The sequence below is a fragment of the Mycobacterium sp. 236(2023) genome (genome assembly GCF_029623955.1).
Lineage (GTDB): Bacteria > Actinomycetota > Actinomycetes > Mycobacteriales > Mycobacteriaceae > Mycobacterium.
Genome location: NZ_JARSBP010000003.1, coordinates 226,738 through 283,597, shown reverse-complemented (window position 1 = coordinate 283,597; position 56,860 = coordinate 226,738). Strand labels below are relative to the sequence as shown.

General features: G+C 65.6%; 55 protein-coding genes (2 of these 55 running past the window's edge). 21 read left to right on the top strand and 34 right to left on the bottom strand.

The features are described 5' to 3' along the window. The 3 genes in view from P9A17_RS12465 to P9A17_RS12455 are tightly spaced (at most 3 nt apart) and all read right to left on the bottom strand, a layout consistent with a single transcriptional unit that may run on beyond the window. A protein-coding gene (locus P9A17_RS12465) for a sulfotransferase (RefSeq protein WP_278038957.1) crosses the window boundary here: on the bottom strand, positions 1-201 show its 5' end (the start). The gene continues 942 nt to the left of window position 1, outside the view; the window shows 201 of its 1,143 coding nt (coding positions 1-201); its start codon is at positions 199-201; the stop codon falls past the left edge of the window. Beyond that, positions 201-992, bottom strand: a complete 792-nt coding sequence (locus tag P9A17_RS12460) for an SDR family oxidoreductase (RefSeq protein ID WP_278038956.1) — start codon at positions 990-992, stop codon at positions 201-203. Before P9A17_RS12460 ends, P9A17_RS12465 begins: the two co-directional genes overlap by 1 nt. Before the next feature lie 3 nt (positions 993-995). Continuing rightward, complete coding sequence (locus P9A17_RS12455) at positions 996-2,123, bottom strand: hypothetical protein (protein ID WP_278038955.1); 1,128 nt, start codon at positions 2,121-2,123, stop codon at positions 996-998. A gap of 89 nt (positions 2,124-2,212) precedes the next feature. Between P9A17_RS12455 and P9A17_RS12450 the strand changes: the two genes are divergently transcribed. Beyond that, complete coding sequence (locus P9A17_RS12450) at positions 2,213-3,118, top strand: MarR family transcriptional regulator (protein ID WP_278039830.1); 906 nt, start codon at positions 2,213-2,215, stop codon at positions 3,116-3,118. Here P9A17_RS12450 and P9A17_RS12445 read toward each other — a convergent pair. The 3 genes from P9A17_RS12445 to P9A17_RS12435 all read right to left on the bottom strand — a co-directional run bounded on the left by P9A17_RS12445 (position 3,111) and on the right by P9A17_RS12435 (position 6,342). Further along, positions 3,111-3,422: a DUF3303 family protein gene (locus P9A17_RS12445; protein ID WP_278038954.1), complete on the bottom strand. Its 312-nt coding sequence runs from the start codon at positions 3,420-3,422 to the stop codon at positions 3,111-3,113. The two genes, P9A17_RS12450 and P9A17_RS12445, sit on opposite strands and share 8 nt — an antisense overlap. A gap of 183 nt (positions 3,423-3,605) precedes the next feature. Next, the gene (locus P9A17_RS12440) at positions 3,606-4,100 is read right to left on the bottom strand and encodes a heme-binding protein (RefSeq protein WP_278038953.1); all 495 of its coding nucleotides are present in this window, start codon (positions 4,098-4,100) and stop codon (positions 3,606-3,608) included. Between the two features lie 154 nt (positions 4,101-4,254). Beyond that, a complete protein-coding gene (locus tag P9A17_RS12435; RefSeq protein ID WP_278038952.1) occupies positions 4,255-6,342 on the bottom strand; it encodes a RecQ family ATP-dependent DNA helicase in 2,088 nt (695 codons plus the stop codon). A 49-nt stretch (positions 6,343-6,391) separates the two neighbouring features. On the opposite strand from P9A17_RS12435, the gene P9A17_RS12430 reads away from it, so the two are divergent. After that, entirely contained in the window at positions 6,392-7,225 is an 834-nt protein-coding gene (locus P9A17_RS12430; RefSeq protein WP_278038951.1) for an alpha/beta hydrolase, read from the top strand. Here the strand turns inward: P9A17_RS12430 and dmpG are convergent. The 3 genes from dmpG to P9A17_RS12415 are packed head-to-tail and all read right to left on the bottom strand — an operon-like array spanning position 7,197 to position 9,958. Next, the gene (dmpG, locus tag P9A17_RS12425; protein WP_278038950.1) at positions 7,197-8,246 is read right to left on the bottom strand and encodes a 4-hydroxy-2-oxovalerate aldolase; all 1,050 of its coding nucleotides are present in this window, start codon (positions 8,244-8,246) and stop codon (positions 7,197-7,199) included. The two genes, P9A17_RS12430 and dmpG, sit on opposite strands and share 29 nt — an antisense overlap. Continuing rightward, complete coding sequence (locus P9A17_RS12420) at positions 8,243-9,163, bottom strand: acetaldehyde dehydrogenase (acetylating) (protein WP_278038949.1); 921 nt, start codon at positions 9,161-9,163, stop codon at positions 8,243-8,245. The genes dmpG and P9A17_RS12420 overlap by 4 nt, the downstream gene beginning before the upstream one ends. Before the next feature lie 9 nt (positions 9,164-9,172). Continuing rightward, on the bottom strand, positions 9,173-9,958 hold the full coding sequence (locus P9A17_RS12415; RefSeq protein ID WP_278038948.1) for a 2-keto-4-pentenoate hydratase: 786 nt from the start codon (positions 9,956-9,958) through the stop codon (positions 9,173-9,175). A 73-nt stretch (positions 9,959-10,031) separates the two neighbouring features. Between P9A17_RS12415 and kstD the strand changes: the two genes are divergently transcribed. Together kstD and P9A17_RS12405 are read left to right on the top strand one after the other, a co-directional pair. After that, positions 10,032-11,714: a 3-oxosteroid 1-dehydrogenase gene (gene kstD, locus P9A17_RS12410; protein WP_278038947.1), complete on the top strand. Its 1,683-nt coding sequence runs from the start codon at positions 10,032-10,034 to the stop codon at positions 11,712-11,714. 2 nt (positions 11,715-11,716) lie between these two features. Next, positions 11,717-12,577, top strand: a complete 861-nt coding sequence (locus tag P9A17_RS12405) for a MaoC family dehydratase (RefSeq protein WP_278038946.1) — start codon at positions 11,717-11,719, stop codon at positions 12,575-12,577. A gap of 6 nt (positions 12,578-12,583) precedes the next feature. Here the strand turns inward: P9A17_RS12405 and P9A17_RS12400 are convergent, their stop codons facing one another. Beyond that, the gene (locus P9A17_RS12400) at positions 12,584-13,084 is read right to left on the bottom strand and encodes a hypothetical protein (protein ID WP_278038945.1); all 501 of its coding nucleotides are present in this window, start codon (positions 13,082-13,084) and stop codon (positions 12,584-12,586) included. 122 nt (positions 13,085-13,206) lie between these two features. After that, a complete protein-coding gene (locus tag P9A17_RS12395) occupies positions 13,207-14,577 on the bottom strand; it encodes a hypothetical protein (protein WP_278038944.1) in 1,371 nt (456 codons plus the stop codon). Positions 14,578-15,226: 649 nt separating this feature from the next. Between P9A17_RS12395 and P9A17_RS12390 the strand changes: the two genes are divergently transcribed. Then, on the top strand, positions 15,227-16,159 hold the full coding sequence (locus P9A17_RS12390) for an MPT63 family protein (RefSeq protein ID WP_278038943.1): 933 nt from the start codon (positions 15,227-15,229) through the stop codon (positions 16,157-16,159). 64 nt (positions 16,160-16,223) lie between these two features. Here P9A17_RS12390 and P9A17_RS12385 read toward each other — a convergent pair whose 3' ends face one another. From P9A17_RS12385 to P9A17_RS12355, 7 genes are all read right to left on the bottom strand, one after another. Then, positions 16,224-16,931 (bottom strand): hypothetical protein, encoded by a 708-nt coding sequence (locus P9A17_RS12385; protein ID WP_278038941.1) that lies wholly within the window; start codon positions 16,929-16,931, stop codon positions 16,224-16,226. 73 nt (positions 16,932-17,004) lie between these two features. After that, complete coding sequence (locus P9A17_RS12380; protein WP_278038940.1) at positions 17,005-18,171, bottom strand: lipid-transfer protein; 1,167 nt, start codon at positions 18,169-18,171, stop codon at positions 17,005-17,007. Next, the gene (locus P9A17_RS12375; RefSeq protein WP_278038939.1) at positions 18,168-18,572 is read right to left on the bottom strand and encodes a MaoC family dehydratase; all 405 of its coding nucleotides are present in this window, start codon (positions 18,570-18,572) and stop codon (positions 18,168-18,170) included. Before P9A17_RS12375 ends, P9A17_RS12380 begins: the two co-directional genes overlap by 4 nt. Next, positions 18,569-19,534 (bottom strand): bifunctional MaoC family dehydratase N-terminal/OB-fold nucleic acid binding domain-containing protein, encoded by a 966-nt coding sequence (locus P9A17_RS12370; protein ID WP_278038938.1) that lies wholly within the window; start codon positions 19,532-19,534, stop codon positions 18,569-18,571. The genes P9A17_RS12375 and P9A17_RS12370 overlap by 4 nt, the downstream gene beginning before the upstream one ends. Beyond that, positions 19,531-20,694, bottom strand: a complete 1,164-nt coding sequence (gene fadE29 / locus P9A17_RS12365; RefSeq protein WP_278038937.1) for an acyl-CoA dehydrogenase FadE29 — start codon at positions 20,692-20,694, stop codon at positions 19,531-19,533. Before fadE29 ends, P9A17_RS12370 begins: the two co-directional genes overlap by 4 nt. 1 nt (position 20,695) lies before the next feature. Then, entirely contained in the window at positions 20,696-21,697 is a 1,002-nt protein-coding gene (locus tag P9A17_RS12360; protein ID WP_278038936.1) for an acyl-CoA dehydrogenase family protein, read from the bottom strand. Positions 21,698-21,732: 35 nt separating this feature from the next. Further along, complete coding sequence (locus tag P9A17_RS12355; protein WP_278038935.1) at positions 21,733-22,992, bottom strand: cytochrome P450; 1,260 nt, start codon at positions 22,990-22,992, stop codon at positions 21,733-21,735. Between the two features lie 121 nt (positions 22,993-23,113). On the opposite strand from P9A17_RS12355, the gene P9A17_RS12350 reads away from it, so the two are divergent. The 4 genes from P9A17_RS12350 to P9A17_RS12335 all read left to right on the top strand — a co-directional run bounded on the left by P9A17_RS12350 (position 23,114) and on the right by P9A17_RS12335 (position 25,996). Then, the gene (locus P9A17_RS12350; protein ID WP_278038934.1) at positions 23,114-24,277 is read left to right on the top strand and encodes a steroid 3-ketoacyl-CoA thiolase; all 1,164 of its coding nucleotides are present in this window, start codon (positions 23,114-23,116) and stop codon (positions 24,275-24,277) included. Positions 24,278-24,290: 13 nt separating this feature from the next. Further along, entirely contained in the window at positions 24,291-24,674 is a 384-nt protein-coding gene (locus P9A17_RS12345; RefSeq protein ID WP_278038933.1) for a hypothetical protein, read from the top strand. A 9-nt stretch (positions 24,675-24,683) separates the two neighbouring features. After that, entirely contained in the window at positions 24,684-25,184 is a 501-nt protein-coding gene (locus P9A17_RS12340; RefSeq protein ID WP_278038932.1) for a nitroreductase family deazaflavin-dependent oxidoreductase, read from the top strand. Between the two features lie 110 nt (positions 25,185-25,294). Further along, entirely contained in the window at positions 25,295-25,996 is a 702-nt protein-coding gene (locus P9A17_RS12335; protein WP_278038931.1) for a GAF domain-containing protein, read from the top strand. A 19-nt stretch (positions 25,997-26,015) separates the two neighbouring features. On the opposite strand, the gene P9A17_RS12330 is transcribed toward P9A17_RS12335, so the two are convergent. Together P9A17_RS12330 and P9A17_RS12325 are read right to left on the bottom strand one after the other, a co-directional pair. After that, positions 26,016-26,921 carry an SDR family oxidoreductase gene (locus P9A17_RS12330; protein WP_278038930.1) on the bottom strand — a complete coding sequence of 302 codons (906 nt, stop codon included), beginning with the start codon at positions 26,919-26,921 and terminating at the stop codon, positions 26,016-26,018. Positions 26,922-26,932: 11 nt separating this feature from the next. Continuing rightward, a complete protein-coding gene (locus P9A17_RS12325; RefSeq protein ID WP_278038929.1) occupies positions 26,933-27,721 on the bottom strand; it encodes an SDR family oxidoreductase in 789 nt (262 codons plus the stop codon). A gap of 52 nt (positions 27,722-27,773) precedes the next feature. On the opposite strand from P9A17_RS12325, the gene echA20 reads away from it, so the two are divergent. From echA20 to P9A17_RS12300, 5 genes are all read left to right on the top strand, one after another. Then, positions 27,774-28,529 (top strand): (7aS)-7a-methyl-1,5-dioxo-2,3,5,6,7,7a-hexahydro-1H-indene-carboxyl-CoA hydrolase, encoded by a 756-nt coding sequence (gene echA20 / locus P9A17_RS12320; RefSeq protein WP_278038928.1) that lies wholly within the window; start codon positions 27,774-27,776, stop codon positions 28,527-28,529. Beyond that, entirely contained in the window at positions 28,526-29,404 is an 879-nt protein-coding gene (ipdA, locus tag P9A17_RS12315) for a cholesterol ring-cleaving hydrolase subunit IpdA (RefSeq protein ID WP_278038927.1), read from the top strand. The genes echA20 and ipdA overlap by 4 nt, the downstream gene beginning before the upstream one ends. Then, positions 29,401-30,147 (top strand): cholesterol ring-cleaving hydrolase subunit IpdB, encoded by a 747-nt coding sequence (gene ipdB, locus P9A17_RS12310; protein ID WP_278038926.1) that lies wholly within the window; start codon positions 29,401-29,403, stop codon positions 30,145-30,147. Before ipdA ends, ipdB begins: the two co-directional genes overlap by 4 nt. Next, entirely contained in the window at positions 30,144-31,214 is a 1,071-nt protein-coding gene (locus P9A17_RS12305) for a nitronate monooxygenase (RefSeq protein ID WP_278038925.1), read from the top strand. Before ipdB ends, P9A17_RS12305 begins: the two co-directional genes overlap by 4 nt. An 83-nt stretch (positions 31,215-31,297) precedes the next feature. Next, positions 31,298-32,413 (top strand): NDMA-dependent alcohol dehydrogenase, encoded by a 1,116-nt coding sequence (locus tag P9A17_RS12300; RefSeq protein ID WP_278038924.1) that lies wholly within the window; start codon positions 31,298-31,300, stop codon positions 32,411-32,413. A 13-nt stretch (positions 32,414-32,426) separates the two neighbouring features. Here the strand turns inward: P9A17_RS12300 and fadA6 are convergent, their stop codons facing one another. From fadA6 to P9A17_RS12270, 6 genes are all read right to left on the bottom strand, one after another. Further along, a complete protein-coding gene (gene fadA6, locus P9A17_RS12295) occupies positions 32,427-33,578 on the bottom strand; it encodes a steroid 3-ketoacyl-CoA thiolase FadA6 (protein WP_278038923.1) in 1,152 nt (383 codons plus the stop codon). Beyond that, entirely contained in the window at positions 33,578-34,171 is a 594-nt protein-coding gene (gene kstR2 / locus P9A17_RS12290; RefSeq protein ID WP_278038922.1) for a TetR family transcriptional regulator KstR2, read from the bottom strand. The genes fadA6 and kstR2 overlap by 1 nt, the downstream gene beginning before the upstream one ends. A 62-nt stretch (positions 34,172-34,233) precedes the next feature. Then, positions 34,234-35,337 carry an NAD(P)-dependent oxidoreductase gene (locus P9A17_RS12285; RefSeq protein ID WP_278038921.1) on the bottom strand — a complete coding sequence of 368 codons (1,104 nt, stop codon included), beginning with the start codon at positions 35,335-35,337 and terminating at the stop codon, positions 34,234-34,236. Next, positions 35,334-36,419 carry a Gfo/Idh/MocA family oxidoreductase gene (locus P9A17_RS12280; protein ID WP_278038920.1) on the bottom strand — a complete coding sequence of 362 codons (1,086 nt, stop codon included), beginning with the start codon at positions 36,417-36,419 and terminating at the stop codon, positions 35,334-35,336. Before P9A17_RS12280 ends, P9A17_RS12285 begins: the two co-directional genes overlap by 4 nt. 80 nt (positions 36,420-36,499) lie before the next feature. Beyond that, on the bottom strand, positions 36,500-38,038 hold the full coding sequence (locus tag P9A17_RS12275; RefSeq protein WP_278038919.1) for an oligosaccharide flippase family protein: 1,539 nt from the start codon (positions 38,036-38,038) through the stop codon (positions 36,500-36,502). A 94-nt stretch (positions 38,039-38,132) separates the two neighbouring features. Continuing rightward, positions 38,133-39,056: a glycosyltransferase gene (locus tag P9A17_RS12270; protein WP_278038918.1), complete on the bottom strand. Its 924-nt coding sequence runs from the start codon at positions 39,054-39,056 to the stop codon at positions 38,133-38,135. Between the two features lie 135 nt (positions 39,057-39,191). On the opposite strand from P9A17_RS12270, the gene P9A17_RS12265 reads away from it, so the two are divergent. The 3 genes from P9A17_RS12265 (at position 39,192) to P9A17_RS12255 (ending at position 42,461) form a co-directional block, all read left to right on the top strand. Beyond that, a complete protein-coding gene (locus P9A17_RS12265; RefSeq protein ID WP_278038917.1) occupies positions 39,192-40,478 on the top strand; it encodes an O-antigen ligase family protein in 1,287 nt (428 codons plus the stop codon). Continuing rightward, entirely contained in the window at positions 40,475-41,524 is a 1,050-nt protein-coding gene (locus P9A17_RS12260) for a glycoside hydrolase family 6 protein (protein ID WP_278038916.1), read from the top strand. The genes P9A17_RS12265 and P9A17_RS12260 overlap by 4 nt, the downstream gene beginning before the upstream one ends. Before the next feature lie 67 nt (positions 41,525-41,591). Beyond that, positions 41,592-42,461 carry a DUF6492 family protein gene (locus P9A17_RS12255; protein ID WP_278038915.1) on the top strand — a complete coding sequence of 290 codons (870 nt, stop codon included), beginning with the start codon at positions 41,592-41,594 and terminating at the stop codon, positions 42,459-42,461. 9 nt (positions 42,462-42,470) lie between these two features. On the opposite strand, the gene P9A17_RS12250 is transcribed toward P9A17_RS12255, so the two are convergent. Genes P9A17_RS12250 through P9A17_RS12240 form a run of 3 tightly spaced genes read right to left on the bottom strand, consistent with a single transcriptional unit; the run spans position 42,471 to position 45,498 of the window. Next, positions 42,471-43,334, bottom strand: coding sequence for a glycosyltransferase (locus tag P9A17_RS12250; RefSeq protein WP_278038914.1), 864 nt, complete (start codon positions 43,332-43,334; stop codon positions 42,471-42,473). Between the two features lie 10 nt (positions 43,335-43,344). Next, positions 43,345-44,142 carry a WecB/TagA/CpsF family glycosyltransferase gene (locus P9A17_RS12245; RefSeq protein ID WP_278038913.1) on the bottom strand — a complete coding sequence of 266 codons (798 nt, stop codon included), beginning with the start codon at positions 44,140-44,142 and terminating at the stop codon, positions 43,345-43,347. Then, positions 44,143-45,498, bottom strand: coding sequence for a polysaccharide biosynthesis tyrosine autokinase (locus P9A17_RS12240; protein ID WP_278038912.1), 1,356 nt, complete (start codon positions 45,496-45,498; stop codon positions 44,143-44,145). It abuts the gene before it with no gap. Positions 45,499-46,125: 627 nt separating this feature from the next. Between P9A17_RS12240 and P9A17_RS12235 the strand changes: the two genes are divergently transcribed. From P9A17_RS12235 to P9A17_RS12220, 4 genes are all read left to right on the top strand, one after another. Continuing rightward, on the top strand, positions 46,126-48,153 hold the full coding sequence (locus tag P9A17_RS12235) for a hypothetical protein (protein ID WP_278038911.1): 2,028 nt from the start codon (positions 46,126-46,128) through the stop codon (positions 48,151-48,153). Beyond that, positions 48,153-49,109, top strand: coding sequence for an aldo/keto reductase (locus tag P9A17_RS12230; RefSeq protein WP_278038910.1), 957 nt, complete (start codon positions 48,153-48,155; stop codon positions 49,107-49,109). Before P9A17_RS12235 ends, P9A17_RS12230 begins: the two co-directional genes overlap by 1 nt. Then, positions 49,106-50,788: a GMC family oxidoreductase gene (locus P9A17_RS12225; protein ID WP_278038909.1), complete on the top strand. Its 1,683-nt coding sequence runs from the start codon at positions 49,106-49,108 to the stop codon at positions 50,786-50,788. Before P9A17_RS12230 ends, P9A17_RS12225 begins: the two co-directional genes overlap by 4 nt. Positions 50,789-50,876: 88 nt before the next feature. After that, positions 50,877-51,848, top strand: coding sequence for an NAD(P)-dependent oxidoreductase (locus tag P9A17_RS12220; RefSeq protein ID WP_278038907.1), 972 nt, complete (start codon positions 50,877-50,879; stop codon positions 51,846-51,848). 3 nt (positions 51,849-51,851) lie between these two features. On the opposite strand, the gene P9A17_RS12215 is transcribed toward P9A17_RS12220, so the two are convergent. The 5 genes from P9A17_RS12215 to ipdE1 form a co-directional block, all read right to left on the bottom strand. After that, entirely contained in the window at positions 51,852-53,381 is a 1,530-nt protein-coding gene (locus P9A17_RS12215; RefSeq protein ID WP_278038906.1) for a DUF4173 domain-containing protein, read from the bottom strand. A gap of 13 nt (positions 53,382-53,394) precedes the next feature. Beyond that, entirely contained in the window at positions 53,395-54,417 is a 1,023-nt protein-coding gene (locus P9A17_RS12210; protein WP_278039829.1) for a HAMP domain-containing sensor histidine kinase, read from the bottom strand. 5 nt (positions 54,418-54,422) lie between these two features. After that, complete coding sequence (locus P9A17_RS12205) at positions 54,423-55,088, bottom strand: response regulator transcription factor (protein ID WP_278038905.1); 666 nt, start codon at positions 55,086-55,088, stop codon at positions 54,423-54,425. A gap of 72 nt (positions 55,089-55,160) precedes the next feature. Further along, the gene (gene ipdF / locus P9A17_RS12200) at positions 55,161-55,952 is read right to left on the bottom strand and encodes a (5R,7aS)-5-hydroxy-7a-methyl-1-oxo-2,3,5,6,7,7a-hexahydro-1H-indene-carboxyl-CoA reductase (protein WP_278038904.1); all 792 of its coding nucleotides are present in this window, start codon (positions 55,950-55,952) and stop codon (positions 55,161-55,163) included. A 3-nt stretch (positions 55,953-55,955) separates the two neighbouring features. Further along, positions 55,956-56,860: the 3' portion of an acyl-CoA dehydrogenase IpdE1 gene (ipdE1, locus tag P9A17_RS12195; protein WP_278038903.1), read on the bottom strand. The gene runs 244 nt beyond the window's last position; the window shows 905 of its 1,149 coding nt (coding positions 245-1,149); the start codon falls outside the window, past its right edge; it ends in the stop codon at positions 55,956-55,958.

The window sequence follows — 56,860 nt, the reverse complement described above, 5'->3', positions numbered from 1 at the left end:
TGCGACGAGCGCGTTGCGGACGAAGAACCGCTGCATCTTGCTGCCGAACTCGGTGAGGTCGGCGTCGCGCTGGAACGACTCGAGCAGGACGGCGAGCGCCTCGCGGTAGTTGTCGTCGCCGGAGCCGAAATCGTCGAGGCCGCAGGCCTTGACGGCTGATGCGTGCAGGTCCTCGACGGTGCCTACATCGGTTCTGCCCATTACGCCTTGTACTCCCCGCAATTCACATCGAGTGCCTGCCCGGTGATGCCGCTGGACAGGTCGCTGGCCATGAACAGGATCGCCGAGGCGACCTCGTCCTCGGTGGGCAGCCGCTTGAGGTCGGAGCCCGCCGCCGCGGCGTTGTAGATGTCGTCGACGCTGGTGCCGTACTTGCCGGCCTGGTGTTCGAAGTAGCTCTGCAGCGTGCCGCCCCAGATATAGCCGGGGAGTATCGAATTCACCCTGATGCCCTGGTCGCCCAGCTCGGTGGCCAGGGTCTGCGACATCGCCAGCAGCGCCGACTTCGCCATCTTGTACGCGCCGTACTTTGCTTGCGAATGACGCACCACCATCGAGTTCACATTGACGACAGAGCCTTTCGACTCGGCCAGGGCGGGGGTGAACCCCTGGACCATGCGCAGCGCACCGAACACCGTCAGCTCGATCGCGTCGCGCATGTGCTCGAACGTGGTGTTGGCGAAAGGCTTCATCGACGGGACCCGGAATGCGTTGTTGATCAGCACGTCCACTTTCCCGTACGCCTTCAGCGACTCGGCCACGAGGTTCTCGACCTGCGCCTCGTCGGTGATGTCGGTGCCCACCGACACCGCACGCCTACCCAGATCGGTGATCTGCTTGGCGACGTCGTCCAGTCGTTCCACCGTGCGCGCCGCCAGCACCAGGTCGGCGCCGGCTTCGGCGCAGCGCCGGGCGAGCGTGGTGCCCAGCGCCGGTCCGACGCCGCTGATGACGACAACTTTCCCGTCCAGAAGTCCTGCGGAACCCGCCATGACCTAACCCACCATTCTTTCGCCGATCTGCTTCTGGCGCAGTGCAATACGCGCGCGCCAGTCCTCTGCGGTGATCTTGTTCGTGTCGTAGTACGGCAACGCCGCGCTCACCTTGTCGGCGTCAACCAACTCCACCGTGGGACCGTCGGCCGCCGTCAGTTCCCGCGACACCCGCTGCCAGCGGAACTGCAGGAACCCCTTGCGGTGCCCGAGCGTCTCGACCCAGTTGGTCACGCCGGGGTTGCGGTCGGACACGACGATCCGAATCTTGCCATCCGGATCCGCTTGCGCCTGAGTGCCATTCAGTGACGTCTGGTGATTGATGTAGTCGAGGGAGATGTACCAGAGGCTTCCCAGCTGGAATCCGAGATAGGGCGCGTCGGTGACGGGCAGCGTGATGACCAGCGCCTGATCCTCGGCGAGATCGAATTGCCCGGCCGACGAGTACTGCGTCGCAAGGCCTCCGGGGGTGAGTCGGGGCGAGACCATCTCGTTGGGCGCGGTGTCGTTGTAGAACCACTGCGGAAACTGCAACCACGTCTTCACCCGCTGAACGAGTTGCTTGCCCGCGACGGCGTAGCGCTTCTCGATGAGTTCCCTGGTCAGCGGCGGCGGCGCCGTACCTTCGGTGTCGGTGCGCGCGATGGCAAACGTGCCCCGTTGGGCGGACCAGTCGTTGTAGACCTCGCGGATCACCAGCTGCGACGGCGTATCGGGAGTGAAGCGCCATTCGAAGGTGCCGTCGGCGGCGATGTCGAGGCGGCGGTCGTCGAAAGCCGTCTCACTGTCGGGCACGACCTCGTCGGTGTACTCACCACCGAGCAGCTGGAAGCTGACGTCGGTGGTGGTGCCCCGCGTGCCGGTGACAACGTATTCGTGACCGGGTTGCACCCGGGTGCCGAAGTACATCGTGTCGGGGTTGTCGAGGCCCATCTTCGTGAAGGGACCCGTACCGCTGTGCAGGAACGGATGGTCGCGGTCGTAGTCGAAGGCAACGTGCGTGCACGCGGCGATGCACCCGGCCAGGTACTGCAATCCTTCGAGAAGATCGGCTTCGGATTCGATGAACGGGGCGGCCGCGACCAGATTCTCGGCCTCGGCGATGGCATCGGCCAGCGGCTTCGCAAACACAGCGACAAAACTAGAACGTGTTCTATCGAGAGTCAATATATCGACCGGACCGTTTCATATTTGGAACGGTGTACGGCTATATTGCATCCATGGTGACGCCGATCCAGCCCACGCGCGCCTCGCCGCCCACCGACCGGGTGGTCCGGATTCTGGACTTTCTGGCCGGCCACCCGACCGAGCGGTTCGGGGTGTCCGAGTTGGCGCGGCGGATCGGGCTGAGCAAGCCGACGTGCCTCGGCATCGTCACCTCGCTCGCCGACGCCGGATATCTGGTGCGCGACCCGGCCGACAAGACCTACCGGCTCGGCCCATCGCTGATCACGCTCGGGCACAAGGCTCAGGAGTCGCTGCGCGTCAGCCCGGCCGCGCGGGAACAGTTGCGCCGGCTGTCCGCGCGCTTCGGCGCCACCGCGGCACTGTCGGCGGTGGTCGACGACCGCATCACGCTGCTGGACCTGGTCGCCCCGACGGGTGCGCGCCCCGGGGTCGAAATCGGCCAGAGCTATCCGTTCGCTCCTCCGGTCGGTCTGATGTTCGTGCTGTGGGACGACGAAGCCGAGCGCGATTGGCTGGCGATGCAGCCCACACTTCCATTGCGCACCGATGTGACGCGACTGAACCGTGTGATCAATCGCTGCCGCGCAGACGGCTACCTGGTGGAACGTCTGACCCCGGGTGGGCGGCGGCTGTACTCACTGATGGCGGGCATGCCGACGAATCTCCCCGACGAATTACGGGCATTGCTGGGCGAACTGGTCTCCGATATCGGCGAGCGCGTGTATCTGCGCGACGAAAGCACCAATCGCAAACGTGTCGACATCAGCGTGATCTCGGCGCCGGTGTACGACCATTACCAGCGTCAGGTGATGGTCGCGTCCATGCACATCGGAAAGTCGTTGACAGACAACGAGATTACCGAGCGATCCCGTGCAGTGGTACAGACCGCCGACGCGGTGACGACCCAGTTGGGCGGCGCGAAACGCTCGTTCAGCTGATCGCCGCGCGGAAGTCCACGCCCTGCTGCAAGGCGTGTGCCGACTGGTCGATGTCGACGACGGGGAAGATCTGGTATTCGGCGATAAATCCGAATTTGCTTGTGGTGTCCGATAAATCGGCCGGATTGTCGGTCTCGACCACTGCGAATCCTCCGCCACCGTCGAGACGGCCGACGAACTGGTGGTAGGCGGCAGACGACGGCGGCGCCCACTTCGCGAACACTTCGAGACCCCGTCGCACTGACTCTTCATTCTCGGCAGCAGAACCGCCGAAGCGGTAGGTCCAAGACACGAGATACTTCATTGTCGCCCTCCCCTGAAGCTGAACGCCGGCCGGTCCGGCTCCGTCATCTTCGCGCTGCGAAACCGCGGTCGTTAGGGTAGGTCGATACCTCATTTCGCGAACTACTTTCAGGCACAAAGACGCTCGCCGCGCCTGTGCGGGGGTGCACAGACACGGCGAGTGTCGTCAAACTGAGGTGCTGCCTCAGGCCATGGGCATACCGGACGAATCCGGTGTCATACCGGGTGCCATCGGCGGGGCGATGACCTCCGGAGCCTGCCGTGAAGTCGGCGTCTCCGCCGAGCCCGCGCTCCAGACAGCCTGCGCAACCGGGGTTGGCTCAACCTTCAGGCCACATTGAGCCTCCAACGCGCTAGCCGGCTGATGGACCGCCATGAGCTGGTCCTCGATCTGCGGGTTCTGCTGGAAGAACGCGGCATAGGCGCTCTGTGCCTCAGGCTGCGGCTGCGCCGAGATGTCGGTCAGCGCATCGTTGATCTGTGGGTTCGCGGCAAGGTAGGCGCCCTCGGAGGCAGCCACATTGCTCACCGTTCCGGCGATGTTGCTCGCCGAGCACGCGGGATCGGCTGGTTGTGCGCTCGCCACGGGCGACACGATCGCCGCGGCACCGAAGGCGAACAGGCCACCGGCGAACATGCCGAAGAGCCCGCGGCGCACAGTCGTCACGGTTGCCAGCATTTGAGAGATCACTCCTTGAGATTTGCGATCACGGTCCCCCAAGGCCTAACCGGTCGGCGGAACGGCCAAACATTCCGGCGTCTCGAACAGCTCCCTGTCGTGCGGCATCACCGCAGGTCATAGGCGCAAGACTGGCGGACGAAACTGATCGCGGCTAGGAGGTGCCCGCCAGAGCGAGCGGCAGCACATCCGCCACTCCCGCACTGCGCAGCACCCGCGCCGCCATCGTCAGCGTCCACCCGGTGTCGGCCATGTCGTCGACCAGCAGGACCGGTCCACCGGCGGACTCCGCCACGGCGGGATCCGGTTCCTCGAACGACCGGTGCAGCGCGGCGACGCGGTAAGCGGAATTGGCGGCGGTCACCGGTCGCCGATCCGGCGCGTACCGCAGAACACCGAGATCGGTCAGCCGACCCAACTCGGCCAGCCTGCGCGCCAGTGACGAGATCAGCTGCGGATGCGAGTCCGAGTCCATCGCGATGACAGCGGTAGGTCTAGTTTCCCAATTCCAGGACGCGAGTACCTTGACCGCGGCCTGTACGACGTCATCGGAGACCTCGGCGTCCTCGGCTTCCAGCAGTGCGCGCAACCGTGCTCCCCAACCCAGGTCCGTGAGCCTGCCGATGACCCGTCCGGGTGCCGGGCCGTCACTGATCTTCCCGCTGAGGTCGATGCCGAGTTTCCCGAGGCCGGTCGGCCACTGCTTGCGCGGTGCGAGCAGAACGCCCGGCCGCATGAGCCGATTCCGGGAATCCTCGGCAACGGCGATGTCGACATCCGCGGAATATGTTGCCCCCGTGCAGTTGTCACACCGACCACATCGCTCGCCGGCGGAGAGTTCGGGGTCGTCGAGCTGACCGCGCAGGAAGGCCATCCGGCAATCGGTGGTGGATTGATAGTCCAGCATCGCCTGCTGCTCACGCTTTCTGGCCTCGTCGAGGGTGCGGTACCGGGGCTCGTCATAGCTCCACGGTTGTCCGGTCGCGATCCAGCCGCCCTTCACACGCCGCACCGCCCCGTCGACGTCGAGTACCTTCAGGACCATCTCGAGCCGGGACCGGTTGAGGTCGACCAGAGGTTCGAGGGCGGCCGTCGACTGCGGCCGTTCGGCTTCCAGCGCCTGAATCACGGTGCGCACCATGGACTCTGAGGGAAACGCCACCGAGGCGAAGTACCGCCACACGTCCTGGTCCTCATGTCCGGGAAGCAGGACCACCTCGGCACTGTCGGTGGAGCGGCCCGCGCGGCCGACCTGCTGGTAGTAGGCGATCGGCGAGGACGGTGCCCCGAGGTGCACGACGAAACCCAGATCGGGTTTGTCGAACCCCATGCCCAACGCAGAGGTCGCGATGAGCGCCTTGACCCGGTTGGCGAGCAGATCGGCTTCGAGTTGCTCACGTTCGGAGGCTTCGGTGGCGCCGGTGTAGGCGGCGACCTTGTGCCCCTGTTCGGCCAGCAGGGCCGCCACGTCGTTGGCCTGGGCAACGGTCAGCGTGTAGACGATCCCCGAGCCGGGAAGCGAATCGATATGAGAGACAAGCCAAGCGGCACGTTGGGCCGGATTGCCGGCCTTCACCACCGAGAGCCGAAGCGATTCGCGGTCCAATCCGCCGCGCAGGACAAGGGTGTCCGTACCGCCGACCCCGAGCTGCGCCGCGACGTCGGCGACCACCCTGTCGTTGGCGGTCGCGGTGGTGGCCAGCACCGGTATGCCGGTGCCGAGGTCGGCGAGCAGCGTGCGGATGCGCCGGTAGTCCGGCCGGAAATCGTGGCCCCAGTCCGAGACACAGTGCGCCTCGTCGACGACGACGAGGCCCGCGTCGTTCGCGAGCGCGGGCAGCACCTCGTCGCGAAAGTCCGGATTGTTCAACCGTTCCGGGCTGACGAGCAGCACATCGAGATCTCCGCGCCTGACCTTCTCGTGGACCTCCGACCAGTCCGCCATGTTGCTCGAGTTGATTGTGGCGGCATGCACGCCGGCCTTCTCGGCGGCCGCCACCTGGTTGCGCATCAACGCGAGCAGCGGCGACACGATGACCGTCGGTCCGTGGCCCGCTGCGCGCAGCAGCTTGGCCGAGATGAAGTAGACGGCCGACTTGCCCCAGCCGGTGCGCTGGACCACCAGTGCCCGGCGCCGCTGCACGACCAGCGCTTCGATGGCCGTCCACTGGTCGTCGCGCAAGGTGGCGTCGGGCCCCGCGAGTTGTTCGAGGATCGCCTGGGCATCGGCTCGGGTCGACATCACCCCAGCATGCCCTGCGCGTCCGACACCGAGCGTGTTAGGTGAGGGGGTGATCGACCCCGACAAGCGCGAATTCACGCTGCCCGACGGCGCCCGAATGGCCTATCTGGACAAGGGCAGCGGCCCGGTGGTGCTTCTGGTGCACGGCGTGTGCATGACGAGTGCGTTCTTCACACGCAACGTGGAAGCGCTGTCGCGCCACCATCGGGTCGTCGCGGTCGATCTGCGGTCGCACGGCGACTCGCCCACCTCGCCGACGGGCAACACCGTCGCGCAGTACGCCCGCGATCTGCACGACCTGATGCTCGGGCTCGACCTGCACGACGTCACCGGTGTGGGGTGGTCGATGGGCTCGTTCGTCTGGTGGGACCACCTGCGCCAGTTCGGCACGGACCGGTTGAGCCGGCTGGCGGTCGTGTCTCAGGGGCCCGCCGACCTGACACGTCCGGACTGGCCGTACGGCATCGCCGACCCGGACGTACTCGGTGAGTACGTCGACGCGATGCAGTCCGATTTCTCCGGGTTCTTCGGCGAGTTCGTCCCCGAGATGTTCAAGGATCCGGTTCCCGACGAGGACGCCGCGCTGCTGCTGGCAGAGATCACCAAGATGGAGCCGAATCCGGGCACCGTGATCCTCGCCGACCAGACGCTGCGCGACTACCGCGGATTCCTGCAGGGTTCCGGCGTACCGCATCTGCTCGTCTGGGGTGCCGACGAGAAGGTGGTCAAGCTGGCGTCCGCGGAGTGGCTCAGCGGAGCCCTTGCCGACGCCGAACTCCACGTATTCGACGACAGCGGCCACTGTCCGATGTGGGAGGAGCCCGACCGCTTCAACGAGCTGCTGGCCGGCTGGATCAGCCGGCAGCTTCCATCTCGCGCTTGATCTCCAGCGCGATGTCGATGAGTTGGTCTTCTTGGCCGCCGATGAGCTTGCGCTGGCCGGCGCGGTGCAGCAGCTTGTGGGCGGGCACGCCGTAGCGTTCGGACTGGCGGATGGCGTGCTTGAGGAAGCTCGAGTAGACGCCCGAGTAGCCCATGATCAGGGCGTTGCGATCGAGCAGGCACTCGGCCGGCATCGCGGGCGCGACGACCTCTTCGGCGGCGTCGGCGATGTCGAAGAAGTCGATGCCGGTCTTGACACCGATCTTGTCGAAGACGCCGATGAGCGCTTCGACCGGAGCGTTGCCCGCACCCGCACCGAACCGCCGGCAGCTACCGTCGATCTGCTTGGCGCCGGCGCGGACCGCCTCGATGCTGTTGGCGACACCGAGCCCGAGGTTCTCATGACCGTGGAAACCGACCTGCGCGTCGTCACCCAATTCGGCGACCAACGCTGACACGCGATCGGCCACACCTTCGAGGACCAGCGCACCCGCGGAGTCGACGACGTAGACGCACTGGCATCCGGCGTCGGCCATGATGCGCGCCTGTTTGGCGAGCTTGTCCGGGGAGATGGTGTGGCTCATCATCAGGAAGCCCACGGTCTCCAGCCCGAGTTCACGCGCGAGCCCGAAGTGCTGGATCGAGACGTCGGCCTCGGTGCAGTGCGTGGCGATGCGGCAGATGGAGCCGCCGTTGTTCTGGGCTTCCTTGATGTCTTCTTTGGTGCCCACGCCGGGCAGCATCAGGAAGGCGATCTTGGACTCTTTGGCCGTCTCGGCGGCGAGCTTGATCAGCTCCTGCTCGGGCGTCTTGGAGAAGCCGTAGTTGAAGCTCGACCCGCCCAGTCCGTCGCCGTGGGTGACCTCGATGACCGGAACCCCGGCCTCATCCAGCGCGGCGACGATCGAACCGACCTCGTCTTTGGTGAACTGATGCCGCTTGTGATGACTCCCGTCGCGCAACGACGTGTCCGTCATCCGGACGTCCCAGATCGGGTTGAAGTAGATCTCTTCGGTGCTCATGCCTGGCCTCCTGCTGCCGTCGCCGACACACGTTCCTTGGCGATCTCTTCGCCGACCTTGGTGGCCGCGGCGGTCATGATGTCCAGATTTCCCGCATACGGCGGCAGGTAGTCACCGGCACCCTCCACTTCGACGAACGTCGTGACGACGTGGTTGCCGCCATTGACGATCGAGGGCTCGTCGAACTGCGGCTCGTTGAGCAACCGATAGCCGGGGACGTACGTCTGCACCTCGGCGACGACATCCTTGATCGACTGCGTGATCGCGGCGTGGTCGGCATCGGGGGGAATCGCGCAGAAGATGGTGTCGCGCATGATCATTGGCGGCTCAGCCGGGTTCAGAATGATGATCGCCTTGCCCCGCGCGGCGCCACCGATGTTCTGCACACCCGCGCTGGTCGTCTTCGTGAACTCGTCGATGTTGGCGCGCGTGCCCGGACCCGCCGATGCCGACGACACCGACGCGACGATCTCGGCATAGGGCACATCCACCACACGGGACACGGCATAGACCATCGGGATCGTCGCCTGGCCACCGCAGGTCACCATGTTCACGTTCGGCGCATCAAGGTGCGCGCGCAGGTTCGCCGGCGGGATCACCCCGGGCCCGACCGCGGCAGGGGTCAGGTCGATCGCCCGGATGCCCGCCTCTTCGTAGCGCGGCGCGGCGTCGCGGTGCACGTAGGCGCTCGTGGCCTCGAACACCATGTCGGGCTTCTCATCGAGCCCCAGCAGCCAGTCCACACCTTCGTGCGACGTTTCCAGGCCCAACTTGCGAGCGCGGGCCAGCCCTTCGCTCTCGGGGTCGATACCGATCATCCAGCGCGGCTCAAGCCATTCCGAGCGCAACAACTTATAGAGCAGATCGGTGCTGATGTTCCCCGACCCGACGATCGCTACGGACAATTTGTCAGCCATGCACGGCTCCTATTCGAAATCCAGTCGTACTGAACCTAACCCGGCGAAGTCGGCGACGAAATGGCTGCCCGGAGGTGCATCTATCGCACGGGTACACGACCCCGGCAGCACGATGTCGCCGGCCTTGAGCCGGACGCCGAAACTCTCGACTTTGCGGGCCAGCCACGCGACCGCGGTGACCGGGTTTCCCAGCACCGCATCGCTGCGGCCCTCGGCAACGACCTCACCGTTGTTGGTGAGCACCGCGTCGATGTTCTTGATGTCGATGTCTTTCGGCGACACGCGAGCCTCGCCCAGCACCCAGCCCGCCGACGATGCGTTGTCGGCAATCGTGTCGCACAACTTGATCTGCCAGTTGGTGATGCGGGTGTCGATGAGTTCGATCGCCGGGGCGAAGGCCGCGGTCGCGGCCAGCACGTCGTCCTCGGTGCACCCGGCACCGGGCAGATCGTCGGACAGGATGAAGCCGACCTCGACCTCGACGCGCGGATACAGGAACCGACCCGATGTCACCGGTTGATCCTCGAAGACCTGCATCTCCTCCAGCAGGTGCCCGTAATCAGGCTCGTCGACGTTCATCATCTTCTGCATGGCTTCCGACGACAGACCCACCTTGTGCCCGATCACCCGGGCGCCCTCAGCGACGCGCTGACGGATGTTGATCAGCTGAATCTCGTAGGCATCGACCACGTCGATATCGGGATGCGCATCGGTCAGCGGTGAGATCGGTACGCGGCTTCGTTCGGCCTGCGCGAGGTCGGCGGCCAGCTTGTCACGCACCTGCGCGGACAACATTTCGTGAATTCCCCTAAGTGTCGTCGACCGGCACAGTTGTTAGTCGGCCGGGCAATTCTATAACGTGTTCTACATGACGGAGCAGGAGTATGACGTCGTCGTGGTGGGCAGCGGCGCCGCCGGCATGGTTGCCGCCCTCACTGCGGCCCACCAGGGCCTCTCGACAGTAGTCGTTGAGAAGGCCCCGCACTATGGCGGTTCCACGGCACGTTCGGGCGGTGGCGTGTGGATTCCGAACAACGAGGTCCTCAAGCGGGACGGCGTCTCCGATACCGCGGAGGCAGCCCGCACCTACCTGCACACCATCGTCGGCGACGTGGTGCCCGCGGAGAAGATCGACACCTACCTGCAGCGCGGCCCCGAGATGTTGTCCTTCGTGCTGAAGAACTCCCCGCTCAAGTTGTGCTGGGTGCCGAACTATTCGGATTACTACCCGGAGACGGCGGGCGGCAAGGCCACCGGACGTTCTGTGGAGCCGAAGCCGTTCAACGCGCGCAAGCTCGGCCCCGACGAGAAGGGCCTGGAGCCGCCGTACGGCAAGGTGCCGCTGAACATGGTGGTGATGCAGCAGGATTACGTGCGGCTCAACCAGCTCAAGCGGCACCCGCGCGGACTGCTGCGCAGCGTCAAGGTCGGGGTGCGCTCGGTCTGGGCGAATGCGACCCGAAAGAACTTGGTGGGCATGGGCCGTGCCCTGATCGCCCCGCTGCGCATCGGCCTGCAGAAGGCCGGTGTGCCGGTGATGCTGAACACCGCGCTGACCGACCTGTACGTCGAGGACGGCGTGGTCAAGGGCATCTACGTTCGTGATACGACAGGGCCGGAAAGCGCTGAGCCACGGCTGATCCGGGCGCGCCGCGGCGTCATTCTCGGCAGCGGCGGCTTCGAACACAACGAGCAGATGCGGGTGAAGTACCAGCGCGCTCCGATCACCACGGAGTGGACGGTCGGCGCCGTCGCCAACACCGGCGACGGGATTCTTGCCGCCGAAAAGCTCGGTGCCGCATTGGATGTCATGGAGGACGCGTGGTGGGGCCCGACAGTCCCGCTGGTCGACGCCCCGTGGTTCGCGTTGTCGGAGCGTAACTCCCCCGGTTCGATCATCGTGAACATGGCGGGCAAGCGATTCATGAACGAGTCGATGCCCTATGTCGAGGCGTGCCACCACATGTACGGCGGCCAGTTCGGCCAGGGTCCGGGCCCCGGCGAGAACATTCCCGCCTGGCTGGTCTTCGACCAGCAGTATCGCGATCGCTACATCTTCGCGGGTCTGCAACCAGGACAACGTATTCCGAAGAAGTGGATGGAGTCCGGCGTCATCGTCAAGGCCGACACCCTCGACGAGTTGGCGCAGAAGACCGGCCTGCCCGCAGACGCATTCAAGGCGACGGTCGAGCGGTTCAACGGCTTCGCCCGGTCCGGCGTGGACGCGGATTTCAAGCGGGGCGAAAGCGCCTACGACCGCTACTACGGCGACCCCACCAACAAGCCGAATCCGAACCTCGGCGAGATCGTCAACGGTCCGTTCTATGCGGCCAAGATGGTGCCGGGCGATCTCGGCACCAAGGGCGGAATCGTTACCGACGTGCAGGGTCGCGCGCTGCGCGACGACGGCTCGATCATCGAAGGTCTCTACGCTGCCGGTAACGTCAGCGCACCGGTGATGGGGCACACCTACCCTGGACCCGGCGGAACCATCGGCCCCGCGATGACATTCGGCTACCTCGCCGCGCTCCATCTGGCAGGGAAGGACTAAGCGTGCCCATCAACCTCGACGAGGCAATCGGCGCAGAACTGCCTCCGGCCGAATTCTCATGGAGCAGTAGCGATATCCAGCTATACCACCTGGGACTCGGCGCCGGCGGCGACCCGATGGACAAGCGTGAACTGCGGTATCTGCTCGACGAAACCCCGCAGGTATTACCGACTTTCGGCAACGTGGCGCAAAGCTTCCACATGACCGACCCGCCGGCCGTGAAGTTCCCCGGTATCGACATCGAGCTGAGCAAGGTGCTGCACGCCAGCGAGGCTGTCACCGTTCCCGGCCCCATCCCCGCGTCGGGCACCGGCATCGCCGTCACCCGGTTCACCGAGATCTGGGACAAGGGCAAGGCGGCCGTCATCTGGTCCGAGACTGAAGTCAAAGACCCCGACGGCACGTTGTTGTGGACGCAGAAGCGTTCGATCTTCGCGCGGGGCGAGGGTGGCTTCGGCGGAGACCGGGGTCCCTCGACGTCATCGGCTGCTCCGGAGCGCGAGCCGGACTTCGTCCTGAGCGTTCCGACGTCGCCGCAGCAGGCGCTGCTCTACCGCATGTGTGGAGATCGCAACCCGCTGCATTCCGACCCGGATTTCGCTTCTGCCGCGGGCTTTCCCCGCCCGATCCTGCACGGGCTGTGCACGTACGGCATGACCTGCAAAGCTCTGGTGGACAACCTGCTCGACGGCGACGTCAGCGCGCTCAAGTCCTACGGCGCGCGGATGGCCGGTGTCGTGTTCCCCGGCGAGACGCTGCAAGTCAGTGTCTGGAAGGGCGACAACTCTTACACCGCAACGGTGACCGCCCCCGAACGGGACAACGCCGTCGCGCTGGCCGGGGTGGAGTTCACCCCGGCCTGACACCGGCTACTTGCAGAGCTCGGTGATCTTGTTGGACGTCGCCTGCGCATCGTTCATCCGGTTGACCTGACTGGGGTCGTCACCCGGCGCACCGGCAAGTTGGCCCATTCCGATGAACTCCAGGTTGTTCGCAAAGGACCGGACCGCGTCGGCCAGCTCCGTCGGCACATCGCCTTCGAGTCGGGACAGCAGGAACTGACCGCCACCGAGCGTCGCGAGGCGCGCGTTGGCCGCGACCACCTGGGTGGCCACCGGATCGGGCCCGAGGTTCGCATTCGTCTGCAGAGAGACCGCGTTGCGCACCAGCGAGAAGGCGGAGCAGACATCGGCCTTGGGATCGCCGGACTGACCGGCGGCGGCCGAGGTGTCATCCGACGACGACGTATCTTCGCCGCCCGAGGGCGAACTCACGAAGGACCACACCGAGATGGCCAGGGCTGCCACTGCGATGACCAGTGCTGCGATGACGAGTGGGTTTGAACGGCTGGAAGCTGCGGAATCCGACACGCCGCGATCATACCCGCCGGGCACCGTGAAAATGCTCGTCCGCCAAAGCTTTTGATCATTGGCAAATAAAACAGCGGGCCCACCGGCGATGCCGATGGACCCGCTGGTCGTGTGCCTAACTGCTAGGTGGAGGGAGTCTCAGACCCGCCGCCGCTGCCTGCCGAGCCGGGGCTGCCGTCAGCACCGTCACGGCCGATGGCGCCCTTCGACCCACCGGTGCCACCGGCACCGGCCGTCGCCTTGCCGGCACCGTCGGTGTCACCGTCGCCGCCGTTGCCACCGTCACCACCGTTGCCGAAGGTGTCACCGCCGACACCGCCGGTGCCGCCCTTGCCGCCGGTGCCGTTGCCGCTGCCCACGGGGCCGTCCTCTTCGTCGGGAACGCCGCCGGTGCCGTTGCCACCCTTGCCGCCCTTGCCGCCGTCGCCGATGACACCGCCGTTGCCGCCCGTGCCTCCGGAGCCACCCGTCGCGTTACCGTCCAGGCTTTCCGCGAGGCCGCCCTCGCCACCCTCGCCGCCAGTGCCGGACGTGGTGCCGCCGCCTTCACCGCCCTTGCCGCCCACGGCGTCCGCGTCCTCGTATCCCAGGCCGGAGCCGCCCCGACCGCCCTTGCCTCCGGTGCCGCCGGTGCTGCGACCACCGGTGCCGCCGGCACCGCCGGTTGCCGTCTTGCCGTCCGCTTCGGCGGAGGCGTCTCCACCGTCGCCGGCGTCGGACGGCGTGCCGTAGGCCGACCGGCCGCCGTTGCCACCCTTACCGCCGGTTGCGTTTCCGTTGATCGAATCGGCGTCGCCGCCGCGGCCACCCTCGCCAGACGAGCCGAAGTTGCTCGACCCGCCGGCACCGCCGGCGCCGCCGGTCGCGTCGTTCTTGGACGCGTTGTCGCCCGTGAAGTTGGACTCGTTGTCGTCGTCGCCGCCGCGGCCACCCGCGCCGCCCGTCCCGAAGAGGCCGCCGGACCCGCCCTTGCCGCCTGCGGTGGCCGACGAGGTCTTGTTGCCCTGCGCGTCGTACACGGCGTCGACACCCCGGCCGCCCGCACCGCCGTTGCCGCCCCACAGGCCGGCGTCGCCACCCGTGCCACCCTTGGCTCCGGCGCCGCCGCTGCCGAACAGGAAGCCGCCGTCGCCGCCGTTGCAGGCTGCGCCCTCGCAGTCAGCGTTGGCGTCGAGGCCGTCACCGATCAGCCAGCCGCCCGGGCCGATGATGGGCCGGAAGAATCCGTTGGCCGTGGCAGCCTCGCCGAGCGGGGTGGCCACCGAAACCGGCCCGGTCTTGTGGTCGCTGCCCGCATTGAGCTGCAGCCAGACGATGTCTTCTTCGTTCGAGACGAGCTGCACCTGAACTTCGGTGGGTGCCTGCGCGTCGTCGATCAGCGTCAGTGCGCCGACGCCCGCGAGTGCCGCCCCCGCGACACCCGCCGTGATACCGGCGCCCAGATAGTTACGGATTGCCGCCGAGCGATCGCTCTTGTTGGCGTGCCTTGCCATTGTGGTGCCCCCCTGAGGAGTAGGTCCGTGGTTTGGAGTCGCCAAAGCATCAGCGCCAGGCAACGCGTAGCTAGTCTTACCAGAGCCGCGGCCAGATTTCCGACTTTTGCTGGCCCCTATTTCAAGGCTTCACCTTCTGGACGCTTCCTGCTAGCCATCGAGCGAAAAGGGCGGCGATACCGCCGAACCGTCGCGCGGCGGGCACGCGAAACACCATTCGCATCGGGCATCACAACTGTCACAGGTGATCTGCGCAAAGCGGGATTACATAGCGCGAAATGCCGGTCATCATACATATCGACAGGGTGGTAAATTTTCAGCAACCGCGTAGCCGGTTCGATATCGCCCGCGACCGGCACACGCCTCCGACGGCAGATACTTGCGTTTGCTAGCGACTTGCCGCTCCCCGAACGCCTGTCGACCGGCGCCGGGCCGACCGAAGCCAGTGGCGTCGCACGCGTGGAATCACCCGGACGCAAAGTTCCGTCAGCCCAGTTCAACGCCGTGGAAGTGCTGGTTGTGCACGGTGTTAGCACCCGGCTTGCGGAGCTAGCGGATCGGGCCGGTGCCTTGGCCCCTGTCACGGGGCTGTTACTTTGCTCGAGGGGACCCCCTCGCTGCTCGCTCAACGAAACCAGGAGGAACACGCGTGAAGATCAAGCCCGTATTGGCCGCTTTCACCACGACGGCGGCAGCCGCAGTGGCGTTCGCGGGAGCACCTGTCGCCACGGCGGACGCCGAGGTGCAGTGGCTCGGACAACCCGGCGAGATCGTCAACGGCGACGTCGTCCAGCACTGGACCGTCAGTCACCTCAAGCCCAGCACTGATGCCATCCCGTACCAGCCGGTCGGCACCTTGTGGGAAGCCACCGCAAGCGATGAAGCGGTCTCCGGCACGGTCACACCGATCGTCTCGAACCTCAACGCCCGCGCGCACAACGGCGACACCTACCGAGTGCTGTTTGGCGTGGCCAGCGAGCAGGGCGTCAACCCGTCGACGCTGGCTCAGGGACAGAAGACCTCGGGCAAGATCTACTTCGACGTCACCGGTGAGGCGCCCGACAGCGTCTTCTACAGCACCGGTGAGGGTGAACAGCTGCTCTGGCTGGAGGCCCCGCCCGCCCCGCCTGCCGCGGCAGCCGGCTCGGGGAGTGGCTCGGCGTCATACGGCACCGGAGAGGCACCGGCCTCCTCGGACACTGCCGAGACCACCACCCCGGAGACCCCGGGTGCGGCTCCGGCTTCCGCAACGCCTGCCCCTGAGGGCGCGACCCCGACAGCAGTGCCTGCGGGCAGCGCGGGGACGCCACTGCCAGAAGGTAGCTCGGGAACACCTCTGCCGGAGGGCAGCGCCGGAACGCCGCTCCCAGAGGGCAGCGCGGGCACTCCGCTGCCGGAAGGTGCCGCCCCGGCCGAGGCGCTTCCTGCGCCGGTTCCAGCCGCGGTCACCCCTGCGCCGCAGGGCAGCTCGGGAACGCCGCTGCCTGAGGGTGCTGCGCCGGCTACCCAGGCCCCGGCCCAGCCGGCGCCCGCCCCTGGTGCACCCACCACGACGGTCGTGGTGCCCGCACCGCCTGCCTGACGATTCTGGATCTAAGGGTTCGTGCCGCCTGCCACGCAGGCGGCACGGCTCGTTTCAGGGCCGCTCAGGAATGCGACGCCCACCAGGTGTACAGCTGCACCATGTTGGGCCCTTGGGGACCGGACTGGACCTCGCTCATCAACAGGTCGGCGTCGGTGGTCCATGCCACCGTCGGCTTGGTCTGCTGGAAGCCGCACATCAGGGTTCCGGCGGCCTGATCGGGAGTCGCGTTGCGACGCCATGGGCCCGGCGACTGAATGTTGCCCGGGCAGTTCACGACCGACGTCGTGCCCAGGACCTCGTCGAACAGTTCCGTGAGGGAGTCACCGTCGCGGGCAAGCGAGTAGGTGGCGGTCAGCGGCCCACCGTTATCGTCGTTCTTCTCGCAACTGACCTGAGCCACAGCACCTTTGACGGGGACGACGACCTCACAGGCTCCTTCGGCATACCCCTTCGGCACCATCCCCAGCAGTCGGCTCTCGGCCTCCTGCTGCGATTCGCCCTCGGCGGTCGTCGTCGTGGCGGTCACGGAACCGTCGCCATCACCCGATGACGGCCAGAAAGCCCACGCGAGCGCGCCGAGGGCAATCACACCTACTGCCACCGCAGCCACCGGGACGACAGGCCTGCGATCGCGCTGCACGATTCGAGGGTTCACCGACATCGGCGCGTTGTACCGCGGCTCAGGCGGGCCGGCCTGCGGCGCATCAACCCTGCCGACGTGAAGCGGCCCGGTGTCCTCGTCGTCGGGATTCGGTTCACGCGAACTCATTTGGCCAAGGGTAGTTGCCGTGCGCGCCGGATCGTGCGAGGCACACCTCGCCACGGTGCCCGCGAATCGGCTTTCAGCCGAGGATCAGTCCCGACGTCGGCACCCCGGTACCGGCGGTGACCAGGACGTGCTCGACATCGGGCACCGGGTTGACCGACGTGCCGCGCAATTGGCGCACACCTTCGGCGATGCCGTTCATCCCGTGGATGTAGGCCTCCCCGAGCTGTCCGCCGTGCGTGTTGATCGGAAGCTTGCCGCCGAGTTCGATGGCGCCTCCGGCGATGAAATCTTTCGCCTCGCCCTTGCCGCAGAATCCGAGCTCCTCGAGCTGGATCAGCGTGTACGGCGTGAAGTGGTCATACAGGATCGCCGTTTGGATGTCCGTCGGCGTCAGGCCGGACTGTGCCCAGAGCTGGTCACCGACCAGACCCATCTCGGGCAGTCCGAGCTCCTCGCGGTAGTACGAGTACATCGTGAACTGGTCAGCGCCGGCCGCCTGCGCCGCGGCCTCGATGATCGCGGGCCGGTGCTTCAGATCCCTGGCGCGTTCGGGTGTCGTCACGACGATCGCCACGCCACCGTCGGTCTCCTGGCAGCAGTCCAGCAGTCGAAGCGGCTCCGCAATCCACCGCGAATTCTGATGATCCTCGATGGTGATCGGCTTGCCGTAGAAATGGGCCTTCGGGTTGTTGGCCGCGTGCTTGCGGTCCGCGACGGACACCGCACCGAAATCGGCACTGGTCGCGCCGTATTCGTGCATGTATCGCTGAGCGATCATCGCCACGGAGGCCGCGGGGGTGCTGAGTCCGTGCGGATAGGACCAGCTGTATTCCACGCCGCGGGAATCCGCGTTGACGGTCAGCCCCGTCATCACCTGGCCGAACCGGAACTCCGAGCGCTCGTTGAATGCTCGGTAGGCGACGACGACCTCGGCCACGCCGGTCGCGACGGCGAGGGCCGCCTGCTGCACCGTCGCAGCGGCGGCGCCACCGCCGTAGCCGATCTGGCTGAAGAACTTGAGGTCCCCGATACCGGTGGCGCGGGCCACGGCGGTCTCGAGGTTGGAATCCATCGTGAAGGTGACGAGGCCGTCGACGTCGGAAGGGGCAAGCCCGGCGTCGTCGAGAGCGTCGAGCACCGCCTCCGCGGCCAGCCGCAGTTCACTGCGGCCCGAGTTCTTCGAGAAATCGGTGGCACCGATGCCGGCGATCGCCGACTTGCCGGACAGGCCGCCGGTCATGCAGGACCTCCGAAAGTGATTGTGGCCGTTGCGATCACGTGGTTACCGAGGCTGTTGCTCCCGGTGACCTTCAGCGTCACCAGTCCATCCTCGATGGCGGTCACCTCACCGCTGAACGTCACGGTGTCGTAGGCGTACCACGGCACGCCGAGGCGCAGCCCGATCGATTTGATGACCGCTGTCGGGCCTGCCCAGTCGGTGACGTAGCGCTGCACGAGGCCGGTGTCGGTCAGGATGTTGACGAAGATGTCCTTGGAACCCTTGGCCTGCGCCTTGTCCCGGTCGTGGTGCACGTCCTGGTAGTCGCGTGTTGCGATGGCCGTCGACACGATGAACGTCGGATCGCCGTAGAGCTTGAGTTCGGGCAGCTTCGTGCCCACCTCCACTGTCGGTGCGCTCATGCTCGCGGCTCCCATGCATACAGCGTCCAGGCCGGGCTGATCTCACTGTCCGGGAAGTCGATATAGGTTGCGCGCACCGGCATTCCGATCTCCACGGCTTCGGGGTCCACGCCACGGAGTTCGCCGAGCATCCTGATGCCTTCGTCGAGTTCGACGAGGGCGATGACGAACGGCAGGGTGCGGCCGGGCACTTTCGGGGCGTGGTGCACGACGTAGCTGAACACCGTGCCGTCGCCGCTGGACACGACGTAGTCGGTCGTCTCCTCTTTGGGCTTCCACACCGCGGGGACCGGCGGGTGCTGCAGCGTGCCGTCGGGACGTTTCTGCAGCCGCAGTTCGTGGGCGTTGACGCCGTCCCAGAAGAACTTGGTGTCCCGCGACGATGCCGGGCGCATCAGCTTGTCGGGATCGAGATCCGCGGGCACCTCGCTGACAGGCTTGTCATTGTCGGCAGGTCGGAATTTCATGATGCGCCAGTTCATCTCCGCGACACGCTCCCCGTCGGGAACGGTCCACGTGATCAACTGGTTGATGAAGAACCCCTCACCGAGCGCGGTCCGCTTCGGCCCGACGACGTCGGTGATCTCGGCGTGGATGGCGAGTTGTTCGCCCGGCCGCACGTACCGGTGGTACGTCTGCTCACAGTTCGTCGCGACCACACCGACGTAGCCCGCGTCGTCGAACAGCGCCATCATCTTCGACAGCGGGTCGTCGTCGGAACGCCCTTCACCCAGGCCGCCCATCGTCCACACCTGGATCATCGCCGGCGGTGCCACGACACCGGGATGCCCAGCCGCCCTGGCCGCTTCCTCGTCGACGTAGATCGGATTCTTGTCGCCGAGCGCATCCACCCAGTGGCGGATCATCGGTTGGTTCACCGGGTCCGGCGCGTTGCGCGGCTCGCTCTTACCCGCCGCTTTGATCGTGTCGATACCGGATTGCAGGTCTGCCGTACTTGTCACCTGGGTACCCTCGGCACCTTCAGGCCTGCGGCGGCGATCATTTCGCGCATCACCTCGTTGACGCCACCACCGAACGTGATGACCAGGTTCCGCTTGGTCTGAGAATCCAGCCACCGCAACAACTCCGCGGTCTCTGGATCTGCCGGGTTGCCGTACTTGCCGACGATCTCCTCGGCCAGCCGGCCCGCGTACTGGATGCGTTCGGTGCCGAACACCTTGGTGGCCGCGGCATCCGCGACGTCGATGTTCTCGCCTGCCGCAGCGACCTGCCAGTTGAGCAGTTCGTTGATGCGCCACAACGCCTTGAGCTCACCGAGTGACCGCTTCACGTCGGCGTGCTCGATCGGAACGTCGCCGTTACCACCGGGTTTCGAGGCCCACTCGTGCACGCGGTCGTATAGGGAGCCGACTCTTCCCGCCGGGCCGAGCATGACGCGCTCGTTGTTGAGCTGCGTGGTGATCAGACGCCAGCCACCGTTCTCCTCGCCGACGAGCATGTCGGCAGGCACCCGGACGTCGCTGTAGTACGTGGCGTTGGTGTGGTGTGCGCCGTCGGACAGGATCATCGGCGTCCAGGAGTAGCCGGGATCCTTGGTGTCCACGATGAGGATCGAAATGCCTTTGTGCTTCACCGCACTCGGGTCGGTTCGGACAGCCAGCCAGACGTAGTCGGCGTCGTGACCACCGGTGGTGAAGACCTTCTGCCCGTTGACGATGTATTCATCGCCCTGTTTGACCGCCGTCGTACGCAGCGATGCGAGATCGGTCCCGGCCTCCGGCTCGGTGTAGCCGATCGCGAAGTGCACGTCTCCGGCGAGGATCGCGGGCAGGAACTTCTTCTTCTGCTCCTCCGTGCCGTACTGCTGCAGCGTCGGCCCGACCGTCTGCAGTGTCACGGCGGGGAGCGGGACGTCCGCGCGTTGCGCCTCGTTGACGAAGATCGACTGCTCGATCGGGCCGAAACCCAGGCCGCCGAACTCTTTCGGCCAGCCCACACCGAGCTTGCCGTCGGTACCCATCCGCTTGATCACGGTGCGATAAGTCTCGTTGTGGCGATCCTTCTCCATGGCCTTGTTCTCCTCGGGGGAGATCAGGTTCGAGAAGTACTCGCGCAGTTCAGCTTGCAGCTGCTTCTGCTCCGGAGTCAGTTCGATGTACATATCAGGCTCCCACCAGATCCAGACGGTGTGCTCGCCCGCCGAGCAGCCGGGTCAAGTCTTTGATCGTGGAGTAGTAGCGGTCCATCGGGTAGTCGATGTCCATGCCCATGCCACCGTGCAGGTGGTGGCAGAGCTGCATCGCCGGCGGCGCCTCCGAGGTCACCCAATAGCCGAGGATGTCGAGGTCCGACCCGGCGTCCCGCCCCTCCGACAGCGCCCACGTCACCGCATTGGACGCCAAAGTGATTGTCCGCGAGGCGATGTACACCTCCGCCAGCTGAGCGGCGACCGTCTGGAATGTCGACAGCGGCTTTCCGAACTGTTCACGGCCGCCCACGTAGTCGGCGGTGAGCCGCACAGCGCCTGCGACCAGACCGGCGGCGAAGGCGCCGATGGCAGCCAGAGCCAATTGATTGACGCGGGTCGCGTCGGCGCCGGACAACACGTCGTCCTCGGCGACCGTGACATCGGTGAACGTGACCGAGGCTTCGTCACTGCCGTTGGCTGTCGGCGTCGGGGTTACCGCGACACCGTCGGCCTTGGCCGAGACCACGACGACACCGGTGTCGGCCGTGACCACGAGCCAATCCGCTTGTGCAGCAGAGCCGACCGCGATCTTGGTGCCGTTGAGCTTTCCACCCGACAGCGTGGTGACAGGACGATCGGGCAGTGGTGCACCGGGCTCGCTGAGCGCGAGACTCAGCACCGAGCCCTTCGCAACACCGGCCAGGTAGCGGTCCTGCTGCGACTCGGAGGCCAGATCGAGCAGCACCACGGTCGCGCCCAGGGTCGGCAGCGCCGCCCCGGTCGTCCCGTGCCTGCCGATCTCGGTGAGCGCGGTGGCGATCTCGGCGAGACCGACACCGTCGCCGCCCAGGCGCTCGGGCACCCCGAGCGCGGCCACGCCACCGGAAACCAGTGCGTCCCAACTGTTGTCACGATCGAGCACGGACGTCACCACATCGGCGACAGCCTGCTGCCCCTCGTCTGGGCTGAAATCCACCCGACTCCTCCTTGAGTCTTAGCGCTACTGCAGAACTAGTGCTGGACCGGGCATTTGCCGGTGTAGTCGACCTGCCAGTGCTTGATCCCGTTGAGCCACCCCGACATCAACCGCTCCGGCTCGCCGATCGGCTTCAGGTCGGGCATCGCGTCGGCGACGGCGTTGAAGATCAGGTTGATCGTCATCTTGGCCAGGTTGGCACCGATGCAGTAGTGCGCACCGGTGCCGCCGAACCCGACGTGAGGGTTCGGGCTGCGCATGACGTCGAACGAATGCGGATTCTCGAACACCTCGTCGTCGAAGTTGGCCGAGCGGTAGGACATCACCACTCGCTCCCCCTTCTTGATCTTCACACCGGACAGCTCGGTGTCCTCGAGGGCGGTGCGCTGGAACGCCGACACCGGGGTGGCCCAGCGGACAACCTCGTCGGCGGCGGTCTCCGGGCGCTCCTTCTTGTACAGCTCCCACTGTTCGGGGTGCTGCATGAACCCGATCATGCCGTGCGTGATCGAGTTGCGAGTGGTCTCGTTACCGGCGACTGCGAGCATGACGACGAAGAAACCGAACTCGTCGTCGGAGAGCTTCTCCCCGTCGATGTCGGCCTCGATCAGCTTGGTCACGATGTCCTCGGTGGGGTTCTTCGCCCGCTCCTCGGCCATCTTCATCGCATAGGTGATCAGCTCGAACGAGGACATCGCCGGGTCGACGTCGGCGTACTCGGGGTCTTCACCCGCGGTCATCTCGTTGGACCAGCGGAATAGCTTGTCGCGGTCGTCTTGCGGCACACCGAGCAACTCGGCGATGGCCTGCAGAGGCAGCTCGCACGACACCTGCTCGACGAAGTCGCCGGTGCCCTCGGCGGCAGCCGTCTCGGCGATCTTCTTGGCGCGGGCCCGCAATTCGTCCTCGAGGCGCCCGACGGCGCGCGGCGTGAAGCCACGGGAGATGATCTTGCGCAGCCGGGTGTGCTGCGGCGCATCCATGTTCAGCAGCACGGCCTTCTGCAGGTCGATCGCGGAGCGCTCCATGCCCTGCGGCCACACCGGAATGGCGCCGTCGGGTGAGCTGCCGAACACGTCGCTGCGCTTCGACACCTCTTTCACGTCGGCGTGCTTGGTGACCAACCAATAACCTTTGTCACCGAAGCCTCCCGTGCCGCCGGGTACGTCGACCCAGTGGATAGGCTCGGACTTGCGCAGTTCCGCAAGCTCCTCAACCGGGAGGCGTTCGAGGTTCAGGTTGGCGTCGAGGAAATCGAAGTCAGGGGCGACGGGGCACGAGTTAGGGCCAGGCATGGGGAAGCTCTCCTCAATTGCAACGTGTTCTAGTGCCAGTAAAACATGCCTTCTCCGCAGATCAAAGGTGTGACCGCATCGCAGCTTGTCAGGCTTATGAAACGTGTTCTAGCCTGACGGAATGGGTACCCCTGTCATCGTCGAAGCCACCCGCAGCCCCATCGGCAAGCGCAACGGCTGGCTGTCCGGTCTGCACGCCACCGAGTTGCTCGGTGCCACGCAGAAGGCTCTCGTCGAGAAGGCCGGCATCGATGCCGGAACCGTCGAGCAGGTCATCGGCGGCTGCGTCACGCAGTTCGGCGAGCAGTCCAACAACATCACCCGGGTCGGGTGGCTGGTGGCGGGACTTCCCGACCACGTGGGAGCCATGACCGTCGACTGCCAGTGTGGCAGCGGCCAGCAGGCCAACGGCCTGATCGCGGGCCTGATCGCCGCAGGCGCCATCGACATCGGCATCGCATGTGGCATCGAGGCGATGAGCCGCGTCGGGCTCGGCGCGAACGCGGGCCCCGACCGCAGCATCATCCGTCCCGCGTCGTGGGACATCGACCTACCCGACCAGTTCACCGCCGCCGAGCGAATCGCCAAGCGGCGCGGCATCACTCGCGAGGACATCGACCGGTTCGGTTTCGATTCCCAGCGCAAGGCCAAGCAGGCCTGGGCCGAGGGCCGGTTCGACCGCGAGATCAGCGGCATCGAGGCCCCCGTGCTCGACGAGAACAAGCAGCCCACCAGCGAGCGCCACATCGTGTCCAAGGACCAGGGCCTGCGCGACACCACACTCGAGGGGTTGGCGTCGCTGAAGCCCGTGATGGAAGGCGCGATCCACACTGCGGGTACGTCGTCACAGATCTCCGATGGCGCCGCAGCCGTGCTGTGGATGGATGAGGACAAGGCCAAAGCGCTCGGGCTGAAGCCGCGTGCCCGCATCGTCAGCCAGGCGCTTGTCGGCGCCGAGCCGTACTACCACCTCGACGGCCCCGTGCAGTCCACGGCGAAGGTGCTGGAGAAAGCCGGCATGAAGATCGGCGACATCGACATCACCGAGATCAACGAGGCCTTCGCGTCCGTGGTGCTGTCCTGGGCCCAGGTCCACGAACCCGACATGGACACCGTCAACGTCAACGGGGGCGCGATCGCGCTCGGCCATCCCGTCGGCAGCACCGGCAGCCGCCTGATCACCACGGCGCTGCACGAGTTGGAGCGCACCGACAAGAGCACCGCACTGATCACGATGTGCGCCGGCGGTGCGCTGTCCACGGGAACGATCATCGAGCGGATTTAAGGTGGTATCGCCGATGATTCCAGTTGCAGACCGCATAGCAGCGGCGCAGGCGTACATCACCGCGCTGGCCACCCATCAGGCCGACGACGTACCGTTCGCGCCTGGCTGCACCCGGGTCGAGATCGGGCTGAAGACGGGCTTTTCGGGCGACCACCTGCGCCGCAGCCTGAACAACGGACTGCAGTACAAGGTGATCAAGGCGGTGTCGGCGCCGGAGTTCACCGTCGACGGCGACACCGTGCGGGCGCGATTCGAGCTGTCGACCAAGCCGAGCCTGGCGGGCCGCAGCGTCGGCGCCCGCATCGACGAGACGTTCCTGATCCCGGCCGACGACCCGTCCGGCCGAGCCCAGATCCACCACATCAACGCCTCCATCCGTCCGTTCGTGAACAGCTAAGGTCACGCCATGGCCCAACCACCGAAACCCCTGAGCGCCAAGCAGGTCGAAGGTCTCAACTCGAAAGCTGTCGGCGTCGGCATCAAATGGATGTCGAAATTCAACACCTGGGCCTACAAGGCGACCGGTGGCCGCATCGGCTACAACTGGCGCGGCGGGTCCAACCGATTCTCCGCTCCCCCGCCGGTCGGAATTCTGACGACGATCGGCCGCAAGTCCGGCGAGCCCAGGGACAGCCCGCTGCTGTTCCTTCGCGAGGGAGACCGGATCCTGCTGGTCGCCTCGCAGGGGGGCCGTGCCACGAACCCCATGTGGTACTTGAACATTCAGGCCAATCCGAAGGTCACGTTCCAGATCAAGAACGAGAAGCTCGACCTCGTCGCGCGCGATGCGACCGACGCCGAACGCGACGAGTACTGGCCCAAGCTGGACGCAATCTATCCGGACTTCGTCAATTACCGGTCCTACACCGACCGCAAGATCCCGATTCTGATCTGCGACCCGGCCTGACCGGTTTGCTGCGACCGGGACGGGGGCGCTGACGATTCGCCAGACCACCGTTTTCGCACTCAATTTCCACAACTGCGCGCGTAACGCCGTTGCTCGCTTATCGTTGACGGGTGATCCCACTTCCCGGCTTCGACGCCTGGCTCAACCGCCTGGTTGAAGAACAGGCAGCGCAAGCCGACCAGTCGGTTGACGCCTACGTCGCCCACGCTGTCGCGGCGCGACTAATAACCGATGTCACACGCCGCCAGGAAGACACCGCAGATTTGCTGGCGCACCTCTCCAACGCCAATATCGCCGCCGCCGACGAGGCTGCCGGACCGGAATCAGTGGTGGCGGACCCGAGGCGGTTGAAGGCCCTGTACGCCACCGGTCTCATGGATGCCCCGCGCGAACGGATTTACGACCGCATTGCCGACATGGCCGCCGAAGCACTGGCGGCGCCCGGTGCTGCCATCTCACTGGTCGACCGCGACCGCCAGTTCTTCGTGAGCCTTCACGGCTCGGCGACTGAAGACCCGAAGGAACGCCAGACCTCCATCGACCGCTCGGTCTGCCAGTACGCCGTCGCGTCCGGTCAGCCGTTGGTGATCGCCGACGCGAGAGTCGACCCGGTGCTCAAGTACAACCCTGCCGTCGCCGACGGCACCGTCGTCTCCTACTTGGGTATCCCGCTCATTGATGCCGACGAGCACGCGCTCGGCACGCTCTGCGTCTGGGACACAAGCCCGCGGGAATGGACCTCCGGTCATGTGACGACGCTGCGTGATCTCGCGGAGCTGGCGAGCAACCGGATGTTCAACAACGGGCACTGAGGAGTCCAGAGTCCGGGAATTAGGCCCCGTAGACGGGAACCGCCGGCCGCGCCTTGGCGAGTAGGCCGGTCACGACGGGGCCGAGTTCGGCGGGATCCCACTGAGCGCCCTTGTCGGTCTCCGGGCCGTGAGCCCATCCCTCGGCCACGCGGATCTTGCCGCCCTCGACCTCGAACATCTTGCCGGTGACGTCGCGGGACTCGACGGAACCGAGCCAAACGACCAGCGGAGAGATGTTCTCGGGCGCCATCGCGTCGAAATCCTTGTCCTGCGTGGACATCATGTCTGCGAACACGGTTTCGGTCATCCGGGTGCGCGCCGAGGGCGCGATCGCGTTGACACTGACGCCGTAGCGCCCCATCTCGGCGGCGGCGACGAGCGTGAGCGCGGCGATACCTGCTTTGGCGGCACTGTAATTGGCTTGCCCGACACTGCCCTGCAGGCCGGCGCCGGAGCTGGTGTTGATGATGCGCGCGTCGACGGTGTCACCGGCCTTGGACTTCGCACGCCAGTAGGCCGCGGCGTGCTTCATCGTGGCGAAGTGGCCCTTGAGATGCACTGCGGTGACGGCGTCGAATTCTTCTTCGCTGGTGTTGGCGAACATCCGGTCGCGCACGATGCCCGCGTTGTTGACGAGAACGTCGAGTCCGCCGAAGGAGTCGACGGCGGTCTGGATGAGCCCTTCGGCCTGGGCCCAGTCCGCCACGTTGGCGCCGCTGGTGACGGCTTCGCCTCCGGCAGCGACGATCTCGTCGACGACGGTCTGAGCGGCGCTGCCGCCGCCCGCGGGTGAGCCGTCGAGGCCGACGCCGATGTCGTTGACGACGACGCGCGCTCCCTCGGCAGCGAAGGCCAGGGCGTGCGCCCGGCCGATTCCGCCACCCGCACCCGTCACGATGACCACGCGGCCGTCGAGCAATCCCATTGTCGTATCTCCTATTTGATGTCGGCAGTCGTGGTCGACAGGTAATGCGGCGGTTCCCCGCCCCCGTGTACCTCGAGCGAGGCACCACTGATGTAAGACGCGGCCGGCGAGGCGAGAAACGCTGTCGCCCAGCCGATGTCCTCCGGCTTGGCCAGCCGGCCGAGCGGCACATTCTTCGATATCGCGGCGATCGAGTCGGCGTCGCCGTAGAACAGTTCGGACTGTTCGGTCTCGACCATCCCGACGACGACGGAGTTGACCCGCACCTTCGGAGCCCACTCCACCGCGAGGGTCGCGGTCAGGTTGTCGATCCCGGCCTTGGCCGCCCCGTAGGCAGCGGTCCCCGGCGTGGGCCGATGACCACTGACGCTGGAGATGTTGATGACGGAGCCGCCCGAATCTTGGCTCTGCATCGCAGCATTGGCGTGGGTGGAGACGGAGAGCGCACCAAGAAGGTTCAGCTGGAGAATCTTTGTGCTGAACTTCGCCGATGCGTCGGCGGCGAGCACGTAGGGCGATCCGCCTGCGTTGTTCACGACGATGTCGAGGCGGCCGTGGTCGGCGACGATCCCGTCGATGAGGGCTTTGACCGAATCGTCGTCACGGATGTCGCACGGGCGGAACTCGTATGGCGAACCGTCGACCGGACGGCGTGCGCATGTCACGACGGTGGCGCCCTGGTCGGCGAACACGCGGCTGATTCCTGCGCCGACGCCGCGAACACCGCCGGTGACGAGCACGACGCGTCCGGTCAATCCCAGAGTGATGCCCGCAGCGGCACTGTCGACGGCGTCAGTCACTGTGCTAGCGTACCAAGCAAGTGCTTGCTTAGGTAGCGACCCAGGAGTTTGCATGCCAATCACCACAAAGACCGTGGAACCGGCCATCGTCTCGGTCACCGTCGACTACCCGCCCGTCAACGCGATCCCGTCGCGGGGCTGGTTCGAACTGGCCGACGCCATCACCGCCGCCGGGCGCGACTACAGCACCCACGTCGTGATCCTGCGAGCCGAGGGACGCGGGTTCAACGCGGGCGTCGACATCAAGGAGATGCAGAAGACCGAGGGCTTCACCGCTCTCATCGACGCCAACCGCGGCTGCTTCGAGGCCTTCCGCGCGGTGTACGAGTGCGCGGTGCCCGTCGTCGCCGCTGTGAATGGCTTCTGCGTCGGCGGCGGCATCGGACTCGTCGGCAACGCCGACGTGATCGTCGCCTCCGATGACGCGAAGTTCGGCCTCCCCGAGGTGGAACGCGGCGCACTCGGCGCGGCCACACACCTGTCCCGCCTGGTGCCGCAGCACATGATGCGCCGGCTGTTCTTCACGGCCGCCACCGTCAGCGCCGAAACGCTGCACCACTTCGGATCCGTCCATGAGGTGGTGCCGCGCGCCGATCTCGACGAGTCCGCGCTGCGCGTCGCGCGGGACATCGCCTCCAAGGACACCCGGGTGATCCGGGCGGCGAAGGAAGCGCTCAATTTCATCGACGTCCAGCCGGTCAACGCGCGATACCGCATGGAGCAGGGCTTCACGTTCGAACTGAATCTGGCGGGCGTCTCCGATGAGCACCGGGACGCGTTCGCGGGTACGGAAAAGGGATCGAAATGAGCGATAAGCGAACCACTTTGGATGACGCCGTCTCGTCCATCGAGAGCGGCATGACGATCGGCATCGGTGGCTGGGGTTCGCGGCGCAAGCCGATGGCCTTCGTGCGCGCGCTGCTGCGCACCGATGTCACCGACCTGACCGTCGTCACCTATGGCGGCCCCGACCTCGGTCTGCTGTGTTCGGCGGGCAAGGTCAAGCGCGTCTACTACGGCTTCGTGTCGCTGGATTCGCCGCCGTTCTACGACCCGTGGTTCGCCAAGGCCCGCACGACGGGTGCGATCGAGTCCCGCGAGATGGACGAGGGCATGCTGCGCTGCGGGCTGCAGGCCGCGGCGCAGCGCCTGCCGTTCCTGCCGATCCGCGCCGGCCTCGGCAGCGACGTCCGCGCCTTCTGGGGTGACGAACTCAAAACCGTGCAATCGCCTTACGACTCAGAGGAGCTGATCGCGATGCCCGCACTGAACCTCGACGCGGCATTCGTGCACATGAACGTCGGCGACGAGCGCGGCAACGCGGCCTACACCGGCATCGACCCGTACTTCGACGACCTGTTCCTGATGTCGGCCCAGAAGCGGTTCCTGTCGGTGGAGAAGGTGGTATCGACCGAGGAACTGGTGAAATCGGTGCCGCCACAGGCGCTGCTGATCAACCGGATGATGGTCGACACCGTCGTCGAGGCCCCGAACGGTGCTCATTTCACGACCGCAGAGCCGGACTACCGCCGCGACGAGAAGTTCCAGCGTCACTACGCCGAGGCTGCGGGCTCCGACGAGACGTGGGCCGAGTTCGTCAAGACGTATCTTTCCGGCAGTGAGGCCGACTACCAGGCCGCGGTCCGGAAATTCGCCGACGCACAGAAAGAGGCAGCGAAATGATCTCCACCACCCGCGCCGAGATCTGCGCCGTCGCGTGCGCCGAATTGTTCCGTGACGCAGGCGAAATCATGGTCAGCCCGATGACGACGATCGTGTCGATCGGCGCCCGGCTGGCTCGACTGACCTTCTCCCCCGACATCGTGCTCTCCGACGGGGAAGCGCGGCTCATCGCCGACACCCCCGCGATCGGCGCATCCGCGGCGATCGAAGGCTGGATGCCGTTCGGCCGCGTCTTCGAAACGCTGGCATGGGGCAAGCGTCATGTCGTGATGGGCGCCAACCAGATCGACCGGTACGGCAACCAGAACCTGTCGGCGTTCGGTCCACTGCAGCAACCGACGCGTCAGATGTTCGGCGTGCGCGGCGCACCCGGCAACTCGATCAACCACGCCACCAGTTATTTCGTGGGCAACCACACCAAGCGGGTGTTCAGCGAGTCCGTCGACATCGTCTCCGGAATCGGTTGGGACAAGATCGATCCCGACAATCCGGCGTACCGCTTCGTCAACGTCTATCGCGTCGTGAGCAACCTCGGCGTCTTCGACTTCAACGGCCCGGACCATCAGATGCGGGCCGTGTCGCTGCACCCCGGCGTCGAGGCCGAGCAGGTCGTCGAGAACACGTCGTTCGAGGTGCACGGCCTCGGCGAGGCCGAGACCACCCGGTTGCCCTCCGGCGAGGAGCAGCGACTGCTGCGTGAGGTCATTGATCCGAAGTCGTTGCGGGACAAAGAAGTCAAATGACATCCCTCAAGACCCCGCTGACCGAGCTGGTCGGCATCGAGCATCCTGTCGTCCAGACCGGTATGGGCTGGGTCGCCGGCGCGCGGTTGGTCGCCGCGACGTCCAACGCGGGCGGCCTCGGGATCCTGGCATCGGCGACGATGACGCTCGACGAGCTCACCACCGCGGTCGCGAAGGTGAAGGCAGCCACCGACAAGCCGTTCGGCATCAACATCCGCGCCGACGCCGGCGATGCGAACCAACGTGTCGACCTGCTGATCCGCGAAGGCGTCAAGGTGGCATCGTTCGCCCTGGCCCCCAAACCCGACCTGATCGCCAAGCTCAAAGACGCAGGCGTCGTGGTGATTCCGTCGGTCGGTCTGGCCAAGCATGCCAAGAAGGTCGCCGGCTGGGGCGCCGACGCTGTCATCGTGCAGGGCGGCGAGGGCGGCGGGCACACCGGCCCGATCGCCACGACGCTGCTGCTGCCATCGGTGCTCGATGCCGTCGCCGACACCGGCATGCCGGTGGTCGCCGCGGGCGGCTTCTTCGACGGCCGTGGACTGGCCGCCGCCTTGTCGTACGGTGCCGCGGGTGTCGCGATGGGCACGCGGTTCCTGCTGACGAAGGATTCGACCGTCCCCGACGCGGTCAAGCAGCGCTACCTCGAGGCGGCGCTGGACGGCACCGTCGTGTCGACGAAGGTCGACGGAATGCCGCACCGCGTGCTTCGGACGGGCCTGGTCGAGAAGCTCGAGAGTGGATCGCCGATCCGCGGGCTGTCCGCCGCCGTTCTGAATGCACAGAAATTCAAGAAGATGTCCGGCATGACGTGGAAGTCGATGGTCACCGACGGCCTCGCGATGCGGCACGGCAAGGACCTGACATGGTCACAGGTCGTGATGGCGGCGAACACCCCGATGCTTCTCAAAGCGGGCCTGGTCGAGGGGAACACCGACGCGGGCGTGCTGGCCTCCGGCCAGGTTGCGGGCATCATCGACAACCTGCCGTCCTGCGCCGAGCTGGTGCCCGCCATCGTGGCCGAGGCAATCGAGCACCTGCAGAGGGCCACCTCGTTCATCCAGTGAGCGTTCCTGCGGTGAGCGCATTCTTGACGCGCGTCTAGCGATTCGGCCGTGCGGCGGCCGGGGCCTTCCTAGACTCGCCAGACATGAAGACCAACGCCGCCATTCTCTGGGAGTACGGGTCCGACTGGACTGTCGAAGAAATCGACCTCGACCCGCCGGGCGCGGGTGAGGTGCTCGTGTCGTGGGAGGCGACCGGGCTGTGCCACTCCGATGAGCACATCCGAACCGGAGACCTGCCCGCTCCACTTCCGCTGATCGGTGGCCACGAAGGCGCCGGGATCGTCCGCGAGGTGGGGCCCGGCGTCATCGGACTCGCACCCGGCGACCACGTCGTCGCGTCATTCCTTCCCGCGTGTGGGCGATGCCGATTCTGCTCGACGGGTCACCAGAACCTGTGCGACCTCGGCGCAATGATCATGGCGGGCACGCAACTCGACGGCACCTACCGACGTCACCATGCCAACGGCCAGGACATCGGCGTCATGGCGCTGGTCGGCACCTTCTCGCAGTACGGCACCGTGCCCGAGGCGTCCATCGTCAAGATCGACGACGACATCCCGCTGTCACGTGCGTGTCTGCTCGGCTGCGGCGTCACCACCGGGTGGGGCTCCGCGGTGAACACCGCCGACGTTCAGCCCGGCGACACCGTCGTGGTCATCGGATTCGGCGGCATCGGCAGCGGCGCCGTTCAGGGCGCGCGGCTGGCCGGCGCGGAGAAGATCGTCGTCGTCGAACCCGTAGACGCGAAACGCGAGAAGGCAATTCAGCTGGGCGCCACGCACTTCGTGACGTCGCTGCCCGAAGCCACGGCGCTGGTCGCCGAATTGACGCGCGGAGTGATGGCCGACTCGGCGATCCTGACCGTCGGGCTGCTCGAAGGCTCCATGCTCGAGGACGCCGCAAACATCGTCCGCAAGGGCGGCGCGGTCGTGATGACAGCGCTCTCGACGATGGCCGACAACTCACCGACGCTCGGGCTGATGATGTTCACGCTGTTCCAGAAACGGCTACTGGGCAGCCTGTACGGCGAGGCCAACCCGCGCGCCGATATTCCGCGCCTGCTGTCGCTCTACCGTGAGGGCAAGCTCCTGCTCGACGAGACCGTCACCCACGAGTACAAGCTGGCCGAGGTCAACGAGGGCTATCAGGACATGCGCGACGGCCGCAACATCCGCGGCGTCATCTTGCACGACCACTGAGTCGTGTTCGGGCTCAGAGCCTTTCGATGATCGTGACGTTGGCGGTGCCGCCGCCCTCGCACATCGTCTGCAGACCGTAGCGGCCGCCGGTGCGCTCCAGCGTATTCAGCATCGTCGCGAAAAGCTTTGCGCCGGTGGCGCCGAGCGGATGGCCGAGGGCGATGGCGCCACCGCTGGGGTTGACCTTCTCCGGGTCGGCCTTGGTCTCCTTGAGCCAGGCCTGCACGACGGGCGCGAACGCCTCGTTGATCTCGACGGTGTCGATGTCGTCGATCGTCAAGCCCGTCTTCTCCAGCGCGTAGCGGGTAGCGGGGATCGGGCCGGTGAGCATGAACACCGGGTCGGCGCCGCGGGCGCTGATGTGGTGGATGCGGGCGCGCGGCTTGAGACCGTGCGTCTTCACCGCTTCCTCCGAGGCAAGGAGAACGGCGCTGGCGCCGTCGGAGATCTGGCTGGCCATCGCCGCGGTGAGCCTGCCACCCTCGACGAGGGTCTTGAGACCCGCCATCTTCTCCAGGGAGGTGTCGCGCGGCCCCTCGTCGGTGACGAACCCGTCGACCGGGATGATCTCGTTCTCGAAATGCCCCGCGCGGATGGCGGCCTGTGCGCGTTGATGACTGGTCAGCGCGAACTGCTCCATCTCCTCACGCGACAGGTTCCACTTCTCGGCGATGAGTTCCGAGCCGCGGAACTGGGAGATCTCCTGATCGCCGTAGCGGTGCAGCCAGCTCTTGGATTCGTTTGTCGGAGAGGTGAATCCGAATTGTTCGGCGACGGTCATGGCCGAGCTGATCGGGATCTGGCTCATGTTCTGCATGCCGCCAGCGACGATCAGGTCCGCGGTACCCGACATGATCGCCTGCGCGCCAAAGGAAATGGCCTGCTGGCTGGATCCGCACTGGCGGTCGACGGTGACACCGGGGACCTCTTCGGGGAATCCCGCGGCCAGCCACGACAGCCGCGCGATGTTACCCGCCTGGGGCCCGATCGCGTCGACGCAGCCGGCGATCACGTCGTCGACGGCGCCCGGGTCGACGTCGTTGCGCTCGAACAGCCCGCGCCAGCCCGCGGCACCGAGGTCGACGGGGTGAACACCAGCGAGCGATCCGTTGCGCTTGCCGACGGCCGTGCGCACAGCGTCGATGACGTACGCCTGTGAAGCCATTACTTCGATCCTTCCGTGATGCCACCGAGGACGATGGCGAGGTATTGGTTGCCGACCTGCTCGGCCGTCAGCGGTCCGCCCGGTTGATACCAGCGGACCGAAACCCAGGTGGTGTCGCGGATGAAGCGGTAGACGAGGTCGACATCGAGGTCGGGCCGGAAGCTTCCTTCGGCGACGCCCTGTTTGAGGACCTCGACCCACATCCTGCGCTGTTCGCGGTTGCGGTCGTCGAGAAATTCGAACTGCGGCAACGGGTTGAGTCGCTTGGCCTCGTCCTGGTAGATGACGACCTGCGCATGTCGGTGCTCGATGGCTTCGAACGAGACCATGAACAGGCCTTTGACGCGCTCCAGGGGGTCCGTCGTGCCGGCGACGATCTCGTCGTAGCGTGTGAACAGCCAGTCCAGGAAGTCCTTCAGGACCTCTTCGACCATCTGCTCCTTGGACTTGAAGTGGTGATACAGGCTCCCCGACAGGATTCCGGCCGAGTCCGCGATGTCGCGCACAGTGGTGGCCCGCAGGCCGCGCTCGGCGAACATCGTCGCGGCGAGCTGCAGAAGCTCGTCGCGGCGACTGGGAAGCGCCTTGTCCACTAGATCAGGATAGCAACCAAGCGCTTGCTAGGTAAGCCGGGTTATCAGCTCGGGCGAGCCGCTCAGCTGCGAGCGTCCGGATTCTGGAACCCGGCGTACCGCAGCCAGTGACCACTGGCCGCCATCAGATCGGCGAACGGCGCAAGCTGCAGACCCGGATAGTGCTCGGCGAACTTGGTCGACGGCAGCTTCTGCGCTGTGCCCTGCAGCCACCAAAGCTGCTTCGTCACAGCCGGTTCGGGTGCGATGGGCTGAACTTCGGATATCGACGGCCGGAACCGATCTCTGAGTTCCTGCTTGATTCGGCCCTTGGTGTCACCGCTCATCCGTCGTTTGACGGCGCGAGCGGGTGCGACGTTGAACAGTTTCTTCCGCACCGGTTCCAGCCGGCTCTCCTGGAAGGCCGAATCGGGGAGCAGTCGGATCGTCGCCGGATCGACGCCGACTTCCCGTGCGATCGCGTGATAAAAGTCGGCCCAGCGGGTCGTCTCGTTGTCGGAGATGTTGAAGATGCCCGAGCGCGTCTCGGGAGCCTTCGCCAGATGGACGAGGTAGGAGATGAGATTGTCCACGTGGATCAGATTGCAGATCCCCTGGCCTTCCCCGAACAGATATGCCGTGCCGCTGACCAGCGCTTTGGCCGGGTCGACCAGCCACACCGACCCAGGTCCCCAGATCAGCCCCGGCCGCAGCATGATGACCTTCACAGGCCCATCCGTTTGGGAGCGCAGCCACGCCTCGGCGGCCCTTTTCCCGTGGGCGTACTCCATCCAATGGGGGCTGTCCGCGACGGAATCGTCGCTCAAATTCGGCGCGTCCGCCCGTCCGAAAACCTCGGCGGAACTCATGTGGACGAAGAGCGGAACCTCCGCCTGCACACACGCGGAGTAGATGGACTCGACATCACCGACGATGCGCTCATCGTTGCCCAGAGTCAGGTTCACCACCATCCCGCAGCCCTTGAGCAGCGGAACCAGAGACGCTGGATCGCCGGCGTCACCGAGAACGGTGCACGTGCCGAACCTCGCCAACCGCCCCTGACTGCGCCGGGATCGGACGATGGGGACAATGCGGACGCCGCCGACATCCCCGAGAAGTTCGGCGCGTTCGACCAGACGCGCACCGACCCAACCGCCGGCTCCGATGATTGCGATGGGCTTGCTCACGGGTGGCCGGCCTTCCAATGTTTGGCGCGGGCGGCTACCTGCTCGTCGTCGGGTAGCCAGGGACAATCCAGCGGCTCGGCGTTCTCGTAGGCGTGTTCGATGGCGGCTTGCACGCTCGCGGCCTGGACACCCGTCACGGGAAAGGGTTCGCCATAGCGAATGCACCTGAGCATGGCCACCAACTCGGCGTCGAAGCACGGGCGTAGGTTGCCGGGCCGCACCCGCTTGCCACCCTCCGGGGTGAGATCGGTGGGCCAGGACGTCTCGGCCGGTACGAGCGTCCACCCTTGGGACGTCTTGCGTCGGTAGGTGCGAAGGTCGTCCCCGTCGAGCATCACCTCGCCCAGTGCGCCGCGTATCCACAACCCGTTGTTCAGCGGGTACTCCCAACTGACCTGCATGATGCCGCGAGCCCGCGGAAACGTCAGCTGCAACACCGAATTCGTCTCGACCCCGCCCTCGAAGCTGTCATCGAACGAGCGGCTGACCACCGGATCGCCGAAGATCCAGCTCAGGTGGTCGAGCATGTGCACTCCGATGTCCAGCAGCGCACCGCCTCCCGCACGCTCACGCCGGAACGCCGCGTCGGTGGCGGCGGGCCAGCCGTAGGTGTGGCCTTCGCGGTAGGTGAACTCGAGGTCGTTGCCGAGCTCGCCGTCCGCGACAAGCCGTGCGACGTCGGCAAAATTCGAATAGAACCTCCGGGGATACGCCACGCCCAGCACCCGGCCGGCCTTCGCCGCCGCGGCGTTCATCCGGTCAGCGTCGGCGACCGTCGTCGTCATGGGTTTCTCGCACAGCACATGGCTTCCGTGTTCGAAGGCCGCACAAGCATTGTCGGCGTGGAACCCGGGCGGTGAGGCGATGATGGCGAGATCGTACGAATCTGCCTGGAAGGCCGCCTCACAATCGGGATAGGCGCGGGCCCGCTTGAACCGGTCCGCGATCAGCCGGCCCCGCGATTCGTTGGGATCCACCACGCCGAGAACCTGAATGGCCTTGGCTTTCTCCAGCCGGCGCAGGGGTGGGCGGTAGTGCTCCTCAACCACCGCTCCTGCGCCGATCACGAGGACACTGATCATCGACAGCCTCTCTGCGCGGAGCCCCCCGGCCTACCGGTCATGTGATGTCAAGCCTAGTACGTAAGTTCGGACGAGAATGGTCAATCTTGCTCTGCCCGCCCCGTTGTGGACGGCGCCAGCAGTCGCATGATCCGGGATGCCAGTGGTTTGAACCGGCCAGGTGTGTGGGAGATGAGCCGGCCTGACAGCTCGGGGTCAACCAGTGGGATCACACCGAGCAGGCGCACAGCGATCAGATACGTCAGAATCGCGGCAGGGATAGCAAGCACCAATGATCCTGCGCCGCCTAGGTTTAGGACGATTGCGTAGGCGACCGCACCTTGTGCCACAGCGGCGAGCGCGATGGCCCCCAGCGCGCGATAGGGCATGGCGAATCCTAGTTGAATTGTCGCGCAGATAATTTCGATGAGGATGACCACCACCTGGATGATTGCGCGCGACCAGGCTGCTCCGATGAGCCCGTAGTGGGGAATCAACAGAAATCCCAGCCCGATGACGCCGACCAGGCCGACGGCATTGGATATCCAGAGAATGCTGTTCTTCCCCTTGCTCAAGATCAGCGAGAGGTTGGCGCCGCCGAGACTGTTGATCGCAATGGCTATCAGAAGGATCGAGGACACAGCGGCGGCATCGGCGAAATCGGTACCGAAGATCAGCGGAACCAGCACCGGCGTGACGGCGGCCAGGCCCAGGCAGAACGGCAGCATCACCACCGCGATGAAGGCCGTCATCGTTCGATACAGGCTCTTCATGTTGTCGTGCGCGCCCTGACCACTCTGCTCGCTGAAGCGAGGCAGCAGAGCCGACAGCAGCAGCGGTGGCAATTGCGCGGCCATCTCAGCCACCGTCAACGCGACGGCGAACAAACCGACGGTGCCGATGTCGGTGTAGTGCTCGAGGAAGATGATCTGCGTACGGCCGAACAGAAGGTTGCCGATCACACCGATCGTCCAGCTCATCAGGGCGAAACCGATGACCTCCCGCCTCAGTGACCGGTCGACTCTGGGTTTGAGGCGCAGTAGCGGGAACAGCCGGCTCGCCGGCAGAACTGTTGCGGCGATATAGCCGGCCAACGCGCCGGGAATCCCGAACAACCAGGCTCCGAGCACGGTGGTGGCGACGCGCATCAGCGCCGAGACCGTCGAGACGCGAGCCAGTGTGTCGAATCGCTGCTCGCCGCGGAGATTGAACAGATACAAGTCGCCCATCCGCCAGCAGAAAAACCAGACGAGAGCGACCGCGATCACGACGATCTGAGAGTGCGGCGAACCCGCCGACAGCGCGCCCGTTCCGGGTCCGTAGAGGTAGGCGAACAACACGACGCCGACCACGACGGCCGCCCCCATCGCCAGCCGCATGATGGCGCCGACGAGACCGTCCACCTGATCGCTCTTGCCCGCAGCACGCAGGTTCGGAAGGAATCGCTGCTGCACGACGTCGCTGCCCAGGTTCGCGACCGCTGCAGCGATCGTCACGCACCAGACGACGTAGGCGACGACACCGAAATCGTCGGGTCCCAGCAGTCGCGCTGCGATCGCGCTCCCGACGAATCCGGAAAACGTGACGGCGGCGCCGGAAACGAAGCCGAGAAGAGTATTGCGGGCAAAATTCGGCGCCATCAACCTTCTTCCCCCAACGACAGGCCCGGCCGGCTTTCACAACATATCGCCGGAACGCTCACGGCACTCCGATGATGGGCAGATTCGTGACGGGTCAACGGCTGTTCTGCGACTTGCTGATTCGCGTATAGCCCTCGACCTGGTAGTTGAAGAGCGCCGCGAATTGTCCACACGCGTAAAAAAGGCTGAAGTACGGGCGCGCCTGGACGCCACGGCGAGTGGCCAATCCGACGGCGAGGAACAGGATTCCGTACACACCGCTGCGAACGCCTCGCGCCAACGCCGCCAACAACTCCGAGTCACGGTGCTTGCGCAGCACTCGGGTCTCGTTGGCGCCCTCCCGCATTGCGCGGCGGCGCACCCAGCCCAACGACTGTCTGTCGGTCGGCACCTCTTCGTACACCTGCGCTTCCGCGCAGAAGAGTATGGCAGCACCCGACTTTCGGATTCCGTGGAACAGATCGGTGTCCTCGCCGCCCGTCGTGGAGAACGCCGGGTCGAATCGGGGCGAACCGACACGAACCCATGTATCCCGGACCAGCAAGGTGTTGTTCGTCGGCGCGTAGCGCAGATGATCACCGGTCACCTGAGAGCGGCCCTGGAAGAATCCTCCGCGTTGCACCCATTCGGGCGCGGGCTCAAGGAAGACGCTGACCACCGGTCCCACTACCACGTCTGCCTGTGTCTGGACTGCGTATTCCGTCAGCGTGGTCAGCCACGTCGGTGACACCCACTCGTCGTCGTCGACGAAGACGATTCCGCGGTAGGAATCGCCGAAGTGATCGAGTGCGCGGTTGCGGGCGGCTGAGATACCGGGCTCTGGCTCAACAACATACGTGGGTCCGAGTCCATGGGCGGCGGCGATCGAACGCGCCGATCCTTCGGCATCGTTGTCGACGATCAGGACGTCGACATCCAGGCCCGCCGACGCGATGGCCACTTCCAGACTGTCCAGCAATCGCTGCAGTCCGGTCGGCCGCAGGTATGTAGCGATAGCGATCAGGTAACGTCCAGCCACTCCGCAATTGTCGCATCGGCGACCCCGGAGTAGGTGCGCGTTGAAGCTCGCGAAGCCCACCGATCGGTACCATCCACACGTACCCGTGTTCTGCCGTCCGGGCAGCTTGGCTCGGGCGTCGCGAGCGGAGGGTGGATGCTGCAGAAGAGCCGCCTGTTCATCTCGTGTGATGCCGCGGCTGTGTTGCTCATCGCCCTCCTGTGGTGCCGTGCCGTCGGCGCGCGCATCGCGATGTCGCTGACCGCGGACAAGGTGTTCGTGCCGGTCGGCGAGGAACCGATCTGGCCGGCCGCCGCGAGCGCGATCTCGAGCCTGTCTTTCCTCTTGGCTGTCGGTCTCAGCGTCGTCATCATCGTGTTCCGCATCAACGAACTCACCCGGCCGGGCCTGTGGCGCCTGCTCGTGCTGCTGGCGCCATGGCTGGTGATCCTGACGCGCACCTTGTACGAGGGCTCTCCGAGTCCCGAAAGTGTGCTGTATCTGGTGGTGATCCTGGCGCTGGCCGCGCTGCGGCCCAGCCCCCGCGTGCTCGCCGCGCTGGGTGCGCTCGTGGTGCTGACGGCGATCGCGGCGATCGCGTTCGGGTTCCTGCAGCCCGACGCGGGCCGTGTTCGTGAGGCCGACGGTACTGTGCGCGAGCGCGCCGACAAGGCGGTGTTCCCCTCACTGGGGCTGCTGCAGGGCATGTTCACCGCGGAAAACATTCTGGGCCTTTACCTTACGATCGGGATCGCAGCGGTGATCACACTCCCGCGATGGTGGATGCGAGTGTCCGGGCTGGCAGTCGTGGGGTTCGCCATCTGCTGGTCCTCCAGTCGCATCGCGATGACTGCGGCGGCGGGCATGTTGGTGATCGGCGCCGTGACGTGGGCCTTCAGGGAGTACGGACACGAGCGTGCCGCGTCAGCGGTGGCGCGCCTTGCCACCGTCGGGGCAATGGCGGTGATGTGTGTGTTGCCGTTGACGGGCTGGTTGCAGCCTGGCGGCTGGGAGGACGACGAACTGACCGGCCGTGGCGTGATCTGGAACGGCTCACTGACGGAATGGTCTTCGCGAGCCCCCTATTTCGGACTGGGCAGAGACTGGTTTGCGCAAGTCGCGGAGACTGACACGTCACCGTTGAGCCCCGGAGCCTTCTCCGGTCACAACCAGTTCGTCCAGTGGCTTGCCACCGGCGGCGTGCTCCTTGCGTTTGTTGCTGTCGCCTCGCTGCTCGTGCAGGCATACGTCACGACCATGCCAAGGAACCGCTACATGTCGATCGCGGCGATGCTGATGACGGGCATTCTCGTCTGCGGTTGGCTCGAGGTGCCGTTGGGTTTCATCGACAACGCGGCTTACTGGTCGGTCACGATCGTCCCGTTGACCGTCCTGTTCTTGGCCCGACCGACCGATGTGCACGACGAAGCACGCGCGCCATGAACAGCCGCCACACTGATCCGGCCTCGGCGGGGTGGCGGCGGGTACTGCGACGGGAACGACGCTCGGTTCTTGCAGCGGCAGCGGTGACGGTCACCGCTGTCTCCCTGGTGGCGATCGGCGCGGCCACGCATTCGGGAGAACCACCGGAGGTCGTCGGTTCGGGGACGGTCGCGGGGAGCACGCCGATCGATACCAAGCTGTACACCGATCCCGATCTGCTGGCGATCGAGGCGGCACGGGAGGACCCCCGGTTGGATCCGATCGCGCAGACACCGCAGGCGAAGTGGTTCAGCGACTGGTCCACGTCGGCGACGGTCATCGATGACGTCGGCGATTACCTCGCCGCGGCGGAGGCAGCGAACGCCGTCCCGACGATCGTGCTCTACCGGATTCCTGCACTGGACTGCGGTTCTGCGGTTCCGGCCGAGGAACGGGTGTACACGGGTGCGCGCGACGAGCAGGAGTACAAGGACTGGGTGGACGGCGCGGCGGCTGCATTGATGGGGCACGACGAGGCCATGGTCATCCTCGAACCCGATGCGCTTCCGCACCTGGGCGAGTGCGAACAGGGCGACCGTCAGGGCATGCTGCGTTACGCGGTCGACACGCTGTCGACGACGGGCGCGCGGGTTTACATCGACGCAGGCCACCAGAACTGGCTCAGCCCAGCAGAAGCCGCGAACCGGCTGAAAGGGGTCGATGTCGACAAGGTCACCGGTTTCAGCCTGAACGTGTCGAACTATCAGACGACGGGTGGCGAGGTTCGGTATGCCGAGCGCGTGCGGTCGGCACTGCGCGCCCTCGGGGTCACCGACGCGCATTATGTGATCGACATCAGCCGAAACGGTGCGGGCCCGCAAGACAACTACTGCAACGCCCCAGGCGCCCGGTTGGGCGCCTCACCGCGGCTGTTCGAGGGCGCCGGGCTCGACGGCCTGCTGTGGGTGAAAAATCCCGGAGAGACTGACGGAATGTGCCAGGGCGGTCCGAAAATCGGATTCTGGATAGACGGCGCGCTTCGCCTACTCGGGCTGGAGGGATCTTGAGCGGAATTGCCATCGCGGCGTAAAACAGTTGGGCCCCAAAAATTTCCGCAGCGCCTATACTTTGCCGATGACCACCCCGCCCGAAAATCTCCTTTCTTATGCGTTGGTCACGCCGAGCTTTCGCCTGGATGTGGAACGCTGCGCACTGCTTGTCGAGAGCGTCGAACGTTGGGCCGCACCTTATTTGCGGCATTATCTGGTCATCGACCGGCGCGATGTGCCGATGTTCAAGCGTTTCGAATCGGACCGCACGCAGATCCTGATCGTCGAGGACATCGTCCCCAGCTGGCTGGTACGCATTCCCAAAGTACGGAGATTCTGGTTCAGTTTTCGCACACGGCCGGTCAAGAACTGGATTCTGCAGCAGATCGTCAAACTGTCGATCCCCGACGTCGTCAACGAGGACGTCCTGCTCTACACCGACTCCGACGTCTTCTACGTCGCACCCTACGATCCCCGCTCCTACGAGCGCGACGGAAAGGTGCCCCTGTTCGTCGAAACGGGGCAGCGCGGCCTGATCGCCAACAACGACCACTGGCACGCGGTCTCTGCGGCCCTGCTCGGATTGGCGCCGGTAGCGGAGTACGACACCAACTACATCGGCAATGCGATCTGCTGGCGACGCGACAATGTGTTGGAGATGAATCGACTCCTGGAACGTGTGGCGAACAAATCGTGGGAACGCGCCATCGCGCCACTGAGTGGATTCTCCGAGTACATCCTTTACGGCATGTATGCCAACCAGGTACTCGGGGACGCTTCGGGACATTGGGATGACGGCACGATCCGCACCCTGAACCATTGGAATCCCGTGCCTCTGGACGTGGCCGGACTGCAAAAGCTCAAAGACCAGCTGTCACCCGAATACCATTCGGTGATGGTGTCGGCGAAATCGAGAACTCCGGTCGCCGATATCCGAAAAGTGTTCTTGCAGTAAGCAAGACGGTCAGTTAGGGCGGCCCACCTTGTAGGCCTCGCGCCAGAATCCCACCGGATTACGAAATGCCCGCGCAAGCTTTTCCCGCTGCATCCGGGCATGCTCTTTCTTCAATTCCGGCGCGAACGGGCCGGGCCCCGCAGTCAGATAACCCCACAGAAGCGCGAACACGCCGATCACGTAAGGGCGGCGAGCGATATAACGGAGGCAATGCACCAGGAAGTAGAAGAAGTCGTACCCGATCCAGCGACTTGTCCGACCATTGCGGTAACGCCCCTGGATCTCCCCCGCGCTGGCACCGATCGCCCGCGCCAACTCGAAATGGGCGCCGGTGTCCACCCGGGTCTCCAAACCTGCGTAGTAGCTCACCGCGATCTCGTCGATCGCGTCGAAACCGTGCGCCGCCTCCAGCGACTCGGTCGCCCGGTAGGCATCGATGGTGTACAGCTTCACCGGGCCAGGCACGTGGAACTTCTGCTCAGCCATGCCTCTGGTAGCGATGACGCCGCCTGCTACACCGACTCGGCCTTGCGCAAGCTCGATGATCCGTTCGAGGTAGTCGGGGGCCAGGCGCGCGTCCGCGTCCAGCTTCATCACATGCGAATAGGGTTTCAGCGGTAGCGTTTTGTCGACGCCGAAACGCCACGCCCTGAATTCTGAGCCGCCGAGCAGCCCACCTGTGTTGGTTTTCGACAGCACCGTCGCGAGGTTTTCGGTATCGACTTCCGCGATGCGTCCGGCGGTCCCGTCGGTGCTGCCGTCGTCGACGATCACCCAGTCGAAGTCTTTGAAGCGTTGCGCTCGGATCGTCTCGACGAGACCTGCCACATTGTCGATCTCGTTGAACATCGGCGTGACGATGAGCAGAGTCATGGGTCTTCTCCTACTGCCCCGAATGGGCGTGAGACTGCCGAACAACTTTCAGAAAAGGAACGACGTCAGCGACATACCGCTTCAGCAGTCGGGCTGGATCGGTCAGGATGCGGTGGAGCCACTCGATTCCGAGGCGCTGCATCCATTTTGGCGCGCGACGGGCCGCCTGGCCGGCCACGAAGTCGATGGAGGCGCCGACACCCATCAGCACGGCGGTCACACCGTCGGCATCGAGCAGGCTGACTGCGACTCGCTCCTGCAACGGAGAACCGACGCCGATGAGCACGAGATCTGCCCTGAACGCCGCCACCCGCTCTGCGAGCACACGGAGGTTGTCGGCCGAACCGAGCCATCCCACGGGTGCTTGTTCCGACTCGACGACCCAACCGTTTCCGCGGAACACCGCCGACGCCGCCTCGAGCGACGCGGGCGTGGAGCCACCGACAAGGAACAGTCGATGCCCCTCGCCGGGCATATGCGCCAGCGTGTGGGTGATGCCACTTCCGGTGGCACGGGCCGTCAGTTCAGTTCCGAGGCTGTTCGCTAACCGCACCACAGGCCAGCCGTCCGGGAGAATAAGGCGGGCTCGCTCGTAGATTGATGCGAACTCCGACGAAGCTTGCAGACGCGCAACATGATTCATGTTCGGCGTCACGACAAGGTGGGGTTCGTCAGGCGTCAGCGGCGCGGTGCGCGCGAAGATCGCATCGATGACCTGCGCCTCGTTCAAGGTCGAGACGTCGAAGCGCGCATAGCGCGTGACAATCGGTCGCGACATCGGCACCTCATTCCCCCGGTCCGTCTTCACCTACTCGGCGTCATCACGACGCGCGTCGTCGGCCGGCGCCGGCTGCTCAGGCTCGCGAACTCGCGACAGCACGACACCCAAGGTCTTCGCCCCGGCCTGCGTCAATGAACCGGTGACACGGCGCAACTCCGCGCGCCGCGTCTTCCCCGCCTGCGCGACGACGACCACGTTGGCGACGTTCTGAGTGAAGCGCGAGGCCTCGCTCGGGTTCGTGATCGGGGGTGCGTCGACGATGACCACATCGAAGCGATCTGCGAAACTTCGTATCAACTCGCTGAACTTCTCGCCAGCGAGCATCTCCCCGACGTCGACGGTGCTGCCGCCACACGGAACGATGGTGAAACCGCCCCAACTGCGGTAGAGCCCGGATTCGTCGAGTTCCGTACGGCCGGAAACCAAGTCGGTTATCCCCGGCACTTGCTCGATGCCGACCTGACCGGCCAGCCGACGGCCTCGGAAGTCGGCATCGATGAAAGCCACCCGGTTCCCGGCCTCCGCGAGCGCTCCCGCGATATTGGCAGCGACCGTCGTCTTACCCGCACCGGTCCGGGGCGAAGTGACGATCAGGCATTTCGGTGTCGCGTCGACCGCGTACACGACGTCCATGGCGATCCGGCGGAATATCGATCGCACTTCGCGTGACTGCTGCGCGAACAGCAGGAGTGTGCCGGCCTTGGCGCCGGCGATCTTCGGGATCCCGCCGAGATAGGAGGCACCCGATGCGGTGACGTCGCGCCGCCTTCTCACCCGGTTGTCGAACGTCTCCACGAGCACCGCGGCGAAGACCGCACAGATGAACGCCAAGCCGGCCGCGACGACAAGGTTCAGTTTGACGTTGGGAGACGATCGGGCCTCGGGTATGTCGGCGGGCTGCAGGATCGAGACCTTGATCGGCGACTGGGCGACCGTCGAGGCGCCCTCGAGACTTGCGACAGCCCAAGGCATCTCGTTGGCGATGCGGTTGGCGGTGGACGCAGCCTCTGCTGCCGTCGGCGCCGAGACCTCCATCTCGATCACCGTGGTTCCGGCCGGAATCGTGACTTCGGTCTGCTCGACAAGGTCTGCCACGGTGGTATCGAGACCGAGCGAATCGATGACGGGCTGAAGAACCTGATTGGTCGTCACCAGTTCCGCGTACGTCTTCAAACGACTGTTGAGGTACAGATCCGAGATCTGGCGGGTCGTCATCTCGGTGTCTGTCGACAGGTTGGACGTGAACACGATCCGGACGCTGGTGGTGTAGACCGAGGGAAGCATGAAACTCGCGGCCGCGAGCACTGCGCCCACCACGAGGAATACCGACACCAGGACGGGCCAGCGCTGCAGCAGCATTCGGCCGTAGCTACGAAGGTCCATATCCCACCAGACTTATCGGCACCATGAGACGCGAAGCCTGCTCGTTGGCGGTGGCCTGCTCCTCGACCTGACAATAGCGCGGCAGTTCAGCGCCGGGGGCGAGCGTTACGCGAGTGTCATGCGCGGACCCCGCCACGAATGCTGCTCGCACTTTCGTCACGGATGTGGTTGGGCGCAACACGAAGTCGAGCAGGCCGACCCCCCTGGTCGAGATCATCTCAGTGGAAATCCTTTGGCGATCACACCTGCGACATCACGCGAATCAACGGTGAGTAAGGGGAACGCTCGACAGGTAACCACACATGGCGAAGACGGTAGCACCCGAGCTTCGCCGGCGACCGGGGAAAGCGTGTTTCCCGTGCGCCTCGGCGACGTGTCGCCGGAATGTCGGTAACGATGAGATTTCATGATTAGGACATCGCGCAAGCAAACTGTTTTGCCTTACTTCCCCTGCTAGGGTACTAACCCGGCTTGCTTGTTAGGGACTGCGAAGACTCGTTGAAAGTAGAACTGCGTGAATTCGATCGGTTCGGTCCGGCGCCCGGGCCACAGCAACTGTCGACACGGGCTCGTCCGAAGAGAAACATTCGCGTTTTCAGACGTCCGTAATTACACCGGGGGAATGGTATGAGTCGCTGCGTCGTGGCCCGCGTTCTTGCCTCAGTGATGTTGCTCGCCGCGCCGATCACGCTTGCCGGCGCGGTCGCAGGCCCCGCTTCTGCGCAACCCGGCGACGACGTTTCCGTCCAGCCCGCCGACGACGGCAATCCCACCGGCATCTCGATGCCATGGTCGACACTCGGTCTGCAGCCGACGGTGAATCTGTACGGCGACGGCGAGAGCACTTTCTCGGTGGACGTACCCTCCGGACTGACCGCGACGCGGTTGCAGGGCATGATTCACACGCCATTGAATTTCACGGCCGGCTACGTCGAAATTAACGATGCCGAAGGAAATTTCGTGGCGTCCATCGATGTACCGCCGGTGGCGCCCGGTCTGGTGATGGCTCCGTTCGACGTCGACATCTCCAGGGCCAGTGTCCGGGGCTCGTCGGTCGGACTGTCGTTCGCCATTCGCGCGCGCGACGACGGTGACCGGAACTGCGACCCGCTTCCGCGGCTGGAACTCAGCAATCTGACAACGGTATTCGCCGGAACGCAGCTTCCCGTGACCACTGTCGCGAACTTCTTCGCACCGGTGCTGGAGAGAATCACGATCTACGCGGCAGCCGATGCCAGTTCCGCCGAGCAGCAGGCGGTACTGACATTGTCGTCGGCGATCGCGCGACTTTACGCGTCCCGGCCGGTGGCCATCGGGGTCGTCAGCCAACCGCGAGGTGCGGCACCGCCGCCCGCTGCCGGGCTCGATCGCGCGATTGTCGTCGAGACCGGTGATCCCGGTCTGACCGTCGAGAATGCCGGGGCGCCAAACGCGTACCTGCGAATCTCGGGTGAAGACGAGGGGCTCTCGGAGCAGGTGTCGCTGATCGCCACACAGCTGCAGCCGCTGGCACAATCGAGCAACGCCCGCGTCGATCAGGCAGGGGCCGAGGCAGCTGCTTCCCCCGACACGATGACGTTCAAAGAGTTGAGTGTCGGCTCCGAAAAGGCGGACGTCCTCGGAACGAACGGTCTGCAGGTCGGTATTCAGCGCACCTCATTGGGGCCCAGGTTCGACAACGTCGACGTCAATCTGCTCGCCGACTACACGCCGGTACCCGACCGCGACGCGGCGTCGGTCGTCGTGCGTGCCGAGGGACTGGTCGTCTACCGCGCACCGCTCGACTCCTCCGGGCATCTGGATGCCAAGTTCACCTTGAGTAGCGCAGAGCTCCAACAACAATGGATCGACCTGGAATTCGCGCTGACCTACACCCCGGATCAGGCATGTGGACCGCTGGTCGCGCCGATCACCTTCCAGATCGATCCGCGATCGTCGTTGACCATGCGTCGTGGCGGCCCGCCACTCGGTGGCTTCGGAGCATTCCCCTCCGAGTTCAGCCCCGAGTTCCTGGTGGCGCTCGACGGTAGTGGCCCGAACCAACTCGACTACGCTGCCCGGGTCGTGGCATCGATGGCGCGCCTCAACAAGGCCGAGATCACGCCGCTGGTCGTGGACGTCCCAACGGCTGCCGACGCCACGTCAGGGGCTCTGATCGTGGCCAATTCCGATGCGATCAAACAGACTTCGCTGAGTCCGCCGGTGAGCGGCGACGGCTCGATCGTCAACTTCGCTTTGCCGTCCGAGCTGGCGCTCAACCTCGACAGCGGCCTGGGATCCATTCAGGCCTTCGCCGATCCTCAGCGCAACCGCTCCGTCGTCCTCGTCACGACGACTGCGGACTGGTCCCTGGTGGACCCTCTGTTCAGCTACATCGATGGATCGACAGGCGACTGGTCGCAGCTGACGGGTGACGTGCTCGCCGCAGGGGCAACGGGAACCCCCACCAACATCGCGATCAGGACGGCGGGCAGCGTCTTCGACCCGGCACTCACCGTCGCGTCGAGTTCGTCGCGGATCACCACCTATGTGGTGGCGGGCGTGGTCGCGGCCCTCGTCGTCGTGGCATTGATCGTTCTCCTGGTGCTCCACCGGCGCAGAAACCGGCCAAGCCCGCAGCTGGTCGGTAGCCCCGGCACAACCGATTCACACTGATGTCGCGGATCGAACTGCCGGGACCGCAGCTCACCGTGAGCGCCGTCGGCTTCGGGTGCGGCGGTTTGATGCAGTCACCATCTCGCAGAGAGCGGATGGCGGTGCTCGGCACCGCGGTCGACAACGGGATGACGCACTTCGACACGGCGCGGATGTACGGGCTGGGAATGGCGGAAGCCGAGCTGGGTGCATTCCTGCGCACCGTCGACCGCTCCAGCGTGACCATCGCGACGAAGTTCGGCATCGAGGTCGGGGGGATGACCCAGCGACTCGCCCGGTTCCAGGCACCGGCTCGGGCGCTGCTTCGAAAAGTTCCCGCGCTGCGGGCCGCCGTCAAGGGCCGCCAGAAGCCCGCCGCCGACACCGTACGGGTCTACGACGCCGCGGTGGCGGCTCGCAGCCTCGACCAAAGTCTGACCGCGCTGGGGGTCGACTACGTCGACATCCTGTTCGTGCACGGCCCCGAGCCGTCCGACACCGTGGCCACCGATGAGCTCCGCGAATTCTTCGAAGGTGCGCGCCGTCAAGGCAAGATCCGTGCGTGGGGAGTGTCTCAGGACGAGGGCCTGGACGTGAACTTCGCCGAACCGTTCGCGCCCGAGGGAGTCGACCAGCTTCGCAGCGATCTGCTCCATCCGTCACCTCGCCCGGCCGACATCACGTTCGGCGTGCTGACCCGTCCGTACGGAATGCTCGCCGCCGCATTGGAAGCCGACGCCCGGCTGACTGCCCGATGGCGCGACACCCTCCAGCTCGACCCACTGGCACCGGGTGTGCTGGCGAAGCTGATCCTCGGTTCGGCGGCCACGGCGACGGACGCCCGCGCGATTCTGTACAGCACCACGAAGCCCGAACGGGTCGCCGAGGCGGCCCGCGCTGTCTCGTCGCCCTTCGACACCGAGACGCTGACCCGGTTCGTGGAACTCGCCGGAGAACATCGGAAGGGGGGCAAGTGATCAGGCAACCCGAAGACTTCACCGCGGGTACGACGATCGAGACCGATGTCGTGATCGTCGGCGCGGGCCCGATCGGTATCTCCACAGCGCTGGAACTCGCGAAATCGGGTGTCCGGGTGGCGATCATCGAAAGCGGTCTGGAGCGAGTCGATGATGCGGCGCAGGACCTCGCCGCTTTCGACTCGAGGCAGGACGACTACTTCCACACTCGCAGCGAGCTGGCACTCCGTCGGGCGGTTGGGGGAGCATCGGCGCTTTGGGGCGGGCGTTGCGTCGCGTACGACCCCATCGACTTCGAGGACCGGCCGCTGACCGCTCAGTCTCCGTGGCCGATCAGCTTCGAGGATGTCGAGCCCTACCTGCAGCGGGCCTGTGATTGGGCTCAGTGCGGCCGGGCGGTGTTCAATGCCCGCGACGTTCCGGAGATCGCGCAACGCGACATGGTCGCCGGGCTGCCCGACGGCGGTGTGCGCACCACCGACCTCGAGCGTTGGGCGCTGCCAACACGATTCGGTCGCGAATACCGGGCCGCGTTGAATGACGCTCCGTCCCTGTCGTTATGGACGGGGCTGACGTGCACGGAGATCGCGACCGATGCGGGCGGCGGCTCTGTCGACCACCTCGTCGTCAAGGCACTCGACGGCCGGGAAGGCAAGATTGTCGCGACCGATTACGTCATCGCAACCGGCGGCATCGAGGCGACCCGGCTCCTACTGGCGTCGGACCGGCATCACCCCACCGGGTTGGGCAATGCCGGCGGACACCTCGGACGGTGGTACATGACCCACGTCGAGGGCCGGTTCGCGCGCGTGAAGTTCAACACCGACAAGGTGATTCATCAGCACGAACGCGACAACGACGGTGTCTACATCCGTCGGCGGTTCACCCTCAGCCCAGAGGTGCAGCGCGAGCTGGCGATGCCCAACGTCGCCGTCTGGTTGGTCAATCCGCCCATCAGCGACCCGGCACACGGAAGCGGAATCCTGTCGGCGGTGTATCTGACGCTGATCTCACCGGCCGGTCGCTTCCTGCTCGCGGAGGCGATTCGCGAGACGCACACCAAGATCGACGGCCCGCCACAGATCAAGGCACACATCCGAAACGTCCTGCGCGATCTCATTCCGTCGATCCGATTCGCCGTGACGTTCTCGTACGCCCGTCTCATCCGCAAGGGCCGGAAGGCACCAGGCTTTTTCGTCAAGAGCCCCGAGAATCGGTACATGCTCCACTACCACGGCGAGCAACTTCCGCATTGGGAGAGCCGGATCGAGCTCACCGACGAGCGTGACGCACTGGGGATGCGGAAGGTCCGCACCCATCTGCATTTCTCGGACGCCGACTACGAATACGCCTTCAAGACAGTCGAACTCATCGACGCTCATCTGCGCGAGAACGGCGCAGGCAGCGTGGAGTGGTTGGCCGGCGACGCCGAGGAGTCGGTACGGACCTTCATGCACGGGTGGGCCGGTTTCCATCAAAGCGGGACCACACGAATGTCCGCCGATCCGGGCGAGGGCGTCGTGGACGCGAACCTTCAGGTGCACGGGGTGCGCGGACTGTATGTCGCGAGCACATCTGTGCTGCCCACCTCGAGTCAGGCCAACCCGACGCTCTTCGGCATTGCGATGGGTGTTCGGTTGGCTGAGCATCTAGCCAACGCTCGGATCGCGAGCCAGTGATACGCTCCGCTTGCTGTCGGGGTTCATTCCTAGGGGGGCAGTTGACCAATCATCCAGACTCGGCCACATCAATCGGGTGGGTGGCGTGATGACCGCCGCCGATGCCGTCCTCGTAACCGGCAGTGCAGGTTTCATCGGCAGCGCGTTGGTGAAGCACCTACGCGAAGCGGGTCGGCCCGTCGTGGGTCTCGACCGTGCCGCCGAACCGACCGCCGACTCGCTGCGCGTCGACCTGACCACCGTCACGGCGGCCGATCTGCCGCAACCGTGCCCGCCGACGATCATCCACCTCGCCGCTCTGTCGAAGGAGCCGGGCTTCCCCTGGCGGGACTACTTCGCCAACAACGCCGAGGCCACCCGTCGGCTCTGCAAGGCCGCCGATGCGGCGGGCGTCGAGAACATCGTCTTCACCAGCTCGATGATGGCCTTCGCCTCCGGGCCGTGGCGGCGCGAGGAAAGCGACTTCTGCGACGCCGACACCGCCTATGGGGCCAGCAAGCTGCAGGCCGAGGAGATCTTGCGCACGTGGCAGGCCGAAAAGCCGGGTCGCAGGATCCGCATCGTGCGTCCTGGCGTGGTTTTCGGCCCGGGCGATCAGGGCAACATGCGGCGGCTAATCCACGGGCTGAGCCGGAAGCGCTTCGGCTACATCGGCCGCCAGGACACGGTCAAGAGCTGCATCTACCTCAAAGACATCCTGCGGCTGCTGACGCTGCTCATCGACGACGATGGACCGAACGACACCTACCACGCCGTCTACCCGGAGCCGACCACGATCCGCGACCATGTGGATGCCATCAACGCGGCGTGGGGCTGGGATCGGCACCCGCCGACGGTCCCGTACCGGTTCGCTCTGGCAGCGGCGTCGCCGTTTGCGGTGGTCGACCCGAACGGCACGAAGTTCGGCGTGCACCCGAGGCGAATCCAGAAGCTGCACAACGACACCAACATCAGCTCGGCCCGACTCGCCGACATCGGCTTCACGGCTCAGTACTCGCTCACCGAGGCTTTCGCCGACTGGCGTCGGGAATGCGGTGGGGGTCTCCCTCCCGGAGCGTAGGCGTCACCTCGTCGCAGACCAGTACCCGGTGCAGTCCAGATCCATTTCTTCCGACAGCAGCGGTGCGCTCCAGCGGGACAGGTTGAACTCAAACCAGGGGTCGCGGTCGGCCATCCGATACCTGGCGCAGGCGCGCACCGACTCAGGCAGCCGGGCCAACGCGGGCTCGATATCCGGAGACAGACGCAACAGGTAGGCGGTGTCCAGCAGGCCGGTCTGTTCATAGCGATCGATATTGCGCTCGGCGATCAGCCGCTCCGGGTTTGTCGCCGCCAGTCCGAGTAAGGCCACCGCCCCCGCCAGCAGAACCGCGCGCGGCAACCAGTGACCGGTCATCCGGATTCCGGCCACGACGATGAAGACAAATACAGCACCGAGCCACAACTCGATGGTGATGACCATGAGACGCTCGGTGCTGAACCCGTATGCCTGCTGGTAGACCCACATCCGGTGGATCGCGGAGATGACGACGACGACGGACGTCACGCACAGCGTGCCGACGAGGATCCGCAGCGGACGGCGATCGGACGCGCTGTCCCGCGCGGCGACACGAACCACGGCACTGAGAACCAGCAGCGTCAGCGCCGAGACCCACAGCAGCTGCCAGAAACCCTGCCGGGCGTATTCGGCGTACGTCAGCCCTTCGGTTTCCAGGACGTGCGTGTGGCCACCGAACAACACCGTCGCCTGGACGGCCACGAACCCGATGAAAAGCACGTCGAGCACCGCGAGCGGGACAGCCCACTCCCAGTTCGGCACGGCACGCATCCGCGGCGGCGCGAGCGCGTCCAATTTCGGCGGCACCCTCGTCAGGTAGCCGGCGAAGAGTACAAAGCACGTCACGATGACGAATACGACTGTGCGAGAGACGAACTCGTCGCCGCGCCAGGCGGGAACCAGATGGTCCACCAGGCTGGCGAATGCCGGATCGGCCGATACGAACAGTGCGCCGAACACCAGCGTGAGACCGACGGTAACGGCGGCAACAATGACAATCCTTGCCGCACTGGGGCGTTGCGACCACGCAGCACCCGGCATGGGCATCGCGCGGCGCGCCCAGCCGATGATTCTCGCCGGCAGAAGCCACGGGACCAACGCGCCACCGAGGACAGCAGTCCAGGTGCGGCCGCCGGCGAGTGTGCCCCATCCGAGCGCCCAGGCCGCCAGTATGCACAGCACGCCGAGCCACTCGGCGGCGAGAACGGCAGGGACCGCGAGAAGCAGCAGTGTCACCGCGATGCCGAACCACTCTCGCAGCGCCGGCATGCGTTCGGCGGTCCCGTACGCAATGGCGAAAACGATGACACCGACGAGTACGTAACCGATGCTGAGTGTGAAGACCCGCCACACCGCCGAACCGAAGAAGCCCGCGATCAACGCCAGCACCAGGAGCCGTCGCGGCGCTTCGGTCACGGGTGAGTTGGGCCAGATCCGCGGCGGCCAGATCGACCACCCTGGCTCGCCGTGACGCGGAAGCATCGGACCGAAAGCCGTTGGCGGCGGCGGCAACACGTAACCGCGCGGGACCATCATGGCAAAGGCTGGCTCATCGGTTCTCCTCCCCCGCGGCCGGGGCGGGGATCGTGATCCCGATGCGGCAACCGGCTCCGGTTTCCATCACTTCGATTGCACCGCCGTGCAGTTCGACAGCCCACCGTGCTATCGCCAAGCCGAGTCCGGTGCCCCCAGCCGAGGTGGCACCGCGAGTGAACCGCTGAAATACCCGCTCGCGTTCGTCAGGCGGGATTCCCGGACCCTCGTCGCAGATCTCAAGGTGCAGAGCAGATCCCGCTGCCGTGCTGGCGAAGACGGAGACGCGGGCACCGGCGGGACTGTGCCGGATCGCGTTGTCGACGAGGTTGACGACCACCTGCCGCAAACGCCCCTGGTCGGCGGTCGCGACGAGGTCGGGTGGTTCCACCCGCAACCCGACCTGCACGCCCTCCCCCGGCGCCGTCACATGCCAGATGGCCTCTTCGAGGAAGTCACTGACACGGAAAACAGTGCGCTGTAATGATATTGCTCCGCCTTCCAGTCTGGAAAGGTCGAGGAGGTTGGTCACCAGCTCACCGAGCCGTTCGGTCTGGGTCAGCGCCATCCGCATGGTCTTCTCGTCCGGCTCGGCGATGCCGTCGACGACGTTCTCCAGCAATGCGTGCAGTGCCGTGATCGGCGTGCGCAGTTCGTGGGAAACATTGGCGATCAGTCCTCGGCGATACTCGTCGGCGGCGCCGAGGTCGGCCGCCATCTGGTTGTAGGCCTGCGCCAATTGCCCGACTTCGTCACGCGAGGTGGCGCGCACGCGCGTCGTGTAGTCACCGCGGGCCATCGCCCTTGCCGCAGCGGTCATCTGACGCAGCGGCGATGTCATGCCGTGGGCGAGAAAGTAGGTGAACGTGAGTGACGTCGCGAGTGCGGCGAGCAGCGCGTAGCGGAACTGCCAGCTCGCACCGATCCAGAAGGTGAACGACGCCAGAACGATGGCGCTACCGACGAGAAGGCCCATCTTCATCTTGAACGAGCCGAACGGATCGAGCGGCCGCGGCAGGCGATCCCAGATGTCGCCCAACCTGGTCACTTCGGTGTCTCCAGCGCGTATCCGACCCCGTGCACGGTGCGGATGAGCTCCGATCCGAGCTTGCGCCGCAACGCCTTCACATGCGTGTCGACTGTGCGGCTCTCTGCACCGGATCCCCATCCCCAGACGTGTTCGAGAAGGGCGTCACGGGAGACGGCTGTGCGGGGGCGAGCAGCGAGGAATGTCAGCAGGTCGAATTCGGTTCGGGTCAGGTGTATTTCGTCGTCATTACGGTAGACCCGTCGCGCCTGCAGATCGACTCGGTGCTCGCCGACCCACAGGGTGTGCGCCGTGACGGCGCGATCCACCCGTCGCAGCAGAACCCGGACCCGGGCGACGAGCTCGCGCATACTGAACGGCTTGGTGAGGTAGTCGTCGGCGCCCACACCGAGCCCGACCAGCATGTCGGTCTCGTCGCTGCGGGCGGTCAGCATCAGCACCGGGATCGGATGCAGGGCCTGGATGCGGCGGCAGACTTCCAGGCCGTCGAACCCGGGCAGCATCACGTCGAGCACCACGAGGTCGGGCGGATCGTTCGTGGCCGCAGCGACTGCGGAGGGCCCGTCGACGGCTGTCTCGACAAGAAACTCCTCGGCACGCAGCCGCGTGACGACGGCGGCCAGGATGGTCGGCTCGTCCTCGACCACCAGGATTCGCTTCACACATCAGACTGTAGGGGCCGGATATGGGGCTTCCGGGCAGCGTTTGTGAAGAAACGGTGGGGATTTCTCGGCTCAAGCCCGCTGGCTGGACACCGAGATCACTTCGCCCGTCAGATAGCTGGAGTACTCACTGGCCAGGAACGCAATGGTGGCCGCGACCTCCCACGGTTCGGCGGCACGCCCGAAGGCCTCCCCTTCCGAGAGCCGGTCCAACAGTTCGGAGCTACTGGTCTTCTCCAAGAACTTGTGGCGGGCGATGCTCGGGGAGACCGCGTTGATGCGCACTCCGTATTCGACGGCTTCGATTGCGCTGCATCGCGTCAGCGCCATCACGCCGGCCTTGGCGGCCGCGTAGTGGGACTGGGAGTGCTGCGCACGCCAGCCGAGGACACTCGCGTTGTTGACGATGACACCGCCGTGCGGGACGTCGCGGAAGTAGCGCAGCGCGGCGCGCGTCGCGCGCATCACCGACGTCAGCGTGACGTTCAGGACGCGGTCCCATTCGTCGTCGGTCATGTCGACGACCGGGGTCTGTCCGCCGAGCCCGGCATTGTTGACCAGCACGTCCAGCCGCCCTGCGGCGGCCACCGCCGACGTGATCAGCGCGTCGACGGCCTCGGTGGACGTGACGTCGCAGACCACCGCGTGAACCTTGCCGAGGCCGAGCGCGGCGAGTTCGTCGCGCGTTTCGTTGAGCCTGCGCTCGTGGTAGTCGGAGACGACGACGTCGGCCCCCTCGAGCAATGCCCGGCGTGCCGTCGTCGACCCGATGCCGGTGCCCGCGGCGGCCGTCACGAGAACGACCTTGCCTTTGAGCAGTCCGTGACCCTCGATCTCCTGGGGCACCGCGGAAAGATCGGTCATGCCTTATCCCTTGGCCTCTCGGGGCAGGCCGAGCACCCGCTCGGCGATGATGTTCCGTTGGATCTCATTGGATCCGCCGTAGATGGTGTCCGAACGCGAAAACAGATACAGCCTTTGCCATTCGCTGAACTCGCCGTCGGGCAGAGTCAGGCCTGCGGCGCCTTCGATGTCCATCGCGATCTCCCCGAGCTCGCGATGCCAGTTGGCCCACAACAACTTACTGACATTGTCCTGCCCCGGCTGCTCCACGTCCATCGTCGCCAACGCGTACGAACGCATCGACTTCAACGCGGCCCACGATCGGGTCAGGCGCTCGCGGATCAACGGGTCGTCGGCGGCGCCGGTCTGCTTGGCCAGCTCAACGAGGTTGGAATGCTCACGTGCATAACGGATCTGCTGCCCGAGTGTGGAGACGCCCCGCTCGAACGTCAGCGTTCCCATCGCGACTTTCCAGCCGTCGCCGGGCTCGCCGACCACGAGGTCGGCGTCGGTGCGCGCATCGTCGAAGAAGACCTCGTTGAACTCCGAGTCACCGGTCAGTTGGATGATCGGACGGATCTCGACACCCGGCTGGTCGAGCGGCACCAGCAGATACGACAGGCCGGCGTGACGCTTGGAGCCCTTCTCGCTGCGGGCCACCACGAAGCACCATTGCGCCCAATGGGCAAGGGAAGTCCAGACCTTCTGACCGTTGAGAACCCAATGGTCTCCGTCCAGCGTCGCCGTTGTCGAGACGTTGGCGAGGTCGCTACCGGCGCCCGGTTCCGAATAGCCCTGCGACCAGAGCTCGGTGACGTCGAGGATCTTGGGCAGGAAGCGCTTCTTCTGCTCTTCGGTGCCGAACGCGATCAGCGTCGGGCCCAGCAGTTCCTCGCCGAGATGGTTGACCTTGTCGGGAGCGTTGGCTT

What these genes read in the sequence shown, in the direction of transcription:
- P9A17_RS12460 (WP_278038956.1), bottom strand. Translation starts at nt 992, where the DNA reads ATGGCGGGTTCCGCAGGACTTCTGGACGGGAAAGTTGTCGTCATCAGC.
- P9A17_RS12450 (WP_278039830.1), top strand. Translation starts at nt 2,213, where the DNA reads ATGGTGACGCCGATCCAGCCCACGCGCGCCTCGCCGCCCACCGACCGG.
- P9A17_RS12445 (WP_278038954.1), bottom strand. Translation starts at nt 3,422, where the DNA reads ATGAAGTATCTCGTGTCTTGGACCTACCGCTTCGGCGGTTCTGCTGCC.
- P9A17_RS12440 (WP_278038953.1), bottom strand. Translation starts at nt 4,100, where the DNA reads ATGCTGGCAACCGTGACGACTGTGCGCCGCGGGCTCTTCGGCATGTTC.
- P9A17_RS12435 (WP_278038952.1), bottom strand. Translation starts at nt 6,342, where the DNA reads ATGTCGACCCGAGCCGATGCCCAGGCGATCCTCGAACAACTCGCGGGG.
- dmpG (WP_278038950.1), bottom strand. Translation starts at nt 8,246, where the DNA reads ATGAGCACCGAAGAGATCTACTTCAACCCGATCTGGGACGTCCGGATG.
- P9A17_RS12420 (WP_278038949.1), bottom strand. Translation starts at nt 9,163, where the DNA reads ATGGCTGACAAATTGTCCGTAGCGATCGTCGGGTCGGGGAACATCAGC.
- P9A17_RS12415 (WP_278038948.1), bottom strand. Translation starts at nt 9,958, where the DNA reads ATGTTGTCCGCGCAGGTGCGTGACAAGCTGGCCGCCGACCTCGCGCAG.
- kstD (WP_278038947.1), top strand. Translation starts at nt 10,032, where the DNA reads ATGACGGAGCAGGAGTATGACGTCGTCGTGGTGGGCAGCGGCGCCGCC.
- P9A17_RS12395 (WP_278038944.1), bottom strand. Translation starts at nt 14,577, where the DNA reads ATGGCAAGGCACGCCAACAAGAGCGATCGCTCGGCGGCAATCCGTAAC.
- P9A17_RS12385 (WP_278038941.1), bottom strand. Translation starts at nt 16,931, where the DNA reads ATGAGTTCGCGTGAACCGAATCCCGACGACGAGGACACCGGGCCGCTT.
- P9A17_RS12380 (WP_278038940.1), bottom strand. Translation starts at nt 18,171, where the DNA reads ATGACCGGCGGCCTGTCCGGCAAGTCGGCGATCGCCGGCATCGGTGCC.
- P9A17_RS12375 (WP_278038939.1), bottom strand. Translation starts at nt 18,572, where the DNA reads ATGAGCGCACCGACAGTGGAGGTGGGCACGAAGCTGCCCGAACTCAAG.
- fadE29 (WP_278038937.1), bottom strand. Translation starts at nt 20,694, where the DNA reads ATGTACATCGAACTGACTCCGGAGCAGAAGCAGCTGCAAGCTGAACTG.
- P9A17_RS12355 (WP_278038935.1), bottom strand. Translation starts at nt 22,992, where the DNA reads ATGCCTGGCCCTAACTCGTGCCCCGTCGCCCCTGACTTCGATTTCCTC.
- P9A17_RS12350 (WP_278038934.1), top strand. Translation starts at nt 23,114, where the DNA reads ATGGGTACCCCTGTCATCGTCGAAGCCACCCGCAGCCCCATCGGCAAG.
- P9A17_RS12345 (WP_278038933.1), top strand. Translation starts at nt 24,291, where the DNA reads ATGATTCCAGTTGCAGACCGCATAGCAGCGGCGCAGGCGTACATCACC.
- P9A17_RS12340 (WP_278038932.1), top strand. Translation starts at nt 24,684, where the DNA reads ATGGCCCAACCACCGAAACCCCTGAGCGCCAAGCAGGTCGAAGGTCTC.
- P9A17_RS12330 (WP_278038930.1), bottom strand. Translation starts at nt 26,921, where the DNA reads ATGGGATTGCTCGACGGCCGCGTGGTCATCGTGACGGGTGCGGGTGGC.
- echA20 (WP_278038928.1), top strand. Translation starts at nt 27,774, where the DNA reads ATGCCAATCACCACAAAGACCGTGGAACCGGCCATCGTCTCGGTCACC.
- ipdA (WP_278038927.1), top strand. Translation starts at nt 28,526, where the DNA reads ATGAGCGATAAGCGAACCACTTTGGATGACGCCGTCTCGTCCATCGAG.
- ipdB (WP_278038926.1), top strand. Translation starts at nt 29,401, where the DNA reads ATGATCTCCACCACCCGCGCCGAGATCTGCGCCGTCGCGTGCGCCGAA.
- P9A17_RS12305 (WP_278038925.1), top strand. Translation starts at nt 30,144, where the DNA reads ATGACATCCCTCAAGACCCCGCTGACCGAGCTGGTCGGCATCGAGCAT.
- P9A17_RS12300 (WP_278038924.1), top strand. Translation starts at nt 31,298, where the DNA reads ATGAAGACCAACGCCGCCATTCTCTGGGAGTACGGGTCCGACTGGACT.
- fadA6 (WP_278038923.1), bottom strand. Translation starts at nt 33,578, where the DNA reads ATGGCTTCACAGGCGTACGTCATCGACGCTGTGCGCACGGCCGTCGGC.
- P9A17_RS12280 (WP_278038920.1), bottom strand. Translation starts at nt 36,419, where the DNA reads ATGATCAGTGTCCTCGTGATCGGCGCAGGAGCGGTGGTTGAGGAGCAC.
- P9A17_RS12275 (WP_278038919.1), bottom strand. Translation starts at nt 38,038, where the DNA reads ATGGCGCCGAATTTTGCCCGCAATACTCTTCTCGGCTTCGTTTCCGGC.
- P9A17_RS12265 (WP_278038917.1), top strand. Translation starts at nt 39,192, where the DNA reads ATGCTGCAGAAGAGCCGCCTGTTCATCTCGTGTGATGCCGCGGCTGTG.
- P9A17_RS12260 (WP_278038916.1), top strand. Translation starts at nt 40,475, where the DNA reads ATGAACAGCCGCCACACTGATCCGGCCTCGGCGGGGTGGCGGCGGGTA.
- P9A17_RS12255 (WP_278038915.1), top strand. Translation starts at nt 41,592, where the DNA reads ATGACCACCCCGCCCGAAAATCTCCTTTCTTATGCGTTGGTCACGCCG.
- P9A17_RS12250 (WP_278038914.1), bottom strand. Translation starts at nt 43,334, where the DNA reads ATGACTCTGCTCATCGTCACGCCGATGTTCAACGAGATCGACAATGTG.
- P9A17_RS12240 (WP_278038912.1), bottom strand. Translation starts at nt 45,498, where the DNA reads ATGGACCTTCGTAGCTACGGCCGAATGCTGCTGCAGCGCTGGCCCGTC.
- P9A17_RS12235 (WP_278038911.1), top strand. Translation starts at nt 46,126, where the DNA reads ATGAGTCGCTGCGTCGTGGCCCGCGTTCTTGCCTCAGTGATGTTGCTC.
- P9A17_RS12230 (WP_278038910.1), top strand. Translation starts at nt 48,153, where the DNA reads ATGTCGCGGATCGAACTGCCGGGACCGCAGCTCACCGTGAGCGCCGTC.
- P9A17_RS12220 (WP_278038907.1), top strand. Translation starts at nt 50,877, where the DNA reads ATGACCGCCGCCGATGCCGTCCTCGTAACCGGCAGTGCAGGTTTCATC.
- P9A17_RS12215 (WP_278038906.1), bottom strand. Translation starts at nt 53,381, where the DNA reads ATGATGGTCCCGCGCGGTTACGTGTTGCCGCCGCCGCCAACGGCTTTC.
- ipdF (WP_278038904.1), bottom strand. Translation starts at nt 55,952, where the DNA reads ATGACCGATCTTTCCGCGGTGCCCCAGGAGATCGAGGGTCACGGACTG.